The organism is Xanthomonas cannabis, from assembly GCF_040616535.1.
Classification (GTDB): domain Bacteria; phylum Pseudomonadota; class Gammaproteobacteria; order Xanthomonadales; family Xanthomonadaceae; genus Xanthomonas; species Xanthomonas cannabis.
The window spans coordinates 4,315,001-4,371,585 of record NZ_CP136580.1; the positions used below are offsets into that span (position 1 = coordinate 4,315,001).

52 protein-coding genes and 1 pseudogene (2 of these 53 running past the window's edge) are annotated in these 56,585 nt (G+C 66.7%); 35 read left to right on the forward strand and 18 right to left on the reverse strand.

Annotation, left to right across the window (positions count from 1 at the left end):
- Together RZV17_RS18265 and RZV17_RS18270 are read left to right on the forward strand one after the other, a co-directional pair.
- On the forward strand, positions 1 to 1,281 hold the 3' portion of the coding sequence (locus tag RZV17_RS18265; RefSeq protein ID WP_166750675.1) for a M23 family metallopeptidase. The gene continues 138 nt to the left of window position 1, outside the view; the window shows 1,281 of its 1,419 coding nt (coding positions 139-1,419); the start codon falls outside the window, past its left edge; the stop codon is at positions 1,279 to 1,281.
- 382 nt (positions 1,282 to 1,663) lie between these two features.
- Positions 1,664 to 2,797, forward strand: coding sequence for an anhydro-N-acetylmuramic acid kinase (locus RZV17_RS18270; protein ID WP_355605505.1), 1,134 nt, complete (start codon positions 1,664 to 1,666; stop codon positions 2,795 to 2,797).
- A 257-nt stretch (positions 2,798 to 3,054) separates the two neighbouring features.
- Here RZV17_RS18270 and RZV17_RS18275 read toward each other — a convergent pair whose 3' ends face one another.
- The 3 genes from RZV17_RS18275 to RZV17_RS18285 form a co-directional block, all read right to left on the reverse strand.
- Positions 3,055 to 3,282, reverse strand: coding sequence for a hypothetical protein (locus RZV17_RS18275; RefSeq protein WP_047692723.1), 228 nt, complete (start codon positions 3,280 to 3,282; stop codon positions 3,055 to 3,057).
- Positions 3,283 to 3,340: 58 nt separating this feature from the next.
- Positions 3,341 to 4,636, reverse strand: coding sequence for an MFS transporter (locus tag RZV17_RS18280; RefSeq protein ID WP_179456625.1), 1,296 nt, complete (start codon positions 4,634 to 4,636; stop codon positions 3,341 to 3,343).
- A 259-nt stretch (positions 4,637 to 4,895) separates the two neighbouring features.
- The gene (locus RZV17_RS18285; protein ID WP_355605508.1) at positions 4,896 to 5,696 is read right to left on the reverse strand and encodes an exodeoxyribonuclease III; all 801 of its coding nucleotides are present in this window, start codon (positions 5,694 to 5,696) and stop codon (positions 4,896 to 4,898) included.
- Positions 5,697 to 5,815: 119 nt separating this feature from the next.
- Between RZV17_RS18285 and pyrE the strand changes: the two genes are divergently transcribed.
- The 9 genes from pyrE to RZV17_RS18330 all read left to right on the forward strand — a co-directional run bounded on the left by pyrE (position 5,816) and on the right by RZV17_RS18330 (position 12,711).
- Positions 5,816 to 6,475, forward strand: a complete 660-nt coding sequence (pyrE, locus tag RZV17_RS18290) for an orotate phosphoribosyltransferase (RefSeq protein WP_166744869.1) — start codon at positions 5,816 to 5,818, stop codon at positions 6,473 to 6,475.
- A gap of 22 nt (positions 6,476 to 6,497) precedes the next feature.
- Complete coding sequence (locus RZV17_RS18295) at positions 6,498 to 7,163, forward strand: hypothetical protein (RefSeq protein WP_104581169.1); 666 nt, start codon at positions 6,498 to 6,500, stop codon at positions 7,161 to 7,163.
- Positions 7,164 to 7,276: 113 nt separating this feature from the next.
- A complete protein-coding gene (locus RZV17_RS18300; protein WP_039413394.1) occupies positions 7,277 to 8,074 on the forward strand; it encodes a ParA family protein in 798 nt (265 codons plus the stop codon).
- Entirely contained in the window at positions 8,074 to 9,003 is a 930-nt protein-coding gene (locus RZV17_RS18305) for a ParB/RepB/Spo0J family partition protein (protein ID WP_039413397.1), read from the forward strand. Before RZV17_RS18300 ends, RZV17_RS18305 begins: the two co-directional genes overlap by 1 nt.
- Positions 9,004 to 9,037: 34 nt before the next feature.
- Positions 9,038 to 9,346 (forward strand): helix-hairpin-helix domain-containing protein, encoded by a 309-nt coding sequence (locus RZV17_RS18310; protein ID WP_039413399.1) that lies wholly within the window; start codon positions 9,038 to 9,040, stop codon positions 9,344 to 9,346.
- A gap of 204 nt (positions 9,347 to 9,550) precedes the next feature.
- Entirely contained in the window at positions 9,551 to 10,516 is a 966-nt protein-coding gene (locus RZV17_RS18315) for an SDR family NAD(P)-dependent oxidoreductase (protein ID WP_355605512.1), read from the forward strand.
- Positions 10,517 to 10,779: 263 nt separating this feature from the next.
- The gene (locus RZV17_RS18320; RefSeq protein WP_166744870.1) at positions 10,780 to 11,502 is read left to right on the forward strand and encodes a glycosyltransferase family 2 protein; all 723 of its coding nucleotides are present in this window, start codon (positions 10,780 to 10,782) and stop codon (positions 11,500 to 11,502) included.
- The gene (locus RZV17_RS18325; RefSeq protein WP_039411109.1) at positions 11,502 to 11,843 is read left to right on the forward strand and encodes a lipid-A-disaccharide synthase N-terminal domain-containing protein; all 342 of its coding nucleotides are present in this window, start codon (positions 11,502 to 11,504) and stop codon (positions 11,841 to 11,843) included. The genes RZV17_RS18320 and RZV17_RS18325 overlap by 1 nt, the downstream gene beginning before the upstream one ends.
- A gap of 340 nt (positions 11,844 to 12,183) precedes the next feature.
- Positions 12,184 to 12,711 carry a hypothetical protein gene (locus tag RZV17_RS18330; protein WP_355605515.1) on the forward strand — a complete coding sequence of 176 codons (528 nt, stop codon included), beginning with the start codon at positions 12,184 to 12,186 and terminating at the stop codon, positions 12,709 to 12,711.
- Between the two features lie 108 nt (positions 12,712 to 12,819).
- On the opposite strand, the gene RZV17_RS18335 is transcribed toward RZV17_RS18330, so the two are convergent.
- Genes RZV17_RS18335 through coaBC form a run of 3 tightly spaced genes read right to left on the reverse strand, consistent with a single transcriptional unit; the run spans position 12,820 to position 16,907 of the window.
- On the reverse strand, positions 12,820 to 15,165 hold the full coding sequence (locus tag RZV17_RS18335) for a phosphomannomutase/phosphoglucomutase (protein WP_166750682.1): 2,346 nt from the start codon (positions 15,163 to 15,165) through the stop codon (positions 12,820 to 12,822).
- A 12-nt stretch (positions 15,166 to 15,177) separates the two neighbouring features.
- Positions 15,178 to 15,645 carry a dUTP diphosphatase gene (dut, locus tag RZV17_RS18340; RefSeq protein ID WP_039411114.1) on the reverse strand — a complete coding sequence of 156 codons (468 nt, stop codon included), beginning with the start codon at positions 15,643 to 15,645 and terminating at the stop codon, positions 15,178 to 15,180.
- Positions 15,642 to 16,907: a bifunctional phosphopantothenoylcysteine decarboxylase/phosphopantothenate--cysteine ligase CoaBC gene (gene coaBC / locus RZV17_RS18345; RefSeq protein WP_355605518.1), complete on the reverse strand. Its 1,266-nt coding sequence runs from the start codon at positions 16,905 to 16,907 to the stop codon at positions 15,642 to 15,644. Before coaBC ends, dut begins: the two co-directional genes overlap by 4 nt.
- 60 nt (positions 16,908 to 16,967) lie before the next feature.
- Here coaBC and radC point away from each other — a divergent pair, with 60 nt between their 5' ends.
- The 7 genes from radC to RZV17_RS18380 all read left to right on the forward strand — a co-directional run bounded on the left by radC (position 16,968) and on the right by RZV17_RS18380 (position 24,957).
- Positions 16,968 to 17,681 carry a DNA repair protein RadC gene (gene radC, locus RZV17_RS18350; protein ID WP_355609492.1) on the forward strand — a complete coding sequence of 238 codons (714 nt, stop codon included), beginning with the start codon at positions 16,968 to 16,970 and terminating at the stop codon, positions 17,679 to 17,681.
- An 86-nt stretch (positions 17,682 to 17,767) separates the two neighbouring features.
- Positions 17,768 to 19,456 (forward strand): arginine--tRNA ligase, encoded by a 1,689-nt coding sequence (gene argS, locus RZV17_RS18355; RefSeq protein ID WP_039411120.1) that lies wholly within the window; start codon positions 17,768 to 17,770, stop codon positions 19,454 to 19,456.
- Between the two features lie 175 nt (positions 19,457 to 19,631).
- On the forward strand, positions 19,632 to 20,519 hold the full coding sequence (locus tag RZV17_RS18360; RefSeq protein ID WP_355605521.1) for an SPOR domain-containing protein: 888 nt from the start codon (positions 19,632 to 19,634) through the stop codon (positions 20,517 to 20,519).
- Between the two features lie 6 nt (positions 20,520 to 20,525).
- Entirely contained in the window at positions 20,526 to 21,059 is a 534-nt protein-coding gene (locus RZV17_RS18365) for a hypothetical protein (protein WP_355605523.1), read from the forward strand.
- Positions 21,060 to 21,107: 48 nt separating this feature from the next.
- On the forward strand, positions 21,108 to 21,866 hold the full coding sequence (locus tag RZV17_RS18370) for an SDR family NAD(P)-dependent oxidoreductase (protein WP_355605526.1): 759 nt from the start codon (positions 21,108 to 21,110) through the stop codon (positions 21,864 to 21,866).
- Positions 21,867 to 22,136: 270 nt separating this feature from the next.
- Positions 22,137 to 24,338 (forward strand): TonB-dependent receptor, encoded by a 2,202-nt coding sequence (locus RZV17_RS18375; RefSeq protein ID WP_355605529.1) that lies wholly within the window; start codon positions 22,137 to 22,139, stop codon positions 24,336 to 24,338.
- A complete protein-coding gene (locus RZV17_RS18380; protein ID WP_355605533.1) occupies positions 24,328 to 24,957 on the forward strand; it encodes a thioredoxin-like domain-containing protein in 630 nt (209 codons plus the stop codon). Before RZV17_RS18375 ends, RZV17_RS18380 begins: the two co-directional genes overlap by 11 nt.
- A gap of 66 nt (positions 24,958 to 25,023) precedes the next feature.
- Here the strand turns inward: RZV17_RS18380 and RZV17_RS18385 are convergent.
- Positions 25,024 to 26,103: pseudogene (locus RZV17_RS18385) on the reverse strand (acyltransferase); the annotation flags it as partial.
- Between the two features lie 324 nt (positions 26,104 to 26,427).
- The gene (gene speA, locus RZV17_RS18390) at positions 26,428 to 28,314 is read right to left on the reverse strand and encodes an arginine decarboxylase (protein WP_355605536.1); all 1,887 of its coding nucleotides are present in this window, start codon (positions 28,312 to 28,314) and stop codon (positions 26,428 to 26,430) included.
- Between the two features lie 234 nt (positions 28,315 to 28,548).
- Here speA and speE point away from each other — a divergent pair, with 234 nt between their 5' ends.
- Positions 28,549 to 29,406: a polyamine aminopropyltransferase gene (gene speE, locus RZV17_RS18395; RefSeq protein WP_016849677.1), complete on the forward strand. Its 858-nt coding sequence runs from the start codon at positions 28,549 to 28,551 to the stop codon at positions 29,404 to 29,406.
- 372 nt (positions 29,407 to 29,778) lie between these two features.
- Here speE and RZV17_RS18400 read toward each other — a convergent pair whose 3' ends face one another.
- Positions 29,779 to 30,390: a PH domain-containing protein gene (locus tag RZV17_RS18400; RefSeq protein WP_355605539.1), complete on the reverse strand. Its 612-nt coding sequence runs from the start codon at positions 30,388 to 30,390 to the stop codon at positions 29,779 to 29,781.
- A 192-nt stretch (positions 30,391 to 30,582) separates the two neighbouring features.
- Positions 30,583 to 31,398 (reverse strand): outer membrane beta-barrel protein, encoded by an 816-nt coding sequence (locus tag RZV17_RS18405; RefSeq protein ID WP_166752640.1) that lies wholly within the window; start codon positions 31,396 to 31,398, stop codon positions 30,583 to 30,585.
- Between the two features lie 545 nt (positions 31,399 to 31,943).
- Between RZV17_RS18405 and RZV17_RS18410 the strand changes: the two genes are divergently transcribed.
- Entirely contained in the window at positions 31,944 to 32,600 is a 657-nt protein-coding gene (locus RZV17_RS18410) for an RIO1 family regulatory kinase/ATPase (protein ID WP_355605542.1), read from the forward strand.
- Between the two features lie 218 nt (positions 32,601 to 32,818).
- On the opposite strand, the gene RZV17_RS18415 is transcribed toward RZV17_RS18410, so the two are convergent.
- Positions 32,819 to 34,792 (reverse strand): beta-N-acetylglucosaminidase domain-containing protein, encoded by a 1,974-nt coding sequence (locus RZV17_RS18415; RefSeq protein ID WP_355605545.1) that lies wholly within the window; start codon positions 34,790 to 34,792, stop codon positions 32,819 to 32,821.
- Positions 34,793 to 35,250: 458 nt separating this feature from the next.
- A complete protein-coding gene (locus RZV17_RS18420) occupies positions 35,251 to 35,625 on the reverse strand; it encodes a P-II family nitrogen regulator (protein ID WP_199680230.1) in 375 nt (124 codons plus the stop codon).
- A 153-nt stretch (positions 35,626 to 35,778) separates the two neighbouring features.
- On the opposite strand from RZV17_RS18420, the gene RZV17_RS18425 reads away from it, so the two are divergent.
- From RZV17_RS18425 to RZV17_RS18435, 3 genes are all read left to right on the forward strand, one after another.
- Positions 35,779 to 36,063, forward strand: a complete 285-nt coding sequence (locus tag RZV17_RS18425; protein WP_039411142.1) for an accessory factor UbiK family protein — start codon at positions 35,779 to 35,781, stop codon at positions 36,061 to 36,063.
- 15 nt (positions 36,064 to 36,078) lie between these two features.
- Positions 36,079 to 37,599 (forward strand): YifB family Mg chelatase-like AAA ATPase, encoded by a 1,521-nt coding sequence (locus tag RZV17_RS18430; protein WP_355605548.1) that lies wholly within the window; start codon positions 36,079 to 36,081, stop codon positions 37,597 to 37,599.
- Positions 37,600 to 37,819: 220 nt separating this feature from the next.
- Complete coding sequence (locus RZV17_RS18435; protein ID WP_039411161.1) at positions 37,820 to 38,329, forward strand: lipocalin family protein; 510 nt, start codon at positions 37,820 to 37,822, stop codon at positions 38,327 to 38,329.
- Between the two features lie 583 nt (positions 38,330 to 38,912).
- On the opposite strand, the gene RZV17_RS18440 is transcribed toward RZV17_RS18435, so the two are convergent.
- Complete coding sequence (locus tag RZV17_RS18440) at positions 38,913 to 39,089, reverse strand: hypothetical protein (RefSeq protein ID WP_068835690.1); 177 nt, start codon at positions 39,087 to 39,089, stop codon at positions 38,913 to 38,915.
- A 382-nt stretch (positions 39,090 to 39,471) separates the two neighbouring features.
- Between RZV17_RS18440 and RZV17_RS18445 the strand changes: the two genes are divergently transcribed.
- Complete coding sequence (locus tag RZV17_RS18445; RefSeq protein ID WP_184372059.1) at positions 39,472 to 41,043, forward strand: EAL domain-containing protein; 1,572 nt, start codon at positions 39,472 to 39,474, stop codon at positions 41,041 to 41,043.
- A gap of 398 nt (positions 41,044 to 41,441) precedes the next feature.
- Here the strand turns inward: RZV17_RS18445 and RZV17_RS18450 are convergent, their stop codons facing one another.
- Positions 41,442 to 42,563: an acyl-CoA desaturase gene (locus tag RZV17_RS18450; protein ID WP_047692770.1), complete on the reverse strand. Its 1,122-nt coding sequence runs from the start codon at positions 42,561 to 42,563 to the stop codon at positions 41,442 to 41,444.
- Positions 42,564 to 42,572: 9 nt separating this feature from the next.
- On the reverse strand, positions 42,573 to 43,649 hold the full coding sequence (locus RZV17_RS18455; RefSeq protein ID WP_355605554.1) for a ferredoxin reductase: 1,077 nt from the start codon (positions 43,647 to 43,649) through the stop codon (positions 42,573 to 42,575).
- Positions 43,650 to 43,742: 93 nt separating this feature from the next.
- On the opposite strand from RZV17_RS18455, the gene fabR reads away from it, so the two are divergent.
- From fabR to RZV17_RS18475, 4 genes are all read left to right on the forward strand, one after another.
- A complete protein-coding gene (gene fabR, locus RZV17_RS18460) occupies positions 43,743 to 44,390 on the forward strand; it encodes an HTH-type transcriptional repressor FabR (protein WP_039411152.1) in 648 nt (215 codons plus the stop codon).
- A 1,299-nt stretch (positions 44,391 to 45,689) separates the two neighbouring features.
- Positions 45,690 to 46,814 (forward strand): slipin family protein, encoded by a 1,125-nt coding sequence (locus tag RZV17_RS18465; protein WP_355605557.1) that lies wholly within the window; start codon positions 45,690 to 45,692, stop codon positions 46,812 to 46,814.
- Positions 46,815 to 46,868: 54 nt separating this feature from the next.
- A complete protein-coding gene (locus tag RZV17_RS18470; RefSeq protein WP_355605560.1) occupies positions 46,869 to 48,092 on the forward strand; it encodes an RtcB family protein in 1,224 nt (407 codons plus the stop codon).
- Between the two features lie 207 nt (positions 48,093 to 48,299).
- Positions 48,300 to 49,100, forward strand: a complete 801-nt coding sequence (locus RZV17_RS18475) for a hypothetical protein (protein ID WP_104581188.1) — start codon at positions 48,300 to 48,302, stop codon at positions 49,098 to 49,100.
- A gap of 226 nt (positions 49,101 to 49,326) precedes the next feature.
- Here the strand turns inward: RZV17_RS18475 and RZV17_RS18480 are convergent, their stop codons facing one another.
- The 3 genes from RZV17_RS18480 to RZV17_RS18490 all read right to left on the reverse strand — a co-directional run bounded on the left by RZV17_RS18480 (position 49,327) and on the right by RZV17_RS18490 (position 51,547).
- Positions 49,327 to 50,190: a S9 family peptidase gene (locus RZV17_RS18480; RefSeq protein ID WP_047692782.1), complete on the reverse strand. Its 864-nt coding sequence runs from the start codon at positions 50,188 to 50,190 to the stop codon at positions 49,327 to 49,329.
- Positions 50,190 to 51,296 carry a DUF3182 family protein gene (locus tag RZV17_RS18485; RefSeq protein ID WP_355605564.1) on the reverse strand — a complete coding sequence of 369 codons (1,107 nt, stop codon included), beginning with the start codon at positions 51,294 to 51,296 and terminating at the stop codon, positions 50,190 to 50,192. Before RZV17_RS18485 ends, RZV17_RS18480 begins: the two co-directional genes overlap by 1 nt.
- Positions 51,297 to 51,382: 86 nt before the next feature.
- Positions 51,383 to 51,547, reverse strand: coding sequence for a hypothetical protein (locus RZV17_RS18490; protein ID WP_047692786.1), 165 nt, complete (start codon positions 51,545 to 51,547; stop codon positions 51,383 to 51,385).
- Between the two features lie 399 nt (positions 51,548 to 51,946).
- On the opposite strand from RZV17_RS18490, the gene RZV17_RS18495 reads away from it, so the two are divergent.
- The 7 genes from RZV17_RS18495 to RZV17_RS18525 all read left to right on the forward strand — a co-directional run.
- Positions 51,947 to 52,228 (forward strand): hypothetical protein, encoded by a 282-nt coding sequence (locus RZV17_RS18495; protein ID WP_039404509.1) that lies wholly within the window; start codon positions 51,947 to 51,949, stop codon positions 52,226 to 52,228.
- 53 nt (positions 52,229 to 52,281) lie between these two features.
- Positions 52,282 to 52,548: a hypothetical protein gene (locus tag RZV17_RS18500; RefSeq protein ID WP_166750701.1), complete on the forward strand. Its 267-nt coding sequence runs from the start codon at positions 52,282 to 52,284 to the stop codon at positions 52,546 to 52,548.
- 77 nt (positions 52,549 to 52,625) lie between these two features.
- Entirely contained in the window at positions 52,626 to 53,219 is a 594-nt protein-coding gene (locus RZV17_RS18505) for a DUF4142 domain-containing protein (RefSeq protein ID WP_039404514.1), read from the forward strand.
- 212 nt (positions 53,220 to 53,431) lie between these two features.
- A complete protein-coding gene (locus tag RZV17_RS18510) occupies positions 53,432 to 54,319 on the forward strand; it encodes a TIGR01777 family oxidoreductase (protein ID WP_355605567.1) in 888 nt (295 codons plus the stop codon).
- A gap of 148 nt (positions 54,320 to 54,467) precedes the next feature.
- Entirely contained in the window at positions 54,468 to 55,133 is a 666-nt protein-coding gene (locus RZV17_RS18515; protein WP_166744891.1) for a response regulator transcription factor, read from the forward strand.
- Positions 55,130 to 56,314, forward strand: coding sequence for an ATP-binding protein (locus tag RZV17_RS18520; RefSeq protein WP_355605570.1), 1,185 nt, complete (start codon positions 55,130 to 55,132; stop codon positions 56,312 to 56,314). Before RZV17_RS18515 ends, RZV17_RS18520 begins: the two co-directional genes overlap by 4 nt.
- 183 nt (positions 56,315 to 56,497) lie before the next feature.
- Positions 56,498 to 56,585, forward strand: partial view of a hypothetical protein gene (locus tag RZV17_RS18525; RefSeq protein ID WP_355609496.1) — the start only. It continues 122 nt past the right edge of the window; the window shows 88 of its 210 coding nt (coding positions 1-88); it begins with the start codon at positions 56,498 to 56,500; the stop codon falls past the right edge of the window.

Consider the following 56,585-nt stretch of genomic DNA (forward strand, 5'->3'; position numbering starts at 1 on the left):
TGGATCCACGCCAGCCTGTTCGCCACCATCGGTGCGTTGGTGGCCACCATTGTGCCGGGCTTTTCCAACGCCATCGATACGCCACTTTCCAGTCATTCGACGCTGGCATTGCCGTTGCCGCCGCTGGTGCCCAGCCGCAAGCAACTGGCGCCAAGCACCGATTGGGAGATTCTGCAGGTCAAGTCGGGCCAGACGCTGAGCACCTTGTTCGGCGAGCTGGGGATTCCGACGGCGGTGATGTACCAGGTACTGGCGCATCCGGGCACCAAGGAGGCGCTGACCAAGCTGCGTCCCGGTGCTGAAATTGCGTTTGACATGCCGACACCCGGCCAGCTGCGGGCGCTGCGCTTCGATCGCGATGACAGCCACCGGGTAGAACTGCGCCTGCTGGGTGACAGCGTTCGCGAAAATGTGACCGAGCGGGCGACCACGACGCGCACGGTGGTGGCCAGCGGGGAGATCAGCAGCTCGCTGTATGCCTCTGCCGGGAAATCCGGGCTGTCGCCGGCGGCGGTGGCGGTCATGACCGATGAAATCTTCAAGTACGACATCGACTTCGATAAAGACCTGCAGCCGGGCGACCGTTTCAGTGTGGTGATGGACGAGACCTGGCGCGAGGGCGAGCGGATCAGTACCGGCGACATCCTGGCGGCGACCTTCACCACCGGTGGCAAGACGTACACCGGCTTCCGCTTCGAGCGCGCCGGCAAGCCGGCCGAGTATTACGACATCACCGGCCGGCCCTTGAAGAAGAGCTTCATCCGCATGCCGGTGGCCTATAGCCGGATCAGCTCCACCTTCGGTGCGCGCAAGCACCCGGTGCTGGGCACCATGCGCATGCACAAGGGCGTGGACTATGCGGCCGCTTCGGGCACGCCGATCATGGCGGCCGGCGATGCGCGGGTGGTGTTTGTCGGCACCCAGCGCGGCTACGGCAATGTGGTGATCCTGGATCACGGCAAGAACTACAGCACGCTGTATGGGCACATGTCGCGCTTCGGCAAGATCAAGGCCGGCCAGCGCATCAACCAGGGCACGGTGATCGGCTATGTCGGCATGACCGGCCTGGCGACCGGCCCGCATCTGCATTACGAATTCCGCGTGGCCGGGCAGCAACGCAACCCGATGTCAGTGACGATGCCGCCGCCGGAGCCGCTGCAAGGTGCCGAGCTCGCGGCCTTCCGGGCGCAGACGGCGCCGGCCCTGGCGCGTATCGAAGGCATGGAAAAGTTGATCTATGCCGACGCCGCCAAGCCAGCCAAGGGCAAGTCGCGCGGTTGAGCGGCTGCGGCCAGGTGACTGCGGCAGTTGCTGCAACGGTGGCGCCGCGCGGGCCGCGCAGAACACAGACCACTGTATGCAGCCACGCTGCGTGGCTGATCCGTCTGCAGCCACCGCTGTGGTCTGCTGCGTGTTGTAAGCGCCAGTAGCTCCCACACCCTGCACTGGTCTCACCACCCTCCGCCGCTGCCTAGGTGCGATGGCCGCAGAGGCCTGAGATCTGCGGGGGGGAAACTCCGCGCCGCCGTGGTCCTGGCGGCACGCGTCCCGAGGTGAGGTCCGGTGGCGATGCGGGTATCGCGCATCAGCGTCGCGTGCAAGACCGGTTGACGGACCTGGCCCGGCTGCACAAGCTGGCCGACCGTGCATCTCTGGCTTCGGCATGTCTGTCCTGGAACGCGTTGACTCTCCGCTCTATCTTGGCCTGATGTCGGGCACCAGCGCCGATGGCATCGATGCGGCCCTGGTGCGTTTTGCCGATGACAGCCACCGCCGCTGCGAACTGGTTGCGGGCACGACCGTGCCATGGGCGCCGCCGCTGCGCGATGCCCTGATCGCACTGGGCCAGGGCGCCGAGACGGTGGCCATCGATGCATTGGGGGAACTGGATGCGCAGGTCGGTCTGGCCTTTGCGGACGCCGCCAACCGGTTGATCGCAGAGAGCGGCGTTGCGCGGCAGCATATTCGCGCGATCGGCTCGCATGGGCAGACCATCCGCCATCGGCCGACGAGCGCGCCGGCCTTTACCTGGCAGATCGGCGATGCCAGCCGGATTGCCGAGCATACCGGCCTGACCACGGTGGCCGATTTCCGCCGCCGCGATGTCGCTGCCGGTGGCCAGGGCGCGCCGCTGATGCCGGCCTTTCACCTTGCCATGCTGGGTGCGGGCGATGAGGATCGCGCGGTGCTGAACCTGGGCGGCATCGGCAACCTGACGCTGATTCCGCGCGATGGCGCGGTACGGGGCTTCGACACCGGCCCGGCCAATGCGTTGCTGGACAGCTGGTGTCAGCAGCACCGCGGCACGGCCTTCGATGCCAATGGCCTGTTTGCTGCCAGTGGCCACGTCGATTCGGTCCTGCTGCAGGCGCTGCTGGCCGACCCATGGTTTGCGTTGGCACCGCCAAAGAGCACCGGACGCGAGCAGTTTCATCTGGCCTGGGTACAAGAGGCGATTGGCGGCACAGCGCTGCAGGCGGCAGATGTGCAGGCGACCTTGCTGGAACTCACGGCGGCTACAGTGGCCGAGGCCTTGCTGCGGCTGCAGCCGCAGACCCGGCGCGTGCTGGTGTGCGGCGGCGGCGTACGCAACCCGGTATTGATGGCCCGCCTGGCAGCCCGCTTGCCGGGCGTAGTGGTGGAATCCAGCGCGCGGCACGGGCTGGATCCGGACTATCTGGAAGCGATGGGCTTTGCCTGGCTGGCGGCCGAACTGCTGGCCGGACGCCCGGCGAACCTTCCGTCGGTCACCGGGGCGGCGGGGCCACGGCTGCTGGGGGCGATCTATCCGGCGTAAGCGCAACAGCGGGCCGAACGGCCGCGCCGCTTTGACGGTGGTGGCTGCTTGCGCAGGTGCATGCCCGGTTTGTCGACCGACGCTGCCGCTGGACAGGAATCCGGCTGACGCGGCAAGCCGCTGGCGATGGTCTGTCCGTCTGGCTGCGTGAACTGCGCGAGCGGCCGGGAGGCAGGCTCCTTGTCAGCGCTATCGCCGATCGTTCGTCTTCCGGGTCGGCGCCGTATGGTCCGCGCCAGCACCACCGGCATCCGTTGTCAGGGGTTGTTGCCCGCCGGCAGCGCCTTGAGTGCGGCAATCGCTTCGGCCAGGGCGTCGACTTCCGGGTGCTGCAGGCCACCAGTGACTTCATATTCGCTGGCGAACAGGCCTTGTTCGAGCAGATGCATGACGGTCTGGTGCTGGGTCCAGCCACGTGCGACGGAAATGCGACGGATGCGGTCCACCAGCAGCGGGTCGATGTCACGCAACACCAGATCGGTCATGCCCTTCCTCGTGCGATGGATTGCCCCGCCGGCATCATCGGCAACCTTGGCGGACGTTTCAATCCGGTCGGCGGTCGTGGGCCAACAGGCGCGGCCATAGCCAGGCCAGCAGTGCCAGGGTTGGAATCACGGTGAGGGCGCTGAGGATGAAGAAGGTGCTGTAGGAGGTCGACTGCACCAGAAAGCCGGAAACGCCGCCGGCAAACTTGCCCGGCAGATTGGCCAGCGACACCAGCAAGGCGTACTGGGTGGCGGTGAAATTGCGATTGGTCAGCGATGACATGAAGGCCACCAGCACGGTACCGGCGAATCCCTGGAACAGGTTGTCGGCACTGAGCGCGGCATAGAACGCCCACAGCTTGCCGGGGTTGTGAGCCATCAGCAGGAAGGCCAGGTTGGACAACGCCACGCCCAGGGTGGCCACCAGCAACATCCGCCGGAAGCCGTATGCGGCCACCGCCGCACCGCCGGCAAAGGCGCCGACGATCCCGACCCAGACGCCGAAGAGTTTGGAGACGGTGGCGATGTCGGCCTTGGTGTAGCCGGAGTCCAGATAGAACGGCCCGGCCATGACCCCGATCACCTGGTCGGGGAACTTGTACAGGCCGACAAACAGCAACAGCACGATCGCCAGTGCCAGACCATTGCTGGAAAAGAAACTCGAAATGGGTTGCCAGAATGCGCCGGCGACATCGACGCGGCGCACCACCGTGGTGTCCGGCCGGTCCGGCTCACGGCAGACCAGGGTCGTGATGATCGGCAGCAGCATCAGCGCCGACATGCCCACATAGGCCCAGGTCCAGCCGAGATATTCGGCCATGTACAGCGCACCGGCGCCGCCCAGGATCAGGCCCACGCGATATCCCAAGGTGTAGGTCGCCGCCAATGCCGCCTGGGCGGTTTCCGGCGCGATCTCGATGCGATAGGCATCGACCACCGAATCCTGGGTGGCGCCCCAGAACGAGGCAAACAGGACCCAGCTCACCAAGCCGGTCACGCTCAACTCCGGACGCGAGAAGGCCAGCGCGGCCAGGCCGATGGTGACGCCGATCTGCGCGACCAGCAGCCAGGACCGGCGCCGGCCCAGGAAGGCGGTGAGCGGAAACGCGTAGCGGTCGATCAGCGGCGCCCAGAGGAACTTGAGCAGATAGAAAAAGCTGGCCAGGCTGATCAGCCCGATGCTGCCCAGGTCCAGGCCGACATCGCGCAGCCGGGTCGACAAGGTCTGCGAGGCGATCAGCAAAAATGGCAGCCCGCTGCCGAAGCCGAGCAGCGCCATGGTCGCCGCCGATGGCGTGGTGAAGGCCTGTCGGATGCCGCGTAGGCCTTCGTAACGTTGTGCAGGCTTGGTCATGCGTGCAGCCGCTGGAGGCGGTAAGCGAACGAGACGAGGCCGCCATTGTGGCCAGCACCTGCGCGGGCCGCGTTGGCGGAAGCGAACATTGCGCTCGGTACCGGAGGAGCTGCGAGGGCAACGTGGCCCACGGCGCAACGGCGGCGCCCAAGCGGCGCGATGTTTCTCGTTGCGGATACCTGCGGACTGCGCGCAGCCGACTGCCTGGTCGCCCCGGCACCGTGGCGTTGCCCCACTTCAGCCAGCCGCGGGCGCTGACTCACAGCGCGTAATCCACGATGTAAGGCGCGTGGTCGGAGAAGCGCTCTTCGCGATAGATCGAGCAGGCTTGCAGGGTCTCGCGCAGGCCGGGGGTGACCAGTTGGTAATCGATGCGCCAACCGACGTTGTTGGCGCGCGCCGCGCCGCGGTTGCTCCACCAGGTGTAGTCCTGGCCTTGCGGGTGCAGGACGCGGTAGCTGTCGACCCAGCCGCGGCCTTCGGCGGGGTTGGCGTCGTCTGCTGCGTCGGCGCACAGGCCGTTGAGCCAGTCGCGCTCGGGCGGCAGGCAGCCGGAATTCTTCTGGTTGGACTTCCAGTTCTTGATGTCCAGCGCAGTACGCACGATGTTCCAGTCGCCGCACAACACGTACTGGCGGCCGCTGGCCAGCCACTCGTCCAGGATCGGCCGCAGCCATTCCATCACCTGGAACTTGTAGCCCTGGCGCAGCTCGCCCGAAGAGCCGGACGGGATATAGAAAGAGACCACGCTGAGGTTGCCGAAGCGCGCCTCGATGTACCGGCCTTCTTCGTCGAACTCGGGCCAGCCCAGGGCGGTGCGCACTTCGTCGGGTTCGCGCCTGGCATAGATCGCCACGCCGCTATAGCCCTTCTTGGTGCTGGCATCGCGAAACCAGGCCTTGTAGCCGGCCGGCAAGAATTCCGGCCCGGCCAGCTGGTGCTCCTGCGCCTTGGTTTCCTGGATGCACAGCACGTCGGCATCCTGGGTGGCGAACCAGTCGAAGAACCCCTTGCTGGCGGCCGAGCGCAGGCCGTTGGCGTTGAAACTGATGATGCGCATGGGCGGGAATGGGGAATCGGGGAATAGAGAGTCGTAAAGCCTACCCCAGGCGCGTGCGGAAGGCTGCCGGCGCGCGATGCGTTTACCATTCCCGATCCCCGATTCTCCATTCCCGTCCAATGACCAACCACCGCACCCGTTTCCTGCAGCTGGCCCTGGGCGCCGATGCCCTGCGCTTTGGCGAGTTCACGCTCAAGTCCGGGCGCGTCAGCCCGTACTTCTTCAATGCCGGGCGGTTCGATTCCGGGGTCAAGACCGCGGAATTGGCGCAGTGCTACGCCGATGCGATCGATACGGCCGGCGTGGAGTTCGACCTGCTGTTCGGCCCGGCCTACAAGGGCATACCGCTGGCCACCGCACTGGCCTGTGCCTATGCCGGGCGTGGGCGTGACCTGCCGTTGGCGTTCAACCGCAAGGAGGCCAAGGACCATGGCGAAGGCGGCACCCTGATCGGCGCGCCGCTGGCCGGGCGCAAGGTACTGATCGTGGACGACGTGATCACCGCCGGCACCGCCATCCGCGAGGCCCTGGGCATCATCCGCGCCGCTGGCGGTACGCCGTCGGGCATCGTGGTGGCGCTGGACCGGCAGGAGATCGCCTCCGAGCAGGATCGCCGGTCGGCGGCGCAGGCGGTGGCGGCCGAGGCCGGTATTCCGGTGATCGCAGTGGCCAACCTTGCCGATCTGCTTGCTTTTGCGCAAGGAAACGCCGACCTTGTTGGCTACCGGGAACCGCTGCTGGCCTATCGTGGCCGCTACGGAACCGACACCACAGGCTGACGGCAGGCGACAGGGGGCTGCGATGATGCCGAGACACACACGTTTGGCATTGCTCGCTGCCGTTGCGGCAGCCGTCGTCGTGGCCCCTGGCCTGGCGCAGGACAAGCCGACGGCCAAGAAACTGTATTGCTGGAACCAGAACGGCGCCCGGGTGTGCAGCGACACGCTGCCACCGGAGGCGGTGAACCAGGCGCGCGACGAGTTCAACGTCAAGAGCGGGCTGCGCAGCGCCGAGGTGCAGCGGGCGATGAGCAGCGACGAGCGTGCGGCCGCTGCGGCCAGCGAGCAGCAACGCCAGGCCGATCTGGCCGCCGAGCAGATGCGCCAGCGCACCGACCAGGCGATGCTGATGTCGTATCAAAGCGAAGACGACCTGCGCCGAGTCTTCCACGAGCGCATCGCCATCGTCGATAACAACATCCATACCGCGCGCTTCAATGTGACCAGCCTGCGCGAAGGGCTGGCCAGCATGCTGCGCACGGCCGGCGACCGCGAACTGGCCGGCCAGGCCGTGGCCGACAAGCTGGCTGGCGACATTCAGCAACGCCATCGCGAGCTGATGGCGCAGTTGCGCCTGCAGACCAGCTTCGAGCAGCAACGGGTGGCGCTGGACGGCGAGATCGCCGACATCCTGCAGCGCTACCGCGCCATGAAGGAACCGCCCGGCGGCGCTCCGCCCGCCGGCTGAGCGGCGGCCGTCATTCCCGTCCAGGCGCACGGCCGCGGCGGGCGGCATTTCCCGATCCGACGCCCTGCCCGCATAATGGCCGGTCTTACTCCTTGCCCACGAGGCTCTCCCGCATGGCCCGGATCATCGCCATTGCCAACCAGAAGGGCGGCGTCGGCAAGACCACGACGGCAGTCAATCTGGCGGCCGGCCTGGCGCGCGCCCCCAAGCGTGTGCTGCTGGTGGATCTGGACTCGCAGGGCAATGCCACCATGGGCAGCGGCATCGACAAGCGCGATGTGGCCGCGTCCACCTGCGATCTGCTGCTGGGCGAAAACACCGCGGCCGAGATCCGGGTCACCGCGCCGGAAGGCTTCGACCTGCTGCCGGGCAACATCGACCTGACTGCCGCCGAGATCCAGCTGATGGACCAGGGCGAGCGCGAACAGCGGCTCAAGCGCGCGCTGGCGCCGATCCGCGACGAGTACGACTTCATCCTGATCGACTGCCCGCCGGCGCTGTCGCTGCTGACGCTCAACGCGCTGACCGCGGCCGATTCGATCATCGTGCCGATGCAGTGCGAGTACTACGCGCTGGAAGGGCTCACCGCGCTGCTGGAAACCATCGAAGCGCTGCGCGCCAACCTCAACCCGGCGCTGGAAATCGAAGGCGTGCTGCGCACGATGTTCGACATCCGCAACAACCTGGCCAATGCGGTGTCGGCGGAGCTGACCGAGCATTTTGGCGACAAGGTGTTCCGCACCATCGTGCCGCGCAACGTGCGCCTGGCCGAGGCGCCCAGCCATGGCCAGAGCATCGTCGGTTACGACCGCAGCTCCCGGGGTGGCGTGGCCTACCTGGGGCTGGCCGGCGAAATCGTGCGCCGCCAGAACGACCGTAACAAGGCCGTCCGGCCCGTGGAGACCGTCTGATGAGCAAGCCGCCTCTGGCGAAGAAGCGCGGCCTGGGCCGTGGCCTGGAAGCGCTGTTGGGACCGAAGGGCGCAGCAGCGGCAACGGCACCCGGCGCCACCAGCGACGACGTGCTGCAGCCGGGTGACACGTTGCGCCAGTTGCCGGTAGGCCAGCTGCAACCGGGCAAGTACCAGCCGCGCCAGGAGATGGACGAGGTCAAGCTCGCCGAGCTGGCGGAGTCGATCAAGGCGCAGGGCGTGATCCAGCCGATCGTGGCGCGCGAGCTGGCGCCGGGGCAGTTCGAGATCGTGGCCGGCGAACGCCGCTGGCGCGCCTCGCAGCTGGCCGGGCTGACCGAGGTGCCGGTGGTGGTGCGCGAGCTGGACGACCGCACCGTCATCGCGATGGCGCTGATCGAAAACATCCAGCGCGAGGATCTCAACCCGCTGGAAGAAGCGCAGGCGCTGCAGCGGCTGATCGACGAATTTTCGCTGACCCATGCAGAGGCCGCCGCGGCGGTGGGCCGCTCGCGGGCCTCGGTGTCCAACCTGCTGCGGTTGCTGGAATTGCCCGTGGCGATCCGGGTGCTGCTGGAAACCCGCCGCCTGGAAATGGGCCATGCGCGGGCGCTGCTCACGCTGGCACCGGAGCTGGCCAGCAAGCTGGCACAGGAAGCGGCCGACCAGGGCTGGTCGGTGCGCGAGGTCGAACACCGTGCGCAGCAATTCGCCGCCGGCAAGGTGCCCGGTTCGCTGCGCAAGGGCAAGCCGGTGGCTGCGGCACCGCAGGCCGATATCGCCTCGCTGCAGACCGAACTGTCCGAGTCGCTGGGCACCAAGGTGGTGTTCAATCATGGCCGCGGCGGCAAGGGCAAGCTGGTGATCCATTACACCGATCTGGACACCCTGGAAGGCGTCCTGGAACGCCTGCGCGCGCAGCGCGGCTGATCGCGGCCGCAATCCAACAGGATCCTCGTCGGCAATGAATCCCGCCAAGGTGGACCGCCAGCATCTGCTGCAGCTGACCGACCTGCCCAATGTCGGGCCGGCCTGCGAAAAGGACCTGCGCTTGATCGGTATCCGCGTGCCTGCGCAGCTGCGCGGCCGCGATGCCTACGACATGCATGCACAGCTCTGCCTGCGCACGGGCGTGCTGCACGACCCCTGCGTGATCGATGTGTTCCTGTCGATCGTGCGTTTCATGGAAGGCGAGCCGGCGCAGCCGTGGTGGAAGTTCAGCGCCGAACGCAAGGCCAAGCTCGCCAGCGAAGCGCCGCTCGCCCTGCGGTGAACGACCACGCATGGCGCGTTGCCGTCCTTCCCTGGAGCACCGCATGAGCCGCGCCCACTGCGAGCCGAGACTGGCGCGCTGCGCACTGCAGACGCGTCAGCAGCATCAACCCGCCGGCGCCGCATTCAGCCATGCCTGTGGCGGCCGGCGCATGCAGATCAGTCGCAACGGCCTTTTGTTTCCGCATTTTTCAGGATCACAGCCATGACCATCCTCGTCACCGGCGCCGCCGGTTTCATCGGTGCCTACACCTGCCGCGCGCTGGCCGCGCGTGGCGACACGGTGGTGGGCCTGGACAACTACAACAGCTACTACGATCCGCAGCTCAAGCGCGACCGGGTTGCCGCGTTGTGCCCGGACATCGATCTGCGCACGCTGGACCTGACCGACCGCGATGGTCTGGCGGCGCTGTTCGACGAGATCCGGCCCACCCGCGTGGTGCATCTGGCCGCGCAGGCCGGGGTGCGCTACTCGCTGGAAAACCCGCATGCCTACGTCGACAGCAACCTGGCCGGCTTCGTCAACATGCTGGAGCTGTGCCGGCACCGCGGCGTACAGCACCTGGTATATGCCTCCAGCAGCTCGGTGTACGGCGATTCGGCCACGCCGCCGTTCTCCGAAGACCAGCGCGTGGACCAGCCACGCTCGCTATATGCGGCGACCAAGGCCGCCAACGAATTGATGGGCTACACCTACGCGCAGTTGTACGGCCTGCGCGCGACCGGGCTGCGCTTCTTCACCGTGTATGGCCCGTGGGGCCGGCCGGACATGGCGCCGCTGCTTTTCAGCCGCGCGGTGCTGGCCGGGCGCCCGATCGAGGTGTTCAACCACGGCAGGATGCAACGCGACTTCACGTTCGTGGACGACATCGTGGCCGGCGTGCTCGGCGCGCTGGACGCGCCGAGCAGCGAGCCGGTACCGCACCGGGTGTTCAACCTGGGCAACCACACCCCGGTGGAGCTGGAATATTTCATCGACGTGATTGCGCAGGCCGCCGGCCGGCCGGCCGACAAGGTCTACCGGCCGATGCAGCCGGGCGACATGATCCGCACCATGGCCGACACCCGGCGCGCGCAGGCGGCGTTCGGCTTCGAACCGGCCACGCCGGTCGAACACGGATTGCCGCAGGTGGTGGACTGGTGCCGCAGCTACTTCGGCGAGCGCGCTTAGAGCGGCTGACAACGCTGCTGCATCGCAGGGCAGCGTGCAGTGCAGATCGCGGTGCAAGACTCTGGCGTGGCTGCGCTGAAACGGCAAGATCCGGGTATTCGCCCGTGCCGTTGCCGTCTCTGCTCGCGCCCAACCACACGCTACAGGCCGCTTGCGGGTCGCAGCCCGGCACATGAGGTGTGCTTGCTTCATGCCTGACTCAGACAGTCAGGGCACAATGCGCGATCTTTTTCGCTCAGCCTTCATCCGGCCACCACGAATCCATGAGCCAACCTCAGCTTTCCGTCGTCGTCCCGGTGTTCAATGAGCGCGACAACGTCGCGGCCCTGGTCGAGGAAATCACGCGCGCCTTGCGCGGGGTGGTGGCCTTCGAAATCGTCTATGTCGACGACCATTCGCGCGACGACACCCTGGCGGTGCTGCAAGGCCTGAAGGCCACCACGCCGGAGCTGCGCGTGCTGCATCACGTGACCCAGAGCGGCCAGAGCACGGCCGTGCGCAGCGGGGTCAAGGCCGCGCGCGCCAGCTGGATCGCCACGCTCGACGGCGATGGCCAGAACGACCCGGCCGACATCCCCAAGCTGCTGATCGCGCGCAGCCAGGCACAGGCGCAGGTCAAGTTGTTCGCCGGGTGGCGGGTCAACCGGCAGGACTCCGGCTCCAAGCGCTGGGCCAGCAAGTGGGCCAATGCGATCCGCTCGCGCATGCTGCAGGACAATACGCCCGACACCGGCTGCGGCATCAAGCTGTTCGAGCGCGAGGCGTTTCTGGACCTGCCCTATTTCGACCACATGCACCGCTATCTGCCGGCCCTGATGCAGCGCGCCGGCTGGCGCACGGTGAGCGTGCCGGTGAACCACCGCCATCGCACCGCCGGCGTGTCCAAGTACAACAACCTCAATCGCGCCCTGGTGGGTATCCGCGACCTGCGCGGCGTGGCGTGGCTGATCACCCGCAGCAAGCGCACCGTGGTGGAGGAACGTTGATGGAACCGTCGTTTCTCGACCAACAGCTGACCTGGCTGTACTGGACCGGCATCCACGTCACCGGCTGGAAGCTGATCGGCTATGTGGGCGCGCTGATGTTCGGCGGCCGCTGGCTGGTGCAGTTCGTGGCCTCCAAGCGCGCCGGCAAGCCGGTGATCCCGCGCCTGTTCTGGTACATGAGCGTGGTCGGCAGCCTGATGACACTGAGCTACTTCGTGTTCTCGGCCAAGCAGGATTCGGTAGGCGTGCTGCAGAACCTGTTTCCGGCATTTACCGCGTTCTACAGCCTGTATCTGGACGTGAAGCATCGCGGCTGGAAGCGCGATCGCGCGGCGCATTGATGTGTTGCCGGGATTGGGGACGTGCGCGGTGAACGGCGCTGGAATGGCCGTGCGCTCGGGATGGGCGTCGCCAAGCAGCAGGGGTTGATGGACGTCTAAGGGCGCGACTGACGTTTGGCATGTGCTGTGATGCGGGCGCGTAGACCAGACGCATGGCGTCTGCCGCGGGCCGGTGCGTGTGCCGACTGTGCGGCGATCGGATGGATCCGTGATGGCGGGTTGTCACGCGCGAGCGCCGGCGCTCGGTAGCCGAGTCGTACACAAGGCCGCGAAGCTTACCGACCTGCGCGCAGGCAGCTGGCCGATAGTGCCGCCATCACCCTGTCGGCAGGCTGTGCGCATGTCCAGCGCGCGCCACTTTCCCCTGCCCCTGCCGGCGCCCACTGCGGCGTGTTGGTCGCTGTGCCTGCATGCACATCAGGGTGTGCCCTTGTTTGCAGACTGGCGCTGCGCGCGTGCTGCAGCCGCCAGTCTGGCCCTGCCGGGCCAGTGGCCTGGCGCACGGCTGCTGTGCTGGGTATTGCTGCCACAACGGTGGTGCGCCCTGGTGCAGGCACCGGGCAAGGCCACCGTGCTGCAGCTGGCGCTTGCTGCACGACAGGCCGCCGGCGATGCAGTCAATCGTGCGCGCGGGCGCGGCGGCACGGTCTGGCAGCCGGACATCGAAGCGACCGCGCTTGCGCCGCAGGCCGACCACCGCCACTTTGCGCGCAGCCTGGTGGCCTTGCCGTTGCGCGCCGGCCTGGCCGAGCGGATCGGCGCGTATCCGTATTGGGATGCGGTGTGGTTGCCCGACCAGCGCGATGCTGCACCACTGGGTGCGCCCCACCCTCCAGCGCAGCTGGCGGCAACAGGTGGCACGCGGTGAACCGCGTCGACGCCGGTGCGCTCCCTCAAGGCAGGCGGTCGATGTCCGCGTCGGCGCGCGCACCCTGGCGTTCTAGAGGCAGGGCGGTGCGCCGCAAGCGTGCGGTGTTCAGAACGCCAGTGGGTGCTCCGGCAGCAGGGCCTGCAGTTCGCTGCGGAACAGCGCGCGGATGCGCTCCAGCGCGGCCTCGCTGTCGGCCTCGAAACGCAGCACCAGGATCGGCGTGGTATTGGAGGCGCGCACCAGGCCCCAGCCGTCCACGAAGTCCGCGCGCAATCCGTCTATCGTGGACAGGCGCGCCGATTCGAACGGCGACTCTTCGCCGGCCTGCGCACGCTCCACAAACCGTGCCACCAGCGCATGTGCATCGCCGTCCACCGGGACCTTGATCTCCGGCGTAGACACGCTCTCGGGCAGCGCGTCCAGCACCTCGGACGGGGTTTCCTCGCGCTGGGCCAGGATCTCCAGCAGGCGTGCGGCGGCATAGATGCCGTCGTCGAATCCGTACCAGCGCTCCTTGAAGAAGAAGTGCCCGCTCATCTCACCGGCCAGTTCGGCGTCGGTCTCGCGCATCTTGGACTTGATCAGCGAATGCCCGGTCTTCCACATCAGCGGGCTGCCGCCGTTGCGCAGCACATAGTCGGACAGCTTGCCGGTGCACTTCACGTCGTAGATGACCAGCGCGCCGGGATTGCGCTGCAGCACGTCGGCGGCAAACAGCATCAGCAAGCGGTCCGGGAACACGACAGTGCCCTCCTTGGTGACCACGCCCAGGCGGTCGGCATCGCCGTCGAAGGCCACGCCGATGTCCGCATCGAAGCGCTGCACCATGTTCACCAGGTCGTCGAGATTGTGCGGCTCGCTCGGGTCGGGGTGATGGTTGGGGAAGGTGCCGTCGATGTCGCAATACAGCGGCACGACCTCGGCACCGATGGCCTCCAGCAGGCGTGGCGCGATGTCGCCGGCCGCACCATTGCCGGCGTCCACCACCACCTTGATCGGGCGGTCGAGCTGCACGTCGTCGGCAATGCGCTGGATGTAGGCGTCGCTGATGTCGCGCTGCTCCAGATCGCCAGGCGTGGCCGCGGTATGCAGCCGGCCTTCGTTGATGCGCTGATGCAGTTCGGTGATGGCCGCGCCGGACAGCGTCTCGCCTCCGATGACGATCTTGAAGCCGTTGTAGTCCGGCGGGTTATGGCTGCCGGTCACCGCCACGCAGCTGCCGGCGCGCAGTTCATAGGCACCGAAATACACCACCGGCGTGGGCGCCAGACCGATGTCGGTCACGTTGCAGCCGGCACGCCGCAGGCCTTCGATCAGGCCGGTGGTCAGCTCCGGCCCGGACAACCGCCCATCGCGGCCCACCACCACATCGCGCAGCCCCTGCGCCTGCATCACGCTGCCGATGGCCTGGCCGATCAGCGCCGCAACTCCGGGATTGAGCTCCTTCCCGACCACCCCGCGGATGTCGTAGGCGCGGAACATTTCGGTGGCGACCTGGACCACCGGCAACAGCGGCGGCGGTGCAGGCGATACCGCCTGGTCCAGCGCACGCGCGTCGCTGGCAAGGCTGGCGTCGTGCTGCAGGCTTTGGCTGAAGGTGGGTTCGTCGGCCGCAGTGTCGCCGGCAACGCGACGCCGTGGCAGTGCCACCCGGCCACGGCTGGCCAGCACCAGCAACACGGCGATGGCCAGCAGCAAGGCGGCCACGATGGCGCACCCCAGCGCGCCCAGACCCAATGGGCCGTTGTCGCTCTGCGGTACCGCGGCGGCCACGCGCAAGCCACTGGTGCCGAGCGGGCGTGCTAGGGTTTCGGCGGCATCGGCCAGGCCCACGTCGCCTTGTTGGGCCACGTTGTAGCTGCCCTGGCGCAAGGCCAGATAGGCACTGCCGGGCACCGCGATCGCATCCAGCGGGCCGGTCAGGCGCAGCAGCGGCAGCCGGGCATACGCCACCGCCGGCTGCGCGCCCAGGCGTACTGCGGCGGCCACGCCCAAACGCACCTGCCTGGCATCGCGCACCACATGGACCTGTGCACGCTCGGCCACCAGCGCCGATTCGAGCAGGCTCAGTCGCGCATAGCCGAAGTCCTTGGGATTGGCATAGGCGGCGGCCAGATCGCCGGGCAGCACCTGCACGTCCTCGGCGCCCTTGAAGCGCTCGCGGATTGCCGAGGCGGCGGCCAGCGCATCGCCGTTGGCCAAGGCAGCGGCCACCGGTGGCTGTTTGAGCACCGCGTCGAGCTGGCTGGCCTGCGCAGACATCGCCTGGCTGACACCCTGCACGGCGCGATCGCGCGCCTGTTCCAGGTCGTGCGCAATCGCATCCTCACGCCATTGCGTGTAGCTGCTCCAGCCAAACCAGGCCGCCAGCAGCACCAGCACGCCCCCCAGCACCGGACCACTCGTACGCACGCTGGACATCGACTGCCTGCGCTCGTTCGCCTTGCTCATGTGACTCCCCCGTCAGCGCACGCCGGTGTGGCCGAATCCACCCGCTCCCCGCGCGCTGTCGACGAAAGTATCCACCACTTGCAAGCCCACGCGCACGATCGGAAGGATCACCAATTGCGCAATCCGGTCGCCCGGCTCGATGGTGAAGGCCTCACGGCCGCGATTCCAGGTACTGATCAGCAGCGGCCCCTGGTAGTCGGCATCGATGAGCCCGGTGCCGTTGCCCAGCACGATGCCGTGCCGGTGGCCCAGCCCCGAGCGCGGCAGGATCACCGCGCACACCTGGGGGTCGGCCAGATGGATGGCGATGCCACTGGGAATCAGCGCCGCATCGCCCGGCTCCAGCGTCATCGGCGCTTCCAGGGCCGCGCGCAGGTCCATGCCCGCGCTGGCTTCGGTGGCGTAGGCCGGCAGCGGCCACAGATCGCCGAAGCGCGGGTCGAGCAGCTTCACCTGCAAGGACTGGGTCGGGATGCTCATGCCTGCAACCTCTCCGCGATCAGGGCCAGCAACTGGTCGGCCAGTTCGGTCTTGCTGCTGCTGGGAAACACGCGCTCGCCCCCCTGCCAATAGGCGGTGGCGGCATTGTTGTCGCTTTCGAACCCGCCGCCTTCGATCCCCACCTGGTTGGCGATGATCAGATCCAGCCGCTTGGCTGCCAGCTTGCCACGCGCGTAGTGCTCCACGTCGTGCGTTTCGGCCGCAAATCCGACCACCAGCTTGAGCGCACCGGTCTGCGCAGCCACCTCGGACAGGATGTCCGGGGTGCGCACCAGTTCCAGGGTCAGGGTTTCGCCGGTCTTCTTGATCTTCTGCGCGACCATCCGCTTGGGGGTGTAGTCGGCCACCGCGGCGGCGCCGATGTAGATGTCGGCCGGGAATGCACCCAGTACCGCATCGCGCATCTGCGCGGCCGAGCGCACGTCGATGCGCTGCACACCGGCCGGCGTGGTCTGGTGCACCGGCCCGCTGACCAGCACCACCTCGGCGCCCTGGCGGGCCGCGGCGGCGGCCAGGGCATAGCCCATCTTGCCGCTGCTGCGATTGCCGACGTAGCGCACCGGATCGAGGTCTTCGAACGTGGGGCCGGCGCTGATCACGATGCGCAGGCCCTCCAGTTGCGCGCTGCTGGGCACGAAGGCCGGCGCAGCACTGACCGAGGGCGCGGCGGCGAGCGTGGCGGCATCGCCCGCCAGTGCGGCAATGATCGCCGCCGGCTCGGCCAGCCGGCCGGGGCCGGATTCGCCCTCGGCCAGCGGGCCGTCGTCCGGGCCCACCACGGCCACGCCGCGCGCACGCAACGTCGCCACGTTGGCCTGGGTGGCCGCATGCAGCCACATGCGATGGTTCATGGCCGGGGCCACGGTCAGCGGCGCAGTCGTGGCCAGGCACAGGGTGGTGACCAGATCGTCGGCCAGACCGTGCGCCAGGCGCGCCAGCAGGTCGGCGGTGGCCGGGGCCACGACCACCCGGTCGGCCCAGCGGGCAAGCTCGATATGCCCCATCGCCTGCTCGGCGGCGCTGTCCCACAGCGTGGTGCGGGTCGGGTGCCCGGACAGCGCCTGAAAGCTCAGCGGGGTCACGAACTGTTGTGCGCCGGCGGTCATGGCGACCTGCACCTGTGCGCCGGCGTCGCGAAGGCGACGGACCAGTTCAAGCGATTTGTAAGCGGCGATGCCTCCGCCGACGCACAGCAGCAAACGCTGTCCGTCCAGGGGGCGGGCCTGAGTGGAGCCGATCACGTCGGGGTCGTCCTACGGTTACAAGGACAACTAGATTAGCCGATGCCCCCGCTTGGCCTGATGGGCGTCGGCGATGAGCACCGGCAATCTCGCCATATGCACATACACGACTGGCCCACCCACGAACGTCCGCGCGAGAAACTTCTGGCGCGCGGTGCCACTGCGCTTTCCGATGCCGAGCTGCTGGCGATCTTTGTCGGCTCCGGGCTGCGCGGCCAGGATGCGGTGCAGACCGCGCGCGATCTGCTGGATCGCCACGGCCCATTGCGCCCGCTGCTGGATCGTCCGCCCAAGGTCCTGGCGCGGCTGCCCGGGCTCGGCCCGGCCTCGGCGTGCAAGCTCAGCGCCGCGATGGAGCTGGCGCATCGCCACCTGATGAGCGAGCTGGAACGCGGCGATGTGCTCAGCGACCCGCTCAGCGTGGGCCACTATTTTTCGCAGCGGCTGCGCGCGCGGCCGTACGAAGTGTTTGCGGCGCTGTTCCTGGACAATCGCCATCGCGCAATCGCCTTCGAAGAGCTGTTCACGGGCACCATCGACGGCGCCGATATCCATCCGCGTGAAGTGGTGCGCAAGGCGCTGCTGCACAACGCTGCGGCGGTGATCGTCGGCCACAACCACCCCTCCGGCAATCCGGAGCCGTCCGAGGCCGACCACGCAGTCACCGTGCGCCTGTCGCAGGGCCTGGAACTGGTGGATATCCGCCTGCTCGACCATTTTGTGATCGGCGATGGCCGCCCCGTCTCGCTGGCCGAGCGCGGCTGGCTGCGATGAGGCCGCCGCGTTGACCTGAACCATCACCCGGACCCCAGGGCCCGCGGTCGGGTAAAATCGCTGGTTTGGTTCCAAGCAGATCCCACGTGAAAGCCCTACTCCGCGCACTGATCGGCCAAGGCATCGAAGCCTTGCGCGCCAACGGCACCCTGCCTGCCGACACCCTGCCGCCGGATTTTGTGGTCGAGCGACCCAAGACACGCGAACACGGCGACTTCGCCACCAATGCGGCGATGCTGCTGGCCAAGGCGGCGCGCAGCAATCCGCGCGCGCTGGCGCAGGCGCTGGTGGCCGCACTGCCGGCCAGCGAGGACGTGGCCAAGGTCGAGATCGCCGGCCCCGGCTTCATCAACTTCCATCTCGCCCCCACCGCCTACCAGCGCGAAGTGGCGCATGTGATCAAGCAGGGCCACGACTACGGCCGCGGCCTGGCCGGCAATGGTCGCTCGGTGGGCGTGGAATACGTCTCGGCCAACCCGACCGGCCCGCTGCACGTTGGCCACGGCCGCGCTGCGGCAATCGGCGACAGCCTGGCGCGCGTGCTCGACGCCAATGGCTGGAACGTCAAGCGCGAGTTCTACTACAACGATGCCGGCGTGCAGATCGAAAACCTGGCGTTGTCGGTGCAGGCACGCGCGCAGGGGCTGACCCCCGACAGCGCGGGCTGGCCGGAGAACGGCTACCGCGGCGACTACATCGCCGACGTGGCCAACGCCTACCTGGCCGGCGACACCGTGGACCTGGAAGGCCACCTGGTCACCGGCACCAAGGATCCGGCAGACCTCGAATCGATCCGCCGCTTCGCCGTGGCCTATCTGCGTAACGAGCAGAACCACGACCTGGCCGCCTTCCGCGTCGACTTCGATATCTATTTTCTCGAGAGCTCGCTGTACAAGGACGGCAAGGTCGAAGAGGCGGTGCAAAAGCTCATCGCCTCCGGGCACACCTACGAGGAAGGCGGTGCCTTGTGGCTCAAGTCCACCGACTTCGGCGACGACAAGGACCGCGTCATGCGCAAGTCCGACGGCACCTATACCTACTTCGTGCCGGACGTGGCCTACCACCTGACCAAGTGGCAGCGCGGCTACGAGCGCGCGATCACCGAACTGGGCGCCGACCACCACGGCTCGCTGACGCGCGTGCGCGCCGGCCTGCAGGCGCTGGAACTGGGGATCCCGCAGGGCTGGCCGGAATACGTGCTGCACCAGATGGTCACGGTGATGCGTGGCGGGGAGGAAGTGAAGCTGTCCAAGCGTGCCGGCAGCTACGTCACCCTGCGCGACCTCATCGAAGAAACCAGCGCCGATGCGGTGCGCTGGTTCCTGATTGCGCGCAAGCCCGATTCGCAGCTCACCTTCGACATCGACCTGGCGCGCGCGCAGAGCAACGACAACCCGGTGTTCTACGTTCAGTACGCGCATGCGCGCGTGTGCAGCGTGCTGCGCCAGGCGCAGGAAAAGGGCTACAAATACGAGCAGGGCCATGGTCTTGCCCAGCTCGCCCGGCTGGACGATGAGCACTCGCTCACCGTGATGCTGGAGCTGTCGCGTTACCCGGAAGTGGTGGAAATCGCCGGTCAGGCACTGGAGCCGTACCAGATCGCGCAATACCTGCGTGAATTGGCGCATGCCTTCCACACGTGGTATCACAACAGCAAGGTGCTGGTGGACGATGCCGCCGAGCGCGACGCCAAGCTCACCCTGGCGGTCGCGACGCAACAGGTGCTCGCCAACGGCCTGGAACTGCTCGGCGTCAGCGCCCCGGAAAAGATGTAAGCGCTGCGGGAAAACGCAGGCGCGGCGATCGACCGGGCGTGCGCGGCCCGCGCGGTCGCAGCGCGCGCGGGCCGTGTCACCTGCCGGGCGCAACCGCCTGACGGCGACGCGGATCGCGCGCGCTACACGCAGGGCCTTCCACGGCCCGCAACGACATGATTCGGAGAAGTGGTAGATGGCAGCACGACGCGGTAAGAGCCAGGCACGACGCAACACCAGCAATGGTACCCCCGGTTGGGTGTGGTTGGTGGCGGGCGCCGCGATTGCGGCAGTGATCTTCCTGGCCGCCCCCAACCTGTTCAAGAAGGACGGCGACGGCTTCCTGCGCGTGGGCCCGCGGGCCAACCCGGACGCCCAGCCCGAACCGGTGGCCGACGCCGACACCGATACCCCGGCCGAACTGCCCAAGCCCAGCACGCCGCCTGCCAAGCCGCAGCCCAAGCCCGGCGATGCGCAGACCCAGTACGACTTCTATACCTTGCTGCCCGGCAAGGAAGTGCAGATGTCCGATGCCGAGCTGGCCGCCAGCGCACGCGCCGAAGAGGCCGCGCGTGCGCGCGCAGCGCTGGAAGGCAAGCCGGTGCCGCCAGCACCCGGTGCGGCCGCAAGCGTGGCCGCTGCCACGCCAGCCGCCAGCGTGCCGGTGCCCTTGAACGAATCTGCCGCCAGCGCACCCAAACCGCTGCCGGAAACCGCTCCGGCCCGGCCGGCAGCCACGCCGGCGCCGGCCGGCACTGCGGCCATCACCACGCCCGCGGCCACGGCGCCGAAGCCTGCGACAACGCCTGCCGCTGCAGCGCCCTCGCCCGCTGCAGCGGTGGTGACCGACAACACCCGTTACATCCTGCAGGCCGGCTCGTTCGGCGCTTCCGGCGATGCCGAATCCACCAAGGCCAAGCTGGCGATGATGGGGCTGGCCGCACGCGTGGAATCGGCCGAAATCAGCGGGAAAACCGTCTATCGCGTGCGCATGGGGCCGTACGGCAGCGCCGGCGAACTGGCCGAGGCCAAGCAGAAACTCACCGGCAGCGGCCTGCCGGCCATTGCGATCAAGGCGCAGTAAGCGCGCATGCTGCGTCGCTGCGCCGGGCTGTTGCTGGGAACGCTGGCACTGACCGGCACGGCGCAGGCCACCGATCAGATCCGCGACCGCATCCAGATCGACGGCCAGCAGGCAACGTTGCTGGCCGAGCCGTTGTCCGGGCCCCTGGATGACCCGGCCACCTGGACGCGCTTCGTGGCGCACGCACGCAGTGCGATGGGCAGCTGCACCGCCAACTGGCGCGGCTATCGCGCGGACTGGCGTCTGGACGCGCAGCAGCTGGTGCTCGATCGCGTCGTGCTGGGCGCCTGCGCCGATGCGCCACCGACCTTGCCGTTGGAGGTCCTGTTCCCCGGCCAGCCAGCGCCAGTGCCGGCCGTGTGGGTGGATGGCGAAGTGATCGTCGCACTGCCGTCCACCGCGACGCCTGCCACGCACGCAGCGGGCGCCTACGTGGTGCTGCGGCTGCGCCGTGGTCATGTCGTCTCGCGCGAGAGTTTGACCGAAGAAATGCTGCGTGCGCGGCGTGCCGCAATGGCAAGTCCGCCCCCTGCGCTCTGAAACTGCCTTGCAGTGAGTCCTGAATCCCCCGTCCCCCTGGAGTTCCGCATGTCCAAGACCGTCCTGATCACTGGTGCCACCTCCGGATTCGGCAGCGCCGCGGTGCACCGCTTCGCCACCACTGGCTGGAAGGTCATCGCCACCGGCCGACGCGCCGAGCGCCTGCAGGCGCTGGCGGCCGAGCTGCCGGCCGGCCAGGTCCACACCGCCGCGTTCGACATGCGCGATGCGCAGGCCCTGTCGGCTGCCATCGACGCGCTGCCGCCGGCGTTCGCCGACATCGATGTGCTGGTCAACAACGCCGGCCTGGCGCTGGGCACCGCGCCAGCGCAGCAGGCCGACCTGGCCCAGTGGCAACAGATGATCGACACCAATGTCACCGCGCTGGTCACGCTCACCCATCGCCTGCTGCCGGCGCTGATCGCGCGCCGCGGCGCCATCATCAACATCGCCTCGGTGGCGGCCACCTACCCGTACACCGGCGGCAACGTCTATGGCGGCACCAAGGCCTTCGTGCAGCAGTTCTCGCTGGGGCTGCGCGCGGACCTGCACGGCACCGGCGTGCGCGTGACCTCGATCGAACCCGGCATGGCCGAAACCGAATTCACCCTGGTGCGCACCGGCGGCAACCAGGCCGCCTCGGACACGCTGTATCGCGGTGCCACCCCGATGACCGCCGACGACATCGCCGAGCAGATCTTCTATGTCGCCAGCCTGCCGGCCCACTTGAACATCAACCGGCTGGAAATCATGCCGGTGACGCAATCGTTCGCCGGATTTCAGGTGGCGCGCGACGCGGCAACCTGACAGACCTGCGGCAACCCTCATGCGTACGCCTGTCCTCGGCAGCGAGGGCAGGCGTTGTCGTTTCTGATTGCACGTGCGATGCGCCTGCCTCACCCAGCTGCCGTAACGCAGACCGATCTGCCAGCCATGCTTGGCCCATGCGCATTAGCCATCGCTTCTTTACATAGCACTTGCTAAATTGCGGCACATGAGCTGGATGCATGTAAGAACGATGGCGTCCCGGCTTATTTGTTATAAAGTAACATAAATACTTTGCATAGGTTTTGCTTGATGCGTTCGATCACGTCATGGTCCAGTCGCTTTGCTTCGGCGCTGCCGTTGCTGCTGTCTGCCGCCACCCTGCCCTGCGAGGCGGTTGCGTCCACCGAGGGTGAGCAGACCAATGCCGCCACCGCGCCGCAACCCGCAGTGGCGCTGGCCCGTATCCAGGTCAAGGTGAGCACCGCGACGCGTACCGAACGCTTGCTGGCCGACGTGCCGGTGCGCACCGAGGTGCTGCGCCAGCAAGACATCGCACTGCGTGCGGCGACCGATTTCTCGCAGGCGGCCGAACTGATCAACGGGCTGCGGGTGGAGAGCAACTGCCAGAACTGCAATACCTCCGAGGTGCAACTGCTGGGCTTGCCTGGTGCCTATAACCAGCTGCTGTTCGACGGCACGCCGCTGCTGTCCACGCTCGGGAGCGTGTACGGTCTGGAGCAGATCCCCAGCGCCTTCATCGATCGCATCGAAGTGGTTAAAGGCGGCGGTTCGGCGTTGTACGGGCCCGGCGCCGTGGCCGGTGTGGTCAACCTGATCTCCGAGCGACCGGTGCGCAACGGTGGCTACGTGCAGGCCGGCGTGGACGTGCTCAAGGGCAAACCGCAATGGAACCTGGATGGCCGACTGAATCTTGTCACTGCAGACGACCGCTTCGGCGTGGCGGTGGTGGCGCAACGCTCCGACGACGACGGTATCGACTACAACCACGACGGCTACACCGAAATCACCCGCAAGGACCTGCGCCTGGGCGGCGTCCAGCTCTGGTACACACCCACCGCCCAGACTCGCCTGCGCGTCGATTATCAGTACACCGACGAATCGCGACGCGGCGGCAACCGCCTCGGTGTACCCGAATACCTGGCCAATATCGCCGAGTCGTTGCAGACCCGCTACCAGCGCGGTGGGCTAAGCTGGGAACAGGCGCTCAGTGACGACGCCGATTTCCGCATCGGCTATGCCTTCGCCGATATCGATCGCGACAGCTTCTACGGTGGCCTGGGCGAGGTGGTCACCGATCCACGCGATCCCGCCTACGACCCGCGCCAACTCTCCCCGTCGGTTCCCGGCAGCGCGGCAGCGCGGTCCTACGAGCAATACGGCTACACCGAAAATCCGTTGCAGTTTGTGGATAGCCAGTTCAACTGGCGGCTGGGCGCGCACGCAGTGGCCTTCGGCCTCCAGTACAAGCGCGAGACCCTGCGCGATTTCAATCTGGATGCGACCGGCCGGCGCCTGCGCACGCTCGCCGATGCGCGCTTCCGCAACCTGGGCGGCTTTGTCCAGGACGAGTGGGCGGTGGCCGAGCAGGTGGATCTGGTCCTGGGGGCGCGCCTGGACAAGAGTTCGGAACTGGACAACAGCGTGTTTTCGCCGCGCCTGGCACTGGCCTGGCAGGCCACCGCTAACCTGAAGTGGCGCGTGGGTGTGTCGACCGGCTTCCGCGCGCCGGAGATCTTCCTCGAAGACGTGCACGTGGATACGCTCGGCGCCGCACCGGTAAGGGTGCGCAATGCCGAGGGATTGCGCGAGGAGCGCGCGACGACCGCAATGCTTGGGTTGGACTGGCGCAGCGACCCGGCACAGCCACGCTGGAGCTGGGATGCCACCGCCTCGTTCACCCGGCTGCGCGACACCTTCGTGCTCGGGCAGATCCGCAGCGATGCCGACGGCAACCTCTTCCAGCTTCGTGACAATGCGTCCGGCTCGAAGGTGGCGGGACTGGAAAGCAACCTGGCCTGGCAACCGGTGCCGCAATGGCGGCTGAGCGCTGGCATGGCGTGGTATCGCTCGCGTTACGACCAGGCCCAGCTGATCTACGACGATACCGCCGATGGCGGCACCACCCGCATTGCCAGCACGCGCTACCTCAAGACGCCCGACTGGAGTGGGCTGGCCCAGCTCACCTGGCAACCGGCGGAGACCTTTCAGGCCTTTGTGGCCACCCGCTACACCGGTGGCATGGACGCGCTGAACAACCGGCTCGGCGTCCTGCGGCATACCCCGGATTTCTGGAATACCGATCTGGGAGCATTGTGGCACCTGCACCTGGGCCAGACCGGCAGCCAGCAGACCAGCATGTCCTTCGGCGTCAAGAACCTGTTCGATCGACGCCAACGCGACCTGGAAGTGGGCGCCGGCCGCGACAGCGACTATGTCTACGGGCCGCGCTTTGCGCGCTCGTGGTATCTCAACCTGCGCCATGCGTTTTGAGCAGACCCATCCAGGCGTGCTGCACAGGCTGACACTGTGCGCGGTACTGGTTGCCTGCGCACTGCCGGCGGCGGCGCAACAGGGCCCCCAACTGCGGCGGGAAATTGCCGAGACGCTGGTGGTGGCTGATGCCGACCGCATGCGGCCGTTTCGCTGGACCCACGAGCCGGAAGTGATCGCGTTGTACTTCGGTGCCGACTGGTGCGGACCCTGCCACGCGTTCGTCCCCGATCTGATCCGCATCCGCGCGGCACTGCGCCAGACCGGCGCCGATACCGAGGTGGTGTATGTCAGCCAGGATCAATCGCAAGCGCAGATGCGCCGTTACATGCGCCAGCAACAGATGCCATGGCCGGCGATCGACTACCGCCGCATCGACACGCTTCCAGCGCTACGGCGGCTGGCCGGCGCAGCGCCACCGAATCTGGTCCTGCTGGACCGGGCCGGCAACGTACTGGCCAGCGGATGGGAGGGCCGGCGCTACATCGGCCTGACGCCGGTGCTGCGCACATGGAGCGCGCACCTACGGCACGCCGCGGTCGATACGGCGGCAGCGCCGGCACCCCAGCGCGATGCGGCGATGCCCGCACCGTCCAACGATCGACAGTCCAACGAATGAAGGCGTTGGCGTCTGTTCTGGTGGGTCAGTCCCCAAGGCGCCGCTCCCCGGCACCGCGACGGTGGCAAGGTTGCGCAGCCGTAGAAATGGGCGTTCCACCGCATAGTGCAGGGCGGCACCGGCCAGCACCGCAATGCCGGCATAGACCGCACATGCAAATGCACCGCGGCCTTCGAGCGCACTGCCGAACCAGGTCTGGGTGAGGTGGAACATGGCCTTGTGGGTCAGATACAGGCTGTAGGAGATGGCTGCCAGCCACGCTGCGCCCGGCACCCGCAGCCGGCCGAAGGCGCTGCCGGTGGCAGTGCCGGCCAGCACGAGCAATGCCAAGCCCAGCGAAAGCACCGGCCAGCCCACGGCATTGCCGATCAGGCCGGTGCGCTCGCGAAACAACCACATCGCCAGCGCCAGCACCGCCACGCCCGCCAGCAACCACGCGCTGCCGTACTGCTGCAGTCGTTGCCAGGTCTGCGGACGGAAGACCTTCAGCACGGCGAGCATCACACCGGCCAGCAGGCCATCGAGGCGGTTCCAGGTGGGGTAGTAGATATCTTCGACGAACCAGTTGCGCTGCTGGCCACCGCCGATCTGGTCCAGCGCGGTGTTATGCAGCCAGACGCTGGTGCGCAAGGCGATGCCTGCCACCACCACTGCCATGCACAACGCGATGAATCGCCCGGCCGACGGGCGCCGCAGCAACACCATGGCCAGCAGCGGAAACACCAGATAGAAATGCTCCTCCACGCAGAGCGACCAGGCATGCGAAAACGCAGCCTGCTGGCCGTAATCGACGAACAGGTTCAGGGTGAAGGTGGCAAACATCCACCACGGCGCCAACCCGGGCGCTTCGCGAAACCCCGGCCATGTGATGTAGACGATCAGCACCAGCAGAAATGCCGGCAGGATGCGAAAGGCGCGACGCAGGTAGAAATCGGTGAAGTCCAGCCGCTGCCCGCGCGCCAGCGGCGTCAGCACCTGGCTGCCGATCAAAAAGCCGCTCAGCACGAAGAACAGGTCCACGCCCATCCAGCCATAGCGCGACAGCCACGCCCAGTCCGGCCCCAGCCCGCCGACCACGAACGAATGGAACAGCATCACCCAGACGATGGCGATGGCACGCAGCAGGTCCAGGGCGGGATAGCGCATGCGCACGCTCGATGACCGAAGGACGTCGATTGTGCCGCATGGCCGGTGTGATGGCGCCGGGATGTGGCGGCCGTGTCGTTGCCTTTGCATCGGGCAGCGCCGCCCGGGCATGCCATGCGACCGCAGATGGTCCCTGCCGGTGATGCGCGCATCGCCATCCATCAGCCGCAACGCAGGTGCAGGTCAACCTGGTGGGGGTACGACACCAGCACCGCGATCGTCGCGCCATCGCAGCAGCTGCTGCCGCTGCCATTCCAGGCGAGCGGCGTGACACGGCTCCAGCGCCCTACTGCGCGCCACGGCAGTGCCGCAGCGCGTGCACGATCAGCCCAACGGTTCGTCGGACAGATAGGTGTAGCCGGTCAGCCCGGCTTCCAGCGCGTCGCTCAGTTCCTTTGCGCGCTCCGGTGGCAGCTGCGCGGCGGCGATGCGCTCGGCGTAGGTCGCGCGCAGCGTATCCAGCTGATAGCCCACGTAGTCGAGCATCACGTCGGTGGTATCGCCGCGACGCTGCTGCGCGATGCGATAGCCATCGCCATCCACCGCCACTTCCACCGCGTCGGTATCGCCGAACAGGTTGTGGATGTCGCCGAGAATTTCCTGGTAGGCACCGACCAGAAAGAAGCCGATGCGGTAGCTCTCGCCCGGGTTCAACGTGTGCAGCGGCAACGAGCTGTCCAGGCTCTCGTTCTCGACATAGGTCTTGACCATGCCATCGGAATCGCAGGTCATGTCGGCGATGATGCCGCGCCGCTGCGGCGCTTCGTTCAGGCGTTCGATCGGCACGATCGGAAACACCTGGTCGATCGCCCACACATCCGGAATCGACTCGAACACGCTGAAGTTGACGAAGTACTTGTCCACCAGCCGCTCGTTGAGCTCGTCCAGCACCGGGCGGTGGCTCTTTTCGTCGAAACTCAACCGCGCACGCACGCCGTGCGCGATGGCATAGAACAGGTCATCGATACGCGCACGATGGGTCAGGTCGATCTGGCCCAGGGCGTAGGCACTCAAGCCTTCGGCATGGAAATGCTGCGCCTCCTGGAACAGTTCCACCGCCGGGCGCACATCCAGTTCGTCGTGGATCTCGCGCAGGTGGCGGATGGCCGCCGGTTCATCGTCGTGCGCGTCGGGCACGCGGCCTTCCGGTGCCTGCTCCACTTCGGAGACATTGGCGATCAGCACCGCATGGTGCGCAGTCATCGCGCGCCCGCATTCGGTGACGATGCGCGGCGGGGTCAGGCCGTGCTCTTCGCAGGCGCTGGCCAGCGGCTGCACGATGTTGCTGGCGTACGAGTGCAGGCCGTAATTGATCGAGCAATAGCTGCGCGAGCGGGTGCCTTCGTAATCGATGCCCAGGCCGCCACCGACGTCGACATGGCTGATCTTGGCGCCCAGCCGCGAAAGCTCCACGAAATAGCGGGTGGCCTCGCGCATGCCGTTGGCGATGTCGCGCACGTTGGAGATCTGCGAGCCCATGTGGAAATGCAGCAGATTCAGGCTGTCGGCGTACTCGGTGTCGCGCAAGGTCTTCCACAGGTCCAGCACCTGCCGCGGCGACAGCCCGAACTTGGCCTTGTCGCCACCGCTGTTCTGCCACTTGCCCGCGCCCAGCGAGGCCAGGCGCATGCGCACGCCCAGGCCCGGCTTGACGTCCAGCGCGCGTGCTTCTTCCAGCACCAGCTTCAGCTCGGAAGGCTTTTCGATGACGATGAAGGTCTGCAGGCCGAGCTTGCGCCCGATCAGCGCCAGGCGGATGTATTCGCGGTCCTTGTAGCCGTTGCACACGATCAGCCCGCCCGGGCGCGACAGCGCCAGCACCGCCATCAGCTCCGGCTTGCTGCCTGCTTCCAGCCCGAAACCGTCGCCGTGGTGGCCGGCCAGGGTACCGGCCACGCCGCGGTGCTGGTTGACCTTGATCGGGTACACGGCGGTGTAACCGCCGGCGTAATCCCACTCCGACTGCGCCTGCGCAAACGCTGCCTGCAGCTTGCCCAGGCGCTGGCCCAGGATGTCCGGAAAGCGCACCAGCAGCGGCAGCTTGGCGCCGGCCGCACGCGCGGCGTCCACCACTTCGGGCAGCGACACCGACGGGCCGTCGGCGGTCGGGCTGACCACCACGTGGCCGGCGGCGTTCACATCGAAATACCCATCGGCCCAATGCGGGATCGAGTAGGTCTTGCGGGCTTGGTCGAGGGACCAATCGCTCATTTCGCTGTCTCGGCTGGAATAAAAAAGGGCGTGAAGTGTAACGCCTGGCATGCGCAGGGTCCGTTACAATCCGCGCCGACTTCACGCCCCTCTCCTGCTGGAGCGGGGTGGAATGCAGGTTCAGCCGCTGCGCAGGTTGACTGCACGAGGCTGCGCCCGACCCTCATCCGGCGCTTTGCGCCACCTTCTCCCGGTGGGAGAAGGGACAGCTCCCCTTCTTTTCAGGATTTTTGCATGAGCGCCAACGACAACTGGTACATCGAACACTTCCAGCCCACCGGGTCGGCGATCGGCTTCCGCATCAGCGGCAAGCTGGACGAGGTGCAGTCCCCGTTCCAGAAGATCGAGATCTACCAGACCACCGATTGGGGCAAGCTGATGCTCATCGACGGGGCGGTGATGCTGACCAGCCGCGACAACTTCTTCTATCACGAGATGATCAGCCACCCGGCGCTGTTCACCCACCCCGCGCCCAAGCGCGTGGTGATCATCGGCGGCGGCGACTGCGGCACCCTGCGCGAGGTGCTCAAGCACCCCGGCGTGGAAAGCGCCACCCAGTGCGATATCGACGAGCAGGTCACCCGCATGTCGGAGAAGTATTTTCCCGAGCTGTGCGATTCCAACCACGATGCGCGCGCCGAGCTGCTGTTCGACGATGGCGTGGCCTACATGGCCAATTGCCCGGCCGGCAGCGTGGATATCGTGATCGTCGATTCCACCGATCCGGTGGGCCCGGCCGAGGGCCTGTTCAACAAGGCGTTCTACGAGAGCTGCTTCAAGGCGTTGAAGGACGACGGCATCCTGGTGCAGCAGTCCGAATCGCCGCTGGCGCTGCTGGACCTGATCAACGAGATGCGCACCGAAATGGGCAAGGCCGGCTTCCAGTCGTTCAAGACCCTGCCGTTCCCGCAGCCGTGCTACCCCACCGGCTGGTGGAGCGTGACCATGGCCAGCAAGCAGGCCAAGGCCGATTTCGCGTTCCGTCAGGACGCCGCGCAGGCCAAGGGCTTCGACACGCTGTACTACACCGCCCACCTGCACACCGGCGTGCTGGTCGCCCCGCCCTTCGTGGCCAAGGCACTGGGCGAGTAAGCGCGGCGAGCAACCCTTCGCCTGCGGGCGCGGACGGCGCGCGCAGGCGCGATGCTTGACATGGTTGCGGCCGATTGACGACACCGGCCGCAACAGTCTGGCAGTGACGCCCCGGGCTATCGGCAGCCGCCCGTTGACGCGACTGCCTGCACGCCCGCAGCGCGCGGGCTGATCTGCCAATGCGTTGCGCCTAATGTGCTGGCGCACCGATGCCGATGGTGCGGCGATGCGCCGCTCACGTTCCCTCGAACGGCGATCGATCGACAGTGCAGCCGTGCGCGGGATGCATCGGTCTTGCGCGCCATTGCAGCGTCACGCTGCCGTCGATGCCGCTGCCCATGCCATGCCGACCAATGTATGGGACCGCGCAGCCTATAACCGGGCCAGGACTTCCGTCTTCTTGGCGTCGAATTCGTCCTGCGTGACCAGCCCCGCATCCAGCAATTGCTTGAGCTTGCTCAACACCTGCACCGGATCGTCTGTGGCGGGAACGGCATCGGCCTGAGATGGCACTGCCGCCCCTTGCGCACCCGGCGCATGCACCACCACGCCACCGGCCGCCGCACGCAACTTGTCGATCTCCAGCTGCTGGCGCTTTTCGTAGGCCGATTCTTCCACCTGCTGCGCATAGGCATACACGCGCCGCGCCTGCTTCTTGGGCAGGCTGTCGATGGAGGCGGAGGTGCCCTGGGTAGTGCGGCACATGATGGTCGCCCCGAGCATCTGTTCGCTCATGTGCACATCGAGCACCTCGCGCCAGGGGAAGTCGCGGAATGTCATGCCGAACAACGTGGGGTAGACCACGATGAACCTGCGGTTGGTCAGCACCACCGCATCCGGCGACAGGTTCATCACCATCTTCTTCTGCACGGCGATGTACTCGACCTGCTCGTCGCGGGTCAGCAACTCACTGACCTTGGGCAGGATCTTGCCGACTGCCACCGGATCCTGCTCGTCTGTCAAAAACTGCGCCACTGCGTCCATAGGCCCTCGCCAACGGCTGAATCACTGCGTTGACCACGACACTACAACAACCTGCATGGATGGCTATGCAATGCCGATGAGCTCCGGCGGCACGGCGTCACCTGCGCTGCGTTCGACTGCGCAGCTGATGCAACGCTAGCTCACGAAAAAGGGCGGACGTTGCCGCCCGCCCTTCGTGACCGTCGCCCCGCATCAGAAGCGGACTTCGGCTCCGAAGCTCAGCACTTCGGCACGATTGATCGTGAGGTCCTCGTAGTCATCGTAATACTCGTCAGCGTAGACATAATTCGTGTAAAGCGCGCTCAAGCTGACGTGCTTGCCGATATCTACGCCAAGACCGGCGCCGACGTAGGCGCCATAGACGCGCTCGTTGTAGTCCTCACCTTTCGCTTTGCCGCCCCAATAGCCCAGCCGCACGAGCGCAAAAAGGGGAACATCGCCAAAGTTGAAGCGCGCCGTTCCACCGATGCTGCCAAAATCCACATTGGGAATGACGACAAAGCCATCCGCATCCTTGGAACCATCCACTTTCCCGGTTGCGGCTTCGATGCCGATCAATGTGACCGGACCTGCGCGCCAGCGGTAGCCAACGTTAAAGCCCTGCATATCCTGCTTGCCGTTTTCAAACACCTTGGCTTTGCCACTCTGCACGCCAAGGAACAGGCCGCTCTTGAGGCGCTGCTCTTCTTCGCGCGGCGGCGGCGGTACGTAGGCCGGCGCGACTGGCGCCGCCACTGCCGACGCCTGCTCGGTCACCGTGCTGAAACCGCCGGATTCGCCTGTGCCGGTGCCAGTGCCGCTTCCACCGACGGCAACCGGCGCGCCGCCGATGCCGGCTTGCGAGGTGCGCGACGACTGCGCTACCGGCGCGCTCGCGTCCTGGGCGCCGGTCTGCTGCTTTTGCTGTTGCCGGTAGCTGTCCCAGCCGCGCGACAACGATTGCGCCGAGGCCTGTGCCGTGACGCCGAAGGCCGTGCAGGCCAACAGCAGTGTTGCGGTCCTTTTCATCGTTTCCCCCAATGAGTCGTACTCCATCGTTCCCGCATCCTTGCGCACGCAGGGGTCACCTGACGGCGTCTGGAAGTGGCGCAGTTGCTGTCGAATTCGGGGCTTTCCCGGCATCACCGGATGTCGTGCGACACCGATCCAGGCGCCGTCCCTGAGAACGTGCCCGTACTAACGCGTGATGCAGCCCCCTGACCGCAGCCGGCACAGTGTCTGGAGTCTCAGCAGCTGTCAAGAAAAGATGTGACAGCCTGCGCCTGGTTGAAGCGATCGCAAGTCAGGCGCTGATCGAAGCGGGCAGAGGGCACCGCCGACGCCAGTTTCTGCCCGCGCACGCGCGGCCCCACGCGATGCCGGCCAATCTTTCGGGTCGAGGCCGCCAAGCACTTGATTAGCAACGCCGTTCCACCTCCGGAACATTTCATTTGTTAAACAACTGTAATTTCAATACTCCCAAGTTCTAAAATTGCGCAGACCGATCCCTCGCGATCATCGTGAACCTGCGCAACGCGTGACATCTCCGCGCCGCCAAGGTCCGGAGAACTGCCATGCACTACCAACCGCTGGACGTGCCCAGCCTGCACGTTGTCACGCCCGTGTTGCTCAAGCAGGGCACCCGCCTGCTGGAACCCGACGTCTACCGCACCCACGTGGATGGGCAACTGGCGGTGGTCAAGGACTACGGCCGCTACCGCCGCACGCTGCTGGCGCCGGTCGCGCGGCTGATGGTGCGTCACGAGGCCAGGATGCTGGAACAGCTGAAGGGCTGGCGGCATGCGCCGGCCCTGCTCGGCACGCTGGGTGGCCTGGCGCTGGGCATGGAGTTCATTCCCGGCGACACGCTCAGCGCCAGCGCGGTGGTGGGCCAGGAGGTCTTCCAGCAACTGCAGCAGGCCTTGCGCCGGCTGCATGCGTTCGGCATCACGCATAACGATCTGCATGGCACCAATGTGGTGGTCAGTGCGGGCGTGCCGGTGCTGATCGATTTCACTTCGGCGTGGCGATTCCCGCGCTGGTTGCGTCGCGGCACGCTGGCGCGTCAGCTGCAGCGCAGCGACGTGGCCAACTTCCAGAAAATGCGCCAGCGCCTGGCCGGCATCGCACCGACGGCCGACGAAGCCGCACACAGCGCCGAACCGCGCTGGGTGCATGCCGTTCGCAGCGGCTGGAAGCGGCTGTATCGGCGTCTGAAAGGCACTGCGTAACCGGCGCTGCTGACCGGGAGCCGCTTTGAGCGGCTGGCCAACATTGTGACGTCATCCGCTGCGCCGATTGCATCGGTTTGATCTGCAGCGCGGAACATCCCCGAGTGCTCTGTGCATACCACGTGCTGCGACGCGGATGGCTAGGGCGCTCCCGCATTTGCCTGCACCGCGACGCGAACAGTCACCCAGGCGCGTCGCGGTGCCTGCGCACCAACCCATCACTTTGCTGCTGCCGAAGCGGCAACTGCCGGCGTGCGATAGGCGATCAAGCTCGGTGCATCGGTGACAAAGCGGTCGAGCACGCCGTCGGCGATCTTGACCGGGCCCCCGAAGCGGGTGGCGCCGGGAATCGATGGAATGGCTGCCGCTTTGGCGGCAAGCGCAGCCGCGTCCTCAAACAACGCCGGTGCCTCGGTGGCGCCGCGATTGGCGGCATCCAGCCCGGCTGCGGTCTGCTGCAGGGCGCGGCCCCAACCTTCCATCGCCTCCAGCCAGGGACGCGATTGCGCGGCAAAGCCCTTGTCGGCCACGCCGTCGCGGATGATCTGCGGCGCGGCGGCCATCTCGTCGGCCGTACGCGCCAACTCGGCAATCGCCTGCGTGCGCGCGGCCGCACCGCCCAGCGCGATCGCTTCGCGCACATGGTCGAGCACGGCCTTCAGCCGTGGCGCCTGCTCCTGCCACGGCTGGCTGCCGAAGGTGGGCGCCAGGTGCTGGGTGTCGAAGAAGGTCAGCAATGCCGCGGTGACGCGCGCATCGCCGCCGGCCAGATCGCGCGCCGCCGCATGCCAGGTACGTTCTGCGTCGTAGCCTTTGTCGTTCCAGGCGAAGGCGGTCAAGCCCATCACCGCCACGCGGCTGGGCACTTCCTGGTTCATCGGGTTGGAGACGATGCCCGACAACTCGGCCGACAGGCCGGCCTCGCGCCGCGCGTACGGCGCCATCAGCAGGCGCCCGGCCGAGGTTTCGAAATCGTTGACCGGGTAGTTGTCCCACAGCAGCGTCTTGCGGCCGAACGCCTTGGTGGCGGCGCGCGCATCGGGAATGGAAATGGCCGGCGGCACCACGTCGGTGCCGGTCCACTGCACCACGATCTTCGGGTCCAGATGCTTGCGCAGCGCTTCCTTGTACGGGGTCTCCTTGGCGTCGTAATACTCGGTCGGCACCATGATCAATTCCGACGCTGCATCGTGCCGCGCAACCAGATCGGCCTGCACCAGATTGAGCAGGTGCGATTGCGCGATGCCCGCCGCCTGCGCGCTGGACTCGCCGAAGGTGGCCTTGTCGCGTTCGCAGTTCCACTTGGTGTATTCGATGTCGTCCAGCGCCACATAGAAGCTGCGCACGCCCAGCGCGCGGAACGCATCGAACTTGCGCAGCAGTGCCTTGGCGTCGGCGGGATCTGAGAAGCACACGGTCGGGCCCGGTGAGATCGCGTAGACGAAATCGACGTGATTGCGCTTGGCGGTGGCAGCCAGCTGGCCGAGCGCCTTCAAGGTCGGTTTCGGATACGGCTCGCGCCAGCGGTCGCGCGCGTACGGATCGTCCTTGGGGCTGTAGATGTAGGTGTTGGCCTTGGTACGGGCAAGAAAGTCGATGTGCTTGCTGCGGTCGCTCATCGACCACGGCGCGCCGTAGAAGCCCTCGATCGTGCCGCGGATCGGCATGGCCGGGTAATCCTGGATCGTCAGCGTCGGGATGGCCGGCCGCGCGAGCAGTTGGCGCAGCGTCTGCGCGGCGTGGAACAGGCCATCGCCGTCGTGGCCGGCAAGGGTGATCAGGCTGCCGCGATCGAGGGCAACGCTGGCCAGCGTGTAGCCCTCGGTGTGCGTGTCCTGCACGGCCTTGCTGCGCGTCAGCGCGTCGTGCACCACTGCTGCATCGCCGGTGCCGAGCACGATGTGCGGGCGGTCCAGCGTGGCGGGCAGGCGCGTGGCAGTGGCAATGTTGCTGACGCCGGCCGTGGTGAGGATGCTGCGCACCAGCGCGACTGTGGCCTTGTCCGCGCTAGGCGCGACCACTAGCACCACGGACCGGCCCAGGCTGATCGTCTCGCCATCCAGGGTGATCGATACCGGGGCCGGAAAGATCGCCGGCTGGGTGACCGGCTCGGCCAGCGCCGATGTCGCCAGGCCCAGCGCCACCACCATCGGGAGCAGGCGCAAGCCCGACTTGCCACTGCGTCGCTTCATGTCCGAACTCCGGTATTGGAATGGTATTAACGCCTAGAGTAGGCAAGTCGCTACGCGGGGACAAGAGCAGCGCCTTGCCATAGGTCGAGTCCGTTTTGCGCGTAACGAAATCTGCTGTCGCGAGGCATTCCCGCAATACAGGACCGGCGCCGCGCAGCCTGCAGGCTGCGGTATTGAAATGGTATGAGGCGAGATGGCTACGCGGCTCAGAGCAACAGCCGACTCGCGGTCAACGGATACTTGTCGGTACCGGTAGGGGCGCCGCTGGCTGGTACGTCGCTTAAGGAGGCAGCCGTCAGGCAGCCGCAGTCCGCGTCGCGCGAACCGTTTGGCATCACGGGCTGGGCCGGCTTGTCGTCGATCGGGCCCGTTGATGCCGACACCTTCGACCCAGGCATCACGGTCGCGCGGAGACCGGCAACGCCGCCGCAGGCTCGGCCTACGGCGTGCGCTCACTCCTACAGCGCGTCGCTATCCAGCTCGCCGGTGCGGATGCGCACCACCGTGCCCAGGTCGTAGACGAACACCTTGCCATCGCCGATCTTGCCGGTACCGGCCGCCGCCACGATGGCTTCGACCACGCGCTCGGCCTGGTCGTCGGTCACCGCCACTTCGATCTTCACCTTGGGCAGGAAGTCGACCACGTATTCGGCGCCGCGATACAGCTCGGTGTGACCCTTCTGCCGGCCGAAGCCCTTGACCTCGGTCACCGTGATGCCTGCCACCCCGCAGCCGGCGAGCGCTTCGCGCACATCGTCGAGCTTGAACGGTTTGACGATGGCCATGATCATTTTCATCGGTGCAGATCCCAGGGCATGACGGCCGCGCAGCATACCGTGGACGCAGGCAACACTCATCTAATGCGGCAGCGCCGTCACCGCGGACCACAGCCGAATGGGACTATCCTTACCGCCTGCCGACTGCCTTGCCGATGTCCCGCGTGTCCCGGCCTGCACTAGGCTTCCTACGGACCTGCGGAGAACACCATGATCGATTTCAATCAGCTCGACGACCTCGCCCGCCGCCTCAGCGACCTGGTGCCACCGGGCCTGCGTCAATCGCGCGAAGAACTGCAGAGCACCTTCAAGGGCGCGCTGCAGGCCGGCCTGGGCAAGCTGGACCTGGTCACCCGCGAAGAATTCGACGTGCAGCGCGCGGTGCTGCTGCGCACGCGCGAAAAACTCGACGCGCTCGAACAGGCCGTCGCCGCACTGGAAGCGCGCGCAGCGGGCGCACCGCCCAGCGCCGCTGCCAGCGCCGACAGTCCCTGAGCTGAGCCGCCCACCATGAGTCTGGCGCTGGTGCACAGCCGTGCCCGCGTAGGGGTGCAAGCGCCCGAGGTCCGGGTGGAAGTGCATCTCTCCGGGGGTCTCCCCTCCACCCAGATCGTGGGCCTGCCCGAGGCGGCGGTGCGCGAATCGCGCGAACGCGTGCGTGCGGCCCTGCTGTGTGCCCAGTTTGAATTCCCGGCGCGGCGCATCACCATCAACCTGGCGCCAGCGGATCTGCCCAAGGACGGCGGTCGCTTCGATCTGCCGATTGCGCTTGGCATCCTGGCTGCCAGCGGGCAGATCGACCGGCAGGCGCTGGCCGAGTACGAATTCCTAGGCGAGCTGGCGCTGACCGGCGAGTTGCGCGGCGTCGACGGCGTGTTACCGGCGGCCCTGGCGGCCGCGCAGGCCGGGCGGCGGCTGATCGTGCCGCTGGCCAATGGCGCCGAGGCCGCCATTGCCGGGCATGTCCAGGCCTTTACCGCACGTACCCTGCTGGAGGTATGCGCCGCGCTCAACGGCACCCAGCAGGCACCAGCCGCCGCGCTGGCGGTGGCCACCCTGGGCACAGCGGCCCTGCCCGACATGGCCGATGTGCGCGGCCAACCGCACGCACGCCGCGCACTGGAGATCGCCGCCGCGGGGGGCCACCACTTGCTGCTGATGGGCAGCCCCGGATGCGGCAAGACGCTGCTCGCCTCGCGCCTGCCCGGCCTGCTGCCGGACGCCAGCGATGCCGAGGCGCTGGAAACCGCCGCCATCCGCTCCATCAGCGGGCGCGGGCTGGATCTGGCGCGCTGGCGGCAGCGGCCCTACCGATCCCCCCATCACACCGCCAGTGCGGTCGCCCTGGTCGGTGGTGGCACGCATCCGCGCCCCGGCGAGATCTCGCTGGCCCATAACGGCGTGTTGTTTCTGGACGAGCTGCCCGAGTGGCAACGACAGACGCTCGAGGTCCTGCGCGAGCCGCTGGAATCGGGGCTGGTCACGATCTCGCGGGCGGCGCGCAGCGTGGATTTCCCGGCACGGTTCCAGCTGGTTGCCGCCATGAACCCGTGCCCGTGCGGCTGGGCCGGCGATGGCAGCGGGCGCTGTCGCTGCAGCAGCGACAGCATCCGCCGGTATCGCAGCCGCATCTCCGGGCCGCTGCTGGACCGCATCGACCTGCATGTCGATGTACCGCGCCTGCCGCCGCAAGCGCTGCGCAGTGGCAACCCGGGCGAGGACAGCGCCAGCGTGCGTGCACGCGTGGTCGCCGCGCGGCAGCGCCAGCTTGCGCGCGGCCCGCTGCCCAACGCACGCCTCGACCAGCCGGACACCGATCGCCACTGCCGCCTGCACGGCGACGACCAATTGCTGCTGGAGCGCGCGATCAAGCACCTGCAACTGTCCGCACGCTCGATGCACCGCATCCTGCGCGTGGCGCGCACCATCGCCGACCTGGACGACAGTGCCGTCATCGCCACACGCCACCTGACCGAAGCCATCGGCTATCGCAAGCTCGATCGCGCGCTTGCCCCTGCCAGCGCGGCCTAGCGGGGCGGCCGGAAATGCCGGAACCGTGCTGCGGCGATTGGAGCAACACAAGCGGCTTCCGCACGCCCTGAGTGATGTGCGACTGCGGGCAGTGATACGCGACTGCGGGCAGCGCCGCGCGATGCTTGGTCGCCGCATCGAGCGCAAGGCGGGACATCGCAACATCCACTTCATGGCGCTCCGCGTACAACGTCGGCCACTCCATTGCGCAGAGGCCGTCATGAGCCGACATCCCGACCTGACCACCGTTCCGTCGCTGGATCTGAACCGCTATCTGGGCACCTGGTACGAGATTGCACGGCTGCCGATCCGCTTCGAGGATGCAGACTGCACCGACGTGTCGGCGCACTATTCGCTGCAGGACGACGGCAGCGTGCGCGTGCAGAACCGCTGCCTGACTGCGGCGGGCGAGCTGGAAGAGGCCGTGGGAGAGGCCCGCGCCATCGACGACACGCACGGCCGGCTGGAAGTGACGTTCCTGCCCGAAGGATTGCGCTGGATTCCCTTCACCAAGGGCGATTACTGGGTGATGCGGATCGATCCCGAGTACACCGCCGCCCTGGTGGGCAGCCCCGATCGTAAGTACCTGTGGCTGCTGGCGCGGCTGCCGCAGCTGGATGAGAACATCGCCCAGGCCTATCTGGCGCAGGCGCGCGAGCAGGGGTTCGATCTGGCGCCGCTGATCCACACCCCACACACCGGACGGTTGACCGAACAACCGCTTCCCTGAAACCCCGCGAGGTACCAGCGCTGCTGCGCGATAGCCGAGCAGTTGCACGGTGCCCCGTTCGACCTGCCTCCTGCAGCGCCTGAGTGCAAGCGCGTGCAACGGATAGCCAACTGATCCGGGGCACGTTCGACGACGCAGCATCCGCGCCACGCACGCACGCTCGCAACGCCGCACATGCGACGCTGCAGCATGTCGCCCGGACTCGGCTGGCGCGCCGGCGTGACTGCGGCGACAGCCGCCGCAACGTCGTCCAGCCCGCGACGCGAGTTGACGCATGCGGCACCACGCCATTCGGATTTCCCGGCCAGCAGTCAGCAGCGGGCGATCGCAACACCGCACAAGCAAACTCGGCGGCACGCTCCCCAGACTACGCGGGCGCGCCGGCTTGACTGCGGCGACAGCCGCCGCAGCGTCGTCCAGCCCGCGGCGCGAGCTGACGCATGCCGGACCACACCCTTCCTCTCCCGCCGGCAGCCTTATGAGAACGGCCGGGCCCGGACCAGCACTACCAGATCGGCAGCGCCATCCTGACCCGGCCGCACCGGTTCATGCGCGCGATGGGCGGCCATACCGCCCGGCCGGTTTACCCGTTGAGGGTGCCCAGATCCTTGGCCGCGGCCTGCGCACCTTCCAGGCTATCGAAGGCCACGCCGGTATCGCCCACCACGTACTTGATCAGTTCGCCATCGCGCGTGGTTTCGTGCATCTTGAAGATCGGCACTGCGTCGGTGCCGCCGACGCGTTCTTTCTGCGTTGTCATGGTGATTCCTCCAGTGAGAGCGCCTTGCAGGGGACCGGCTGGCCCCGCAGCCCGCGGTGGCGAGCACAGACGTACCGACCCTAGCGCGCCCATGCGTGCAGGCGCGTGAATCCCTCCAGCGCAGCGGCCACCCTATGCGTACATGGTCCGCCGCAAGAAAATCACAGCGACTTCGCTCCGCGGACGCGCGCAATGCACGCGTGTGTCGTACATTCGCGACGTGCAGCCTCATCCGTCCACTTCCGTTGTTCACCTAACGCCGTTACGGCGCACTGCCTGGCGCGGTGGTAGTGCCATGGCACTGGCTCGATGCGTGCTGCGCCACCGGCATCATGCAAGGCCGTGTGCGTGAGCTGGCCTGTATGTCGATGCGGGTGAGGACATGAAGCGTCAACGCATCATCAGTCTGACCGTGCTGCTGGTGGTGCTGTGCGCAACGCTCCCGATCGGACTGTCGTATTACCTGGCCTGGCGGCTGGCGCTGTCGCGCGAGGAGAGCAGGCTCAGCCAACTGGCGGCGCTGTCGATCCGGCGTACCGACACGGCCTTCGACGAAGCGCATGGCGCGTTGTTGAGCATGGCCGCCTCGCAGGCGCCGCCCTGCTCGCCCGCACATCTGGCGCAGATGCGCGCGCTGGTGCTGACCAGCCATTACATCGTCGAGCTGGGCCACTTTCGGCAACGCTGGCTGCGCTGCACCTCGTGGGGGCAGTTTCCCGACAACATCCCGCAGACCGCTCCGGATTTCGTGGTCAAGCGCGGCATTGCAGTGACCACCCGGCTGCTGCCGCTGGCCAATCCGCAACATCCGTTGATGGCGCTGCAGCTGGGCAACTACAACGCGCTGATCAATCCGAACACGCTGGCCGACATCAACATCCCGCCGGGCCTGCAGCTGGCGATCGGCACGCCAGACGGCCAGGTGCTCAGCAGCACCGGCACCGCGGCCGAACAGTTGCTGGTGGCGCCGCCCGCCGACGCCGCCACGTCCCGCACCGACGGCGACACCCAGCCACAGGTGCTGTACGGCCGCGACCGCCGTGGCGACTGGGCGGCGGTGGTGACCGAGCCGGCGGCCTATCTGCGCGGGCCGCTGGCCGCGGCACGCCTGCAGGTGATGCCAGCCGGCATCGCGGTGGCCGTGCTGCTGGTGGGTCTGGTGCTGTGGGTGTCGCGGCGCCGCCTCTCGCCGCTGGCACGGCTGGAGATTGCGGTGCAGCGCGGCGAATTCATCGTGCACTACCAGCCCATCATCTCGCTCGATAGCGGCCACTGCGTCGGTGCCGAGGCACTGGTGCGCTGGCAGCAACCCGACGGCGTGCTGGTGCCGCCGGATGCCTTCATTCCGCTGGCCGAAGAAAGCGGGTTGATCCTGCCGATCACCGATCTGGTGGTGGCCGAGGTCATCCGCGAGCTCGGCCCCACCCTGGCCGCCGACCCGACCCTGCATGTGGCCATCAACGTGTCGGCCGACGACATCAAGAGCGGCCGGGTGCAGTCGGTCCTGGCGCAGGCGCTGCAAGGCACCGGGGTGGACAGCGGACAACTGTGGGTGGAGGCGACCGAGCGCAGCCTGATGGATATCGACGCGGCGCGCACCACCATCACCCACCTGCGCGGCGCCGGCCACACGGTGTCGATCGACGATTTCGGCACCGGCTATTCGAGCCTGCAATACCTGCAGGGGCTGCCGCTGGATGCGCTGAAGATCGACAAGTCGTTTGTGGACACCATCGGCACCCACTCGGCCACCAGTTCGGTGACCGCGCACATCATCGAGATGGCCAAGACGCTGCAGTTGCGCACCATCGCCGAGGGCGTGGAGCGCCAGGAACAGCTGGATTACCTGCGCGCGCATGGCGTGGACCTGGCGCAGGGCTGGCTGTTCTCGCGCGCGCTGCCGGCAACCGGCTTTATCGCCTACCACGCGCAGACCCGCAGCGCGGCGCACTGATCCACTCGGCGGCATCACCCGCACGTGCCGGGTCGGCTCGCTGCAGCGGTGGGTCGAAGGCAGATTTGCCGCCGCGTCGCGCGCCCATCGCCGACCGATATGGGCTGGCGCTGTGCGCGTCATCGACAGACACGCGCGAGCCGATCATCCAACCACGACGGGAAAGTCGGTGCTGCGCCCGACCAGGCTGCGTGCGCAGCGCATCCTGCTCCAGCTGCGCGCCCAAGTGTTGGCCACCATCGCCGCAAGACAGCGACGGGCGCTGCCCATGGCCGAACAAGGCACCAGCCTGCGTGCGAGAACCCAGGACTGGACATCTCCACCACCATTGCCACGCGGCCTACCTGCAAAAAGAAAGGCCGCCAATGGCGGCCTTCCGATAGCGGCAGCGCGCCCGATCAGGCGCTCTGCAATGCGCCGCTGCGTTCGCGCACCGGCTTGGGCCGGCTGGGAAACGCATGCCGCACGATCCGCCACATCACCTGGCCAAACTGCCGCGGCAGCGAGCCGGTGTTGTAGTGCTGGCCGTAACGGGCGCAGATCTGCCTTACCTCGACCGCAATCTGCGCGTAGCGATTGGCCGGCAGGTCCGGATAGAAGTGATGTTCGATCTGGTGGCTCAGGTTGCCCGACAGCACGTTCATCAGCTTGCCGCCGGTCAGGTTGGACGAACCGCGCAGCTGACGCAGGTACCAGTGACCGCGCGACTCGTTGCGGATCGATTCCTTCGGAAACACTTCCGCATCGGCGGTGAAGTGGCCGCAGAAGATGATCACGAAGGTCCAGATGCTGCGCAGCACGTTGGCGGCCAGGTTGCCCAGCAGCACGGTCAGGAAGAACGGGCCGGCCAGCGCCGGAAACACGATGTAGTCCTTGAGCATCTGGCGGCCGATCTTGCGGCCCACCGGCAGGAACGAGGCGCGCAATTCGGCCGCCTTCATCTTGCCGGCGAACCAGCGGCCCAGGCGCAGGTCCTGGATCGCCACGCCCCATTCGAACAGCAGCGCAAAGACCACCGCGATGAACGGCTGCATCAGGTAGAACGGGCGCCAGCGCTGCTCGGGGAAGATGCGCAGCAGGCCGTAGCCGATGTCGTCGTCCATGCCGCGCACATTGGTGTAGGTGTGGTGCTTGAAGTTGTGCGTCTTGCGCCAGTTGTCGCCGGTGGCGACGATGTCCCACTCGTAGGTGTTGCCGTTGAGCTGTGGGTCACCCATCCAGTCGTACTGGCCATGCATGACGTTGTGGCCCAGCTCCATGTTCTCCAGGATCTTGGACAACGTCAGCAGCAGCACGCCGGCGATCCAGGCCGGGATCAGCACGCTGTGCACGAACGCACCCAGAAACAGCAGCGTACGGCCGGCCACGCCGGTCCAGCGCACGGCCGCCACGATGCGGCGGATATAGCGCGCATCGTCGGCGCCCACCTGGCGCTGCACGCGGGCGCGGATGGCATCGAGTTCGTCGCCGAAGGACTGCAGTTCGGCAGCGGACAGGGCACGGTTGTGGACTCGGCTCATGAGGGTTCCTTACAGATCCAGGATCAGGTCAGTGCTCGGGGCACTGATGCACAGGCGGACCTGTGCGGTGGGTTCGTTGCTGCGCTCACCGGTCAGCAGGTGGCGCGTGGTGCCGGCCTGGCGCGCGCAGGCGCAGCTGTTGCAGATGCCCATGCGGCAGCCGTGCTTCGGCCGCAGGCCCTGGGCTTCCAGTCCTTCCAGCAGCGACTGGCCGCGCGGCAGGGTGAGCGTACGGCCGCTGCGTGACAGCTGGACCTGCACCTGCCCGGCTTCGCTTTCGTCCAGTGCCGGCACGCTGAAGGCTTCGGCCTGGAAGGCGGCCACGCGCCCTTGCAAGCGCTCGCGCGCCGCCTGCACAAAACCGCCCGGGCCGCAGGCCATCACATGGCGCCGGTCCAGCGCGGCAATCTGCTCCAGCGGATAGCTGTCCACGCGCGCGGCCGGTGCCTGGCCCTCGCGAGTGGTGAGAAGGCGCACGTGCAGGCGCGGATGCGCCGCAGCCATCGCCTCGAACTCATCCATGAAGCAGGCTTCGTCGCGCTGGCGCACCCAGTACAGCAGGTCCACGTCCACCGGCATGCCGGCCTGTGCGGCGGCCTGCAGCAACGCACGCATCGGGGTGATGCCCGAGCCGGCGGCCAGCAACAGCAACGGGGTGGGGGTAGCCGGCAGCAGCATGTCGCCAAAGGCCGGGTCCAGCGACACCACCGTGCCCAGCGCTGCATCGCGCGCCAGGTACCGGCTGACCTGCCCGCCTTCGATCGCCTTGACGGTGATCGCCAGGCGGCCGTCGGCCAGCACGGTCGGGCTGTAGCTGCGCAGCAGGCGGCGGCCATCGATCTCCACGCCAACGCTGACGTGCTGACCGGCCTGCAGACCCTGCCAATGGCCATTGGGCTGCAACACCAGCGTCACCGCATCGCGGCTGGCGGCGCTGCGTCCGACCAGGCGGGCCATCGGCCGCTCCAGCGTCCACAGCGGGTTGATCCGGGTTGCCCAGAAATCGAACAGCTGCGGCGACACCAGGCGGCGCGCCAGCCGTGCAGGCAGGGGGGACTTGGACTTGGGAGTGGATGCCAGGCTCATAGGGTGCACTATACGCGTGCATGCACACGCGTGTATACAGTTGTATATCGGCCGGAAGCGCTATGATTCATGCCCACGCCCGGCTGCTGCCTCATGACTTCCATCGCCCTGCCTTCCCACGACGCGCCGCCGTCACGCAAGCCGGCGATTTCACGCGAGGACCTGATCGCCGCGGCGTTGTCGCTGATCGGCCCGCACCGCAGCCTGTCCACCCTGAGCCTGCGTGAAGTGGCGCGCGAGGCCGGCATCGCGCCGAACAGCTTCTACCGCCAGTTCCGCGACATGGACGAGCTCGCCGTGGCCTTGATCGACCTGGCCGGGCGCTCGCTGCGCACCATCATCGGCCAGGCGCGCCAGCGCGCCACCTCCACCGACCGCAGCGTCATCCGCGTCTCGGTGGAAGCCTTCATGGAGCAGTTGCGCGCCGACGACAAGTTGCTGCACGTGCTGCTGCGCGAAGGTGCGGTGGGTTCGGACGCCTTCAAGCAGGCGGTGGAGCGCGAGCTCACCTACTTCGAAGACGAGCTGCGGGTGGACCTGATCCGCCTGGCCGCCGCCGACAATGCCAAGCTGCATGCGCCGGCGCTGGTGTCCAAGGCGATCACCCGGCTGGTATTTGCGATGGGCGCGGTGGCGATGGACTCCCCGCCGGAAAAAGACCCCGAGCTGGTCGAACAGATCTCGCAGATGCTGCGCATGATCCTCACCGGCGCGCGCACCCTGGGCACGCACGGCGGCTGATTGTTCGCGTTGGCGATGGCGTTGCCGCGAACGAGCAGCGGCATCGGCGCATGGACCAGCGCACACGCCGATGCTGAGCACGCCGTACATACCGTCTGACAAATGCTTGCTACGTGCTGTCGGCGTGCTTCCTCTGCAATGCCTGACATCAGGTCAGCGCCGGATACCGACCGTCGCATTCAAATCCAATACCGCCTTGCGGTCGTTACACAGCTGCATTCTCTTTCGACTATCCGAAAGATAATCCGAAAAATAATTGCATAAAGTACTTGCGCAATGAAAAGGACGCAGGTAATGTTCGCGCCCTCGGCAGGTACGCCTGCATTTTCAACGAACCGACCTCATGCCCCTGCTCCATTCCGCCACATTCAATCGACTGCCCAGCGCGCACCGCGCGGCGTCGTTTGTGCGCACGAAGAAAGCAGCCGTGCGTATCACCCGATTCGACTGATGTCCTGACAAGGAGATCGGTCACCCGATCTCCGAGGCAAGCGAACGCCCTCGGATGCTGCATCCGGGGGCGTTTTTCGTTATGCGTTCGCATCGCATCGTGTGGATGACCTTCCAGGCACCCGGGCATGGATTGCCCGACAACATGGACGTTGCAAAGCGGTCAGGCGCGAAAGCGCTGTGCCCAGGTGTCGGGCACGGGCGACGCGTGGTCATACACATACAAGAGTACCGTTTGAATAAAACGGTGATCAGAAACACTGTGAAAGAGATTCAGCGGCCTGGAGTTTATTCCAGCTGGTGCGCGCGGCTGTGCCGTGGCGTATACCGAAGCCTTTCTCATGTTTCTCGTTACGGGTATCGGCTCCTGGTGGAGCGGCGGCGCCATCCGCAGGTCTGGTTCGATTCCGGAATACTCACCACTGGATAGCTCAGTTGGGTAGAGCAACAGATTTCTAATCTGTCTGTCGCGGGTTCGAATCCCGCTCCATGCATGACCTTATCGGTCATTTCTCGGGACGCAAGTCCCTTTACGGAAACGCCCATGCCGCAGGCAAACAGGCAACCCATCGCCTGACTGCCTGCAGCAGCGGCGCCGTGGCCGGGCCCTTGCCCTGGACGCGCACGCTGCACCGTTCGCAACCGCTGCGCACTACATCGCACAGCGGCGGCAACGCGCATGCAGGCGCCAACAGCGCATCGCGCCCCGCACGGCCGCCGTCACCGGCGTTTCCACCTTTCAACGCCGCGTTGCATCGGCACACGTTTCGCCAGCAGTCCGATCCGGGCGGCGCGACGGCAGTCACTTTGGATCGGACCACCAGAGCCAAACCTAACAGGAGTAATGCAATGTTCTGGACCAAGAGGGTCGTGATCGGTGACGGCGAGCGCGGCCTGATGTATCGCAACCGTCGGTTCGAGCGCGTGCTCGTCCCCGGTGTCTATCGCCTGTTCGACCCACTGGGTCGCAGCGAAGTCATCGTCCACGCCATCACTCAGGGCGCCTACGTCGGCCCCGATGCGGAGATGCTGATCGACACGCTCGGCAGCACCCTGCCGCAGCACTTCGTGCTGGCGGATATCGGGACCGCGCAGGTCGGCCTGCTGATCCGCAACGGCAAGCTTGAGGAGGTGCTGCCACCGGGCACGCGCGCGCTGTACTGGCGTGGGCCGGCAGCGATCGAGGTGCAGACCCTGCCGCTGGGCGATGGGCTGCAGGTGCCTGCCGATGTGCAGCGCAGGTTGCGTCAGCTCGGCACGCTGTCGCGGGTGGCAGTGTGCATGGACGTGCCCGCCGAGTCGCAAGGGCTGGTGTTCATCGATGGCAAGCTGGTTGCACCGTTCGGACCGGGGGCGTACGCGTTCTGGAATTTCCAGAAGAACATCGCCACCGAGGTGATCGATCTGCGCGTGCAGTCGGTCGAGGTCTCCGGGCAGGAGCTGTTGACGCGCGACAAGGTGTCGTTGCGGATCAACCTGGCCGCCAGCATGCGCTTCACCGATGCCGTGGCGATGCGCACGCGCGTGGCCAAGGCCGGCGAATATCTGTACCGCGAGTTGCAATACGGCTTGCGCCGTGCGGTGTCGGCCAAGACGCTGGACGAGTTGCTGGGCGACAAGGCCTGCCTGGATGCGGATATCTTCGGGTATGTGCGTGGCAGCGTGAGCGGCTTCGGCATCGAAGTGCTGGGCGTCGGCGTCAAGGACGTGATCCTGCCGGGCGAAATGCGCGAGATCCTCAATGCGGTCGTGCAGGCGGAGAAGCAGGCGCAAGCCAACGTCATCCGCCGGCGTGAAGAGGCCAACGCCACGCGTTCGTTGCTCAACACCGCCAAGCTGATCGAAGACAGCCCGGTGCTGATGCGTTTGAAGGAACTGGAGGCGCTGGAAAAGGTCACCGAAAAGATCGACAAGCTCACCGTGTTCGGCGGCCTGGATGGCGTGCTGAAGCAATTGGTGACGATCAGGCAATGAAGGCTGCGCGTGGTGGAAGGATCTGCCACGCACTGCCGCAAGGGAATGACGACAATGAGTACCTCACAACATTTTGAATTACTGCATGCCGAAGGCAGCACCACCCCGATCAAGGGCTGGGTGCGCGGCGTGCCGCTGGAAGCGCAGGCGCATGCGCAGTTGCGCAACATCGCCGCGGTGCCGTTCGTCGGCCCCTGGGTGGCGGTGATGCCCGACGTGCATCTGGGCAAAGGTGCAACCGTGGGCTCGGTGATCCCGACCCGTGGCGCCATCATCCCGGCAGCGGTGGGCGTGGACATCGGCTGCGGCATGGCCGCCGTACGTACCACGCTGCGTGCCAGTGATCTGCCGGACAATCTGGCGCAGTTGCGCTCCAGCATCGAGCGTAGCGTGCCGGTGGGCAACGGTCGCGGCGGCGAACACCGCACGCTGCCCGACAGTATCGAAACCCGCATCGCGCGTTCGGGGTTGGTGCAACGTCTGGACGCGATCAAACAGCAGCACAGGCGCATCCGCACCGACAAGCTGGAATGCCAGATCGGCACGCTGGGCGGCGGCAATCACTTCATCGAACTCTGCCTGGACGAAACCGATGCGGTGTGGGTGATGCTGCACAGCGGCTCGCGCGGCACCGGCAACCTGATCGGCAGCTACTTCATCGAGCGCGCACGCGAGCAACTGGCGCACCGCGTGCTGGGCTTTCATCTGCCCGACAAGGACCTGGCCTTCTTCATGCAGGGCGAGCCCTTGTTCGACGAGTACGTCGAAGCGGTGTCGTGGGCGCAGGATTACGCATGCGAAAACCGCGAGGCGATGATGGCACGGGTGCTGGCCGAGATGCGTCACCGCTTGCCGAAATTCCAGCTGGAAAAGCTCGCGGTCAATTGCCACCACAACTACGTGCAGAAGGAGACGCACGCCGGCGAGGAGCTGTTGATCACCCGTAAGGGCGCGGTGAGCGCACGCGCCGGCGAGCTGGGCATCATTCCGGGCAGCATGGGCACGCGCAGCTACATCGTGCGCGGGTTGGGTAACGCGGAGAGTTTTCACAGCTGCAGTCACGGCGCAGGCCGCGTGATGAGCAGGACGGCCGCACGTGCACAGATCACCCTCGCCCAGCATCGCCAGGCAACGGCGCATGTGGAATGCCGCAAGGATGCCGCCGTCATCGATGAGTCGCCGGCCGCCTACAAGTCGATCGAGGCAGTGATGGCAGCACAGCAGGATCTGGTCGAAGTACTGCACACGTTGCGCCAGGTGGTGTGCATCAAGGGGTAAAGCAAGGGCCGCAGCAGTAGCCCTTGTTCTGCAGGTTGCATGCAACACCGGTCAGCGACCTCATCCGCAGTGCCACTGCACAGTTCAGTCATGTCGCGATCGCACTCACATCCAAGCACACACGTTTCACTCTCGCGACGCCATCGTTGCGCCACATTCGCGGCCTGCGTTGCAGGGCGCATCCATCACCAGGCAACCGGAGGCGGCATGAGCAATCTCGACAAGCAGGAACGCAAGGAAGAAGCAAAGGATTTGAACCGCGACCCGATCTCCGGCGCACCCGGTTCGCACCCGGTGGGTGTGGGCGTGGGCGGCATCGCCGGCGGTGCAGCGGCAGGTGCGCTGGCAGGCACGGTGTTCGGTCCGTTAGGCACCTTGATCGGCGCAGCGGCCGGCGTGGTTGCCGGCGCGGCGGCGGGCAAGGGTGTGGCCGAACGCCTCGACCCTACCGTGGAAACCGAATACTGGCGCCAGGAGCACCGGAACCGTCCTTACTACAAGGAAGGCACCGACTACGACCGCGACTACGCCACCGTGTACGGGTTCGGCCTGCAGGCGCGCGAAACGCGCCCGACCAGCACCTGGGAAGAAACCGAAGCCACGTTGGCCGGCGAATGGCCCCGCAACCGTGGTGAATCGCGCCTGGAGTGGGACGATGCCCGTCTCGCTGCGCGTGATGCCTGGGACCGCGCCGACCGTACCCACACCGTGTATCGCGACGGCGATACCCACTATGCCGGTCGCTTCGATAGTGCCAGCTACCGTGATGCCGAGTATTCGTATGACGATTATCGCCCGGCCTATCGATACGGCATGCAGGCGCGCCAGCAGCACGCCGGCCGCCAGTGGGACGACCATCTGGAACGTGATCTGGGCGATGGCTGGGACCGTTTCAAGGCCGATTCGCGTCTGAACTGGGAAAAGGCCAAGCACGCCGTGCGGGAAGCCTTCGATTCGGATCATCACGGCGACGCTGCGCGTCGTAACCCGACCGACCCACGGGTGTAACGGCCTCCTGGGATGCAAGCTGTCGCGTCCATCGCGTCACTGCATGATGCAAAACGAACGGGCCGTTGGGCCCGTTTCGTTCGTTGGGAGTTTGTGGCGGCGCAAGTAAGTGAGACAACCGCGCTGCAAGCAGATTGCAACGCTCACCCCGCATGACGCGTTCTTCAGTGGCGATCCATCCAGCGCAACGGTGCCGCCAAACGCTGGCAGACAGGTGCGCGATCGACTAACCGGACGTCTTCTCCACCGCGCGGATGTCGCCGCGGAACACTGCAACGCCGGCTCCCGCCGATGGCGCCTCTTCCTGCTGCTTGATCAGCTGCTTGCGCGCTGCCACCACTTCACGGGCCAGCGCAATCCGGCGACCCACCACCATTTCGGTCAACCAGTCGATCAATGCGCGCGTGTAGCGCTGCTGATGCTCCTTGACGCTCAGCGCGTGGTCGGCCCCGGCGATCACCCGCGAGGTCAACGAACGCGCCTTGCCAAAGGCATTTGCGTAATTGCGCAGCACCGGTTGCGGCACGATGACATCGTGCTCGGCTTCGACCAGCAGGACATCGCCGGTGTACGCAGCGCATGCCGCCAACGCAATGTTGTCGTCGGGCGTCAGCGTGCGATGCCGATAGGCCATCAGATCCGGATCGGCATTGAGGCTGACCTTGGGCTGGTCCCACTGCGCATCCTTGTAGAGCGCAGGCGAACGTAGTGCCAACCACTCCACCGGGCGCTCACGTGTCAGCAGGGCGGACAGATAACCACCGTAGCTCAGGCCCACCACCGCAATCGACTGCGGATCCACATACGGCAGGCCCGCCAACTGGTCATAGGCGGCAATGATGTCGCGCAGGTTCTGCGCGCGGGTGACGGTCTGCCGCATCGACGCATGGCCCTCATGCCCACGCAAGTCGAAGGTCATGCAGATGCAGCCCAGACCTACCGCCTCGCGCGCACGCACCAGGCTGTGGTGCTGACTGCCGCCCCAGCCGTGGACGAACAGCACCGCCGGAATACCGGTGGGCGTGAGCAAGGTGCCGCTGAGTGCGTCGTGATCGACTGCGATGTCGATACTGGAAAGTTTGGCTTCCATCAGTCGGTTGAAACCCTCCGGTATTTGTAGCGCGGGCCGGCGCCGGGGCGGCTTGCACGGTAGTACACCTGTGCGTCGGCCGGCGGCTCGCCTTCATAGATCTCGTGGGTGGATGCCCGCACCCAGTGCAACCCTGGATGTTGCTGAAAACAGGCAATGGCCGCAAGTTCGGCCGGGGTGGCGCCACCGATCCGCCAGGACTGCTCGAGGACGCCGCACACCGCGCCGGCGTGCGGGTCTTCACCGCTGACCACATCGTAATTGCGCCGGGACACCTGCAGGCCCGCAAACGCAGCAGCAATGCTGCGATCGTACCGGCACGCCTGCTCCACCACGCGGCGCTGCAGCGGCGGCAGCCCGGTGCCCAACAGTGCCTCCAGCGATCCGCGATGGACGCGCAGCGACGAGCCGCCATAGACATCCTCGCCCTCGGCATTGCGCACGCTGCATTGCGTCCCGTAGTACGCGATCTGCACGCCGGCCACGCACAGCTCGCCCACGCTGTGCGTCAGCGGCTGCAGGATATTGCGCTCCAGCACTGCGCCGTGGGTTTGCAGATAGTGTTCGGGCAACCCGTCGAGTGCGAGTGCCAGCGCGGCCGCATCGGCGATGCGCCACTGCCCGTTGCCGCCGACGCCGGTGGGTAGCTTCAGGCGCACCTGGCCATCGGGCAGCAATCGGTCCAACGCCTGCAAGGCATCGTCCCGCGAGAACACCGTGTAGCCGGGCAAGGTGGTCGGGATCAGCGCAAGCGCCAGCGCCTGATTCCAGCCGGTGATACGCGTTGCCGCAGGATCGATCAAGGGGTGGCCGATCACCTTGGTGGCCACAAATGCATGCGGCACGATGCCGCCCAGCAGGCCGTGACGACCATCGATGCCAAGCGCACGGGCCTGCTCGCTAGTCAGCGTGTCGTCGGGCACATGCAACGCAGCATGCTGGTCGCCTGCGGCGGACGCCGTCACAGTGTCCAGGCCTGCATCATGCGCGCCCAGCAGGCGCGCAAGTTCGCTGCACACCCAGGCGTGCGTGGCACGTTCGTGGCCGTACTCGGCCACGGCACGCGTGGTATGCCCGAGCACCTGCAAGTACCGTGGCTCTGCCATCCGCTGTCCCCGTGCTCGCGCCCGTGCCACATCGGGCGCCTCCCGCTGCGTGTCGGAACGCGCCGCTGTAAACCCTGAAACCAGGCCTATTTCATGGCGAAATACAGACCTACCACGATCAACACCACCACGATCAGGCTGATGGCCACCCGGCCCCCGCGCAGCTCCAACAGGGCGTGCCACCACACACGTGCTTCCGGTGTTCCGCTGGCATGGTGCGGCTTACGATGACTGCTTTCGCTGTCCTGCATCCTGAGTACTCTCTCCTATACGTCGTTGCCTACCTTAAGGATCAGACGTTACACAGGTGTGGAGCGGTTCAGAATCTTCCGTGAAATGCGGCGCTGCACGCAGGCGATTGCGTGAAATCTGCAAGCGACGCCGTGCAATGCGACTGTGATGATCGCAACGTCGTGCTGCATCGCGCTGCGGGTTAGACGTGTTCGTCCATCGAACACAGTCGACACGCCGAACAACATCCACCACGCGAACGAGGATGCATGCATAGCGTGTAGAGACGCCGACGCAGCCTGAGCAATTAAGTGTTGGTGTTCCCACTAACGCACTATTGTCGCGTTCGATGATCATTCGTTGACATACCCGCAGTTACCCTGCACGTCAAGTTTGTTTAATCCGGAACGCCCCAAGCCATGAGCAGAGACCCATCCGTCATCGATGTACAAGCCGAAATCGCGCATTGGCAGGCGCGGCACGCCCAGGGGAACCTGGGTAGCGGCAAGTTCAGCGAATTGTCCCCGGTGGTGAAAATGGCCTGCGACATCTACCTGCAGGCACCGCGTTCGAGCGATCAGGAACGTCTGCGGCTGTTTCGCGATCGCCTTGAGCATCACTTCATTTCATCCAGCACCCAATCCAACTACGAACAGTTGGCGACTGATTGCTGGCAACGTCTGGGCACGCGCAATAGTTGAGCACGCCAGTGACGCCGGCGTTGAGCAAGACCCGTTATTCATTGGAGATCGTCATGAAAACCCCGTATCAAGTGCAGCAGGAGCTGGAACGATTGGAGCGGTTGGTTCCGCACATCATCAGCGACCAGGGCGACCGCGCGGAGGAAATCCTTGGCTTCCATGTGGCAAGCCTGCTCGGCAGCGCACCTGCCAGCGAGCACGCCATCATTCGTGAGCGCACTGCGCGCATGGCCCGCGTGTGCCGTACGGCGCAGGACGCGGTTCGCGCGCCGGTCAGACCCATGGGCATTGCCCCGGTCGCCCAGCCGCAGTGGGCCTGACCAACGCATCACCGGAGCCGCCTAGCGGCTCCTTTGCATTTCATTGTCGGCCATTGCCGACTCACCTCAGGACCTCCATGAAATCCACTCTCGCTGCCGCTTCACTACTTGCCATGCTGACCCTCACCGCCTGCGATCGCCCCGGTGGCGACGCCTCGCGCACTGCACCGGCGGTGTCGCCAGAACCGACTGCCGCGCCGGTCAGCGGCAGCGGAGCGACCGAGCTGGCCAAGGGCGACGGTGCAGTGCTGGGCGTGCTGGCAGCCATTGACGAAAACGAGATTGCGCTGGCCAAGCAGGCCATCGGGCAGGATCTGGGCGGCTCCACCGGCCCGTTTGCCGAGCAGATGCTGCACGACCACCAGGCCAACCTCGAAAAGACCAAGGCCCTGGGCGCAAAGGACAGCCCGCGCGCCGACGCGGTGCGCGCCAAGGGCAAGGCCGCAGTGGAGGCGCTGGAAAAGACCTTGACGCTGCCCGATGGCAAGGATGCGTATCGCAATGCCTTCATGCGCAACATGGTCATCGACCATGGCGACACCATCAAGATTCTGGATTCGGAGCTGTTGCCCGCCGCCGAAAGCGCACCGGTCAAGCAGCACCTGGAAGAAACCCGCCGTGTGGTGTCGGCACACTTCGAACGTGCCCATGCGGTGTCGTCGTCGAAATAAGTACGCTGCACCCAGCACCTTGCAAACGCGCCGGCCTGTCCGGCGCGTTTGCGTTTGGGGATGAGGTGGCTACCCGGCGCTGCATCACGGCGCCGGACCGGCGCGCCTGACGCCACGCACCACCGGCCGGTGGCCATATCGCTGCGTCGGCTTCACTGCGCTTCAGTCCGCACTGGCCTATGGTGCCGCATCCCTCCGGCCAGGAACTTCTCATGCGCGTGCTCATCACCGGCGGTACCGGCTTCATCGGCCAGGCGCTGTGCCCGGCCTTGGTGCAGGCCGGCCATCAGGTCTGCGTCTTGACCCGCAATACCGGCCGCGCCAGCCGCAGCCTGCCCGGCATCACCGCCGTGGAGACGCTGGACGGCGTGCAGGCCGAGGCCGTCATCAACCTGGCCGGTGAGCCGCTGGCGGCCGGCCGCTGGAGCGATGCACGCAAGCAGCGCTTTCGCGAGTCGCGGCTGGGCACCACTGACCGGTTGCACGACTGGATCGCGCAGCAGCCAGCGCAGCAGCGCCCGGCAGTGGTGGTGTCCGGTTCGGCGGTGGGCTATTACGGCGAGCGCGGCGATGCGGTGCTGACCGAAACGGACGGCGCCGGCGAGGATTTTTCGGCCGTACTCTGCCGCGACTGGGAGGCCGCCGCTGCCCGCATCGGCGCGCTTGGCCCACGCGTGAGCTGGGTCCGCACCGGCATCGTGCTGGACCGCGACGGCGGCGCACTGGCACGCATGCTGCCGGCGTTCCGGCTGGGTGGCGGCGGGCCATTCGGCGATGGGCGGCACTGGATGAGCTGGATCCACCGCGCCGACATGGTCGCGCTGCTGGTATGGCTGCTGCAGCACGGGCAGCCCGGCGCCTACAACGCCACCGCCCCCAACCCGGTGACCAATGCGGAATTTGCCCGCACCCTGGCCAAGGTCCTGCACCGCCCTGCCTTGCTGGCGTTGCCGGCCGGGCTGCTGCGATTGGGCTTTGGCGAAATGGCCGACCTGCTGCTGATCAGCCAGCGCGTGCTGCCGCAGCGTGCGCTCGGTGCCGGGTTCGGCTTCCGCCACGAGCAGTTGGAGCCGGCCCTGCGCGCGATTTTGCAGCGCTGAGCCGGCCGCGCAGGCAGCTCGCCTGCGCAAACCTGCCGCTCCTCGGTTCGCCTGCCCGGCAGGTTTGCGCATGCACTAATATTTGCCTAACGCGCATCTCCGACAGTGCTGCGGATCTTGGAATGGCCCGGCGCCCGGCGGAACCCTGATGCACTTGCTGCTTGTCGAAGACGACCCCTTGTTGGCCAACGCCATCTGCGACGGCATGCGCCAGCACAGCTGGACCATCGACCACGTGGGCAACGCCGCCACCGCCAGGGCGGCGCTGGTGGACCACCGCTACACCGCTGTCCTGCTGGATATCGGCCTGCCCGGCGAGTCTGGGCTGGCAGTACTCCGCTTCATGCGCAGCCATTACGACCCGACCCCGGTGATCGCCCTGACTGCACGTGGCCAGCTCACCGACCGCATCCGTGGCCTGGACGCCGGCGCCGACGATTACCTGGTCAAACCCTTTCAGTTCGATGAGCTGATGGCACGGCTGCGCGCGGTCACCCGGCGCAGCCAGGGCCGCGTCGTGCCGCTGCTCAGCCAGGGCGATGTCTGCGTGGACCCGAGCAGCCGCAAGGTCACCAGGGCCGGCAAATGGGTGGCGCTGAGCGCGCATGAATATCGACTGCTGCTGGCCTTGATGGAACGTGCCGGGCGCGTGGTCACCAAGGATCAGCTGGAAGAAGGCGTGTATGGCGGCCCGTCCGACGGCGGCAGCAACATGATCGCGGTGTATGTGCATCAGTTGCGCCGCAAGCTGGGCGAAGAGCTCATCTCCACCGTTTACGGCCAGGGGTACATGGTCGGCAAGTCTCCCGAATGAAGTCCCTGCAGGCACGCATGCTGGCGGCGCTGGCCGCCATCGTCCTGCTGAGCTGGTCCACTTCGCTGTGGATCCTGGTGGCGCTGGTCACCGAGGGTCACCATAGCGTGTTCGAGCAGGAGCTCAACCTGCTGGGCGACCACCTGGTCGGCATCCTGCCCGAAGCGCTGCAGCACCGCTTCGACAGCCCGTCAGCGCCGGCCAACGGCGCAGACCTTGAAACGCCGATCGGCAATGCGTCCTCGCGCATGAGTTTCAAGCAGACCCTGATCGCGATGGTGCTCAACACCGTGCAACTGGGCGTGCTCGGCGTGCTGGTGTGGTGGGCGGTACGTACCGCGCTGGCGCCGTTGCGCAGCGTCTCCTGCGCCATTGCGCAACGCACCGGGCTGGACACCGATCCCGTCCCGCTGGATCGGGTGCCCGACGAGATCCGTCCGCTGATCGCCGCGTTCAACACCTTGCTGGCACGGGTGGAACAGGCCGTGCAGGCCGAGCGCAATTTTGTCGCCGACGCCGCGCATGAACTGCGCACTCCGCTCTCGGCGCTGCATGCCTACGCCGAAGTCGCCTTGCGCGCGCCCACGCTGCAGGACAAGGACGCTGCCCTGCGCCAGTTGCTGGAAACCGCGCGCCGCAGCAATCGGTTGGCCGAACAATTGCTGGATCTGGCGCGGCTGGATGCCGGCATCAGCTTGGCTGCCTACCAACAGGTCGAGATGGGCGAATTGATCTCGCATGTCCTGGACGAATTCAGCGTGCAGGCCGATGCCCGCCAGCTCAATCTGCACGTGGAGGCGGCACCCTGCCTGCTGCGTTGCGATGTGGATGCAGTGGGTATCCTGATCCGCAACCTGGTCGACAACGCCATCCGCTACGGACGCGCTCGCGGCACCGTGGAAGTGAGTTGCGGCTACTGCCTGCGCGCCGATGCACTGCACCCGTTCGTGCAGGTCAGCGATGACGGCCCCGGCGTACCGGACGCGGCGCATGCGTCCATCTTCGAGCGGTTCTATCGCGTGCCCGGCAGCGAGGTGCAGGGCAGCGGAATCGGACTGTCGCTGGTGGCGGGCATTGCCCGCCTGCACGGAGCCACCATCGAAACCTGCGAAGGCAACGACGGGCGCGGCCTGTGCGTGCGCGTGGTGTTCGCCGATGACCGCGCGCCGACCACGGCGTGAATACCCAGGGCGGACGGTGCTGCGGCCCGGCACCTCCAATAAGTTTCCAATCCTGGCCGCCTAGAGTGCACGCACCACACGCATCCAGGCTGCATGGTGATGACTTCCTCGACCCGCTCCACCTCGCCCATCGCCGCCCTGTCGCCGTGGGCCACGCACGCCGCAGCCAACGACAGCGTCGGCATGACGGTCAGTCACATTGCCACGTCGCCAGCATGTCGTTGTGGCCGCACCGGCACACGTAACCGCGACATCTGGTGCGCCTTGCCCG

Bases quoted from the DNA above. Each gene is read 5' to 3' on its own strand.
- RZV17_RS18400 (WP_355605539.1), bottom strand. From the start codon at position 30,390: ATGGACGCAGTGGCGCAGTTTTTGACAGACGAGCAGGATCCGGTGGCA.
- RZV17_RS18270 (WP_355605505.1), top strand. From the start codon at position 1,664: ATGTCTGTCCTGGAACGCGTTGACTCTCCGCTCTATCTTGGCCTGATG.
- RZV17_RS18440 (WP_068835690.1), bottom strand. From the start codon at position 39,089: ATGACAACGCAGAAAGAACGCGTCGGCGGCACCGACGCAGTGCCGATC.
- fabR (WP_039411152.1), top strand. From the start codon at position 43,743: ATGACTTCCATCGCCCTGCCTTCCCACGACGCGCCGCCGTCACGCAAG.
- RZV17_RS18455 (WP_355605554.1), bottom strand. From the start codon at position 43,649: ATGAGCCTGGCATCCACTCCCAAGTCCAAGTCCCCCCTGCCTGCACGG.
- RZV17_RS18505 (WP_039404514.1), top strand. From the start codon at position 52,626: ATGAAATCCACTCTCGCTGCCGCTTCACTACTTGCCATGCTGACCCTC.
- RZV17_RS18370 (WP_355605526.1), top strand. From the start codon at position 21,108: ATGTCCAAGACCGTCCTGATCACTGGTGCCACCTCCGGATTCGGCAGC.
- RZV17_RS18420 (WP_199680230.1), bottom strand. From the start codon at position 35,625: ATGCTGCGCGGCCGTCATGCCCTGGGATCTGCACCGATGAAAATGATC.
- speE (WP_016849677.1), top strand. From the start codon at position 28,549: ATGAGCGCCAACGACAACTGGTACATCGAACACTTCCAGCCCACCGGG.
- RZV17_RS18285 (WP_355605508.1), bottom strand. From the start codon at position 5,696: ATGCGCATCATCAGTTTCAACGCCAACGGCCTGCGCTCGGCCGCCAGC.
- RZV17_RS18295 (WP_104581169.1), top strand. From the start codon at position 6,498: ATGATGCCGAGACACACACGTTTGGCATTGCTCGCTGCCGTTGCGGCA.
- RZV17_RS18320 (WP_166744870.1), top strand. From the start codon at position 10,780: ATGAGCCAACCTCAGCTTTCCGTCGTCGTCCCGGTGTTCAATGAGCGC.
- RZV17_RS18475 (WP_104581188.1), top strand. From the start codon at position 48,300: ATGAGCAATCTCGACAAGCAGGAACGCAAGGAAGAAGCAAAGGATTTG.
- RZV17_RS18380 (WP_355605533.1), top strand. From the start codon at position 24,328: ATGCGTTTTGAGCAGACCCATCCAGGCGTGCTGCACAGGCTGACACTG.
- dut (WP_039411114.1), bottom strand. From the start codon at position 15,645: ATGAGCATCCCGACCCAGTCCTTGCAGGTGAAGCTGCTCGACCCGCGC.
- RZV17_RS18515 (WP_166744891.1), top strand. From the start codon at position 54,468: ATGCACTTGCTGCTTGTCGAAGACGACCCCTTGTTGGCCAACGCCATC.
- RZV17_RS18485 (WP_355605564.1), bottom strand. From the start codon at position 51,296: ATGGCAGAGCCACGGTACTTGCAGGTGCTCGGGCATACCACGCGTGCC.
- RZV17_RS18415 (WP_355605545.1), bottom strand. From the start codon at position 34,792: ATGAAGCGACGCAGTGGCAAGTCGGGCTTGCGCCTGCTCCCGATGGTG.
- RZV17_RS18315 (WP_355605512.1), top strand. From the start codon at position 9,551: ATGACCATCCTCGTCACCGGCGCCGCCGGTTTCATCGGTGCCTACACC.
- RZV17_RS18435 (WP_039411161.1), top strand. From the start codon at position 37,820: ATGAGCCGACATCCCGACCTGACCACCGTTCCGTCGCTGGATCTGAAC.
- RZV17_RS18275 (WP_047692723.1), bottom strand. From the start codon at position 3,282: ATGACCGATCTGGTGTTGCGTGACATCGACCCGCTGCTGGTGGACCGC.
- RZV17_RS18445 (WP_184372059.1), top strand. From the start codon at position 39,472: ATGAAGCGTCAACGCATCATCAGTCTGACCGTGCTGCTGGTGGTGCTG.
- RZV17_RS18305 (WP_039413397.1), top strand. From the start codon at position 8,074: ATGAGCAAGCCGCCTCTGGCGAAGAAGCGCGGCCTGGGCCGTGGCCTG.
- RZV17_RS18330 (WP_355605515.1), top strand. From the start codon at position 12,184: ATGTCCAGCGCGCGCCACTTTCCCCTGCCCCTGCCGGCGCCCACTGCG.
- RZV17_RS18520 (WP_355605570.1), top strand. From the start codon at position 55,130: ATGAAGTCCCTGCAGGCACGCATGCTGGCGGCGCTGGCCGCCATCGTC.
- pyrE (WP_166744869.1), top strand. From the start codon at position 5,816: ATGACCAACCACCGCACCCGTTTCCTGCAGCTGGCCCTGGGCGCCGAT.
- RZV17_RS18425 (WP_039411142.1), top strand. From the start codon at position 35,779: ATGATCGATTTCAATCAGCTCGACGACCTCGCCCGCCGCCTCAGCGAC.
- RZV17_RS18280 (WP_179456625.1), bottom strand. From the start codon at position 4,636: ATGACCAAGCCTGCACAACGTTACGAAGGCCTACGCGGCATCCGACAG.
- RZV17_RS18500 (WP_166750701.1), top strand. From the start codon at position 52,282: ATGAAAACCCCGTATCAAGTGCAGCAGGAGCTGGAACGATTGGAGCGG.
- RZV17_RS18335 (WP_166750682.1), bottom strand. From the start codon at position 15,165: ATGAGCAAGGCGAACGAGCGCAGGCAGTCGATGTCCAGCGTGCGTACG.
- speA (WP_355605536.1), bottom strand. From the start codon at position 28,314: ATGAGCGATTGGTCCCTCGACCAAGCCCGCAAGACCTACTCGATCCCG.
- RZV17_RS18450 (WP_047692770.1), bottom strand. From the start codon at position 42,563: ATGAGCCGAGTCCACAACCGTGCCCTGTCCGCTGCCGAACTGCAGTCC.
- RZV17_RS18405 (WP_166752640.1), bottom strand. From the start codon at position 31,398: ATGAAAAGGACCGCAACACTGCTGTTGGCCTGCACGGCCTTCGGCGTC.
- RZV17_RS18430 (WP_355605548.1), top strand. From the start codon at position 36,079: ATGAGTCTGGCGCTGGTGCACAGCCGTGCCCGCGTAGGGGTGCAAGCG.
- RZV17_RS18410 (WP_355605542.1), top strand. From the start codon at position 31,944: ATGCACTACCAACCGCTGGACGTGCCCAGCCTGCACGTTGTCACGCCC.
- RZV17_RS18510 (WP_355605567.1), top strand. From the start codon at position 53,432: ATGCGCGTGCTCATCACCGGCGGTACCGGCTTCATCGGCCAGGCGCTG.
- RZV17_RS18465 (WP_355605557.1), top strand. From the start codon at position 45,690: ATGTTCTGGACCAAGAGGGTCGTGATCGGTGACGGCGAGCGCGGCCTG.
- RZV17_RS18495 (WP_039404509.1), top strand. From the start codon at position 51,947: ATGAGCAGAGACCCATCCGTCATCGATGTACAAGCCGAAATCGCGCAT.
- RZV17_RS18480 (WP_047692782.1), bottom strand. From the start codon at position 50,190: ATGGAAGCCAAACTTTCCAGTATCGACATCGCAGTCGATCACGACGCA.
- RZV17_RS18360 (WP_355605521.1), top strand. From the start codon at position 19,632: ATGGCAGCACGACGCGGTAAGAGCCAGGCACGACGCAACACCAGCAAT.
- RZV17_RS18490 (WP_047692786.1), bottom strand. From the start codon at position 51,547: ATGCAGGACAGCGAAAGCAGTCATCGTAAGCCGCACCATGCCAGCGGA.
- RZV17_RS18310 (WP_039413399.1), top strand. From the start codon at position 9,038: ATGAATCCCGCCAAGGTGGACCGCCAGCATCTGCTGCAGCTGACCGAC.
- RZV17_RS18375 (WP_355605529.1), top strand. From the start codon at position 22,137: ATGCGTTCGATCACGTCATGGTCCAGTCGCTTTGCTTCGGCGCTGCCG.
- RZV17_RS18325 (WP_039411109.1), top strand. From the start codon at position 11,502: ATGGAACCGTCGTTTCTCGACCAACAGCTGACCTGGCTGTACTGGACC.
- RZV17_RS18470 (WP_355605560.1), top strand. From the start codon at position 46,869: ATGAGTACCTCACAACATTTTGAATTACTGCATGCCGAAGGCAGCACC.
- radC (WP_355609492.1), top strand. From the start codon at position 16,968: ATGGGCGTCGGCGATGAGCACCGGCAATCTCGCCATATGCACATACAC.
- RZV17_RS18365 (WP_355605523.1), top strand. From the start codon at position 20,526: ATGCTGCGTCGCTGCGCCGGGCTGTTGCTGGGAACGCTGGCACTGACC.
- RZV17_RS18300 (WP_039413394.1), top strand. From the start codon at position 7,277: ATGGCCCGGATCATCGCCATTGCCAACCAGAAGGGCGGCGTCGGCAAG.